Source organism: Rouxiella silvae, from assembly GCF_002093625.1.
Taxonomy (GTDB): domain Bacteria; phylum Pseudomonadota; class Gammaproteobacteria; order Enterobacterales; family Enterobacteriaceae; genus Rouxiella; species Rouxiella silvae.
Map to the genome: position 1 here is coordinate 1 of NZ_MRWD01000035.1, position 56240 is coordinate 56240.

64 protein-coding genes and 1 tRNA gene are annotated in these 56240 nt (G+C 48.5%); 42 read left to right on the forward strand and 23 right to left on the reverse strand.

Annotated features, from left to right (window positions below):
• Positions 1–456 precede the first annotated feature (456 nt).
• From BS639_RS14670 to mgrB, 5 genes are all read right to left on the reverse strand, one after another.
• Positions 457–1443: an MBL fold metallo-hydrolase gene (locus tag BS639_RS14670; protein WP_055778700.1), complete on the reverse strand. Its 987-nt coding sequence runs from the start codon at positions 1441–1443 to the stop codon at positions 457–459.
• Positions 1444–1698: 255 nt separating this feature from the next.
• Positions 1699–1935, reverse strand: coding sequence for a DUF4060 family protein (locus BS639_RS14675; RefSeq protein ID WP_055778705.1), 237 nt, complete (start codon positions 1933–1935; stop codon positions 1699–1701).
• A gap of 136 nt (positions 1936–2071) precedes the next feature.
• Entirely contained in the window at positions 2072–2374 is a 303-nt protein-coding gene (locus BS639_RS14680; RefSeq protein ID WP_055778708.1) for a phage protein NinX family protein, read from the reverse strand.
• A 107-nt stretch (positions 2375–2481) separates the two neighbouring features.
• Positions 2482–2751, reverse strand: coding sequence for a YebO family protein (locus BS639_RS14685; RefSeq protein ID WP_055778711.1), 270 nt, complete (start codon positions 2749–2751; stop codon positions 2482–2484).
• Positions 2752–2854: 103 nt separating this feature from the next.
• Positions 2855–2983, reverse strand: coding sequence for a PhoP/PhoQ regulator MgrB (gene mgrB / locus BS639_RS14690; RefSeq protein WP_407690309.1), 129 nt, complete (start codon positions 2981–2983; stop codon positions 2855–2857).
• 301 nt (positions 2984–3284) lie between these two features.
• Here mgrB and BS639_RS14695 point away from each other — a divergent pair, with 301 nt between their 5' ends.
• Complete coding sequence (locus tag BS639_RS14695) at positions 3285–3521, forward strand: YobH family protein (RefSeq protein ID WP_055778714.1); 237 nt, start codon at positions 3285–3287, stop codon at positions 3519–3521.
• Between the two features lie 90 nt (positions 3522–3611).
• On the opposite strand, the gene BS639_RS14700 is transcribed toward BS639_RS14695, so the two are convergent.
• Complete coding sequence (locus BS639_RS14700; protein ID WP_055778717.1) at positions 3612–3857, reverse strand: DUF2766 family protein; 246 nt, start codon at positions 3855–3857, stop codon at positions 3612–3614.
• Between the two features lie 119 nt (positions 3858–3976).
• Here BS639_RS14700 and BS639_RS14705 point away from each other — a divergent pair, with 119 nt between their 5' ends.
• From BS639_RS14705 to BS639_RS14715, 3 genes are all read left to right on the forward strand, one after another.
• A complete protein-coding gene (locus BS639_RS14705) occupies positions 3977–4168 on the forward strand; it encodes a YdfD/YebW family protein (RefSeq protein ID WP_055778720.1) in 192 nt (63 codons plus the stop codon).
• 119 nt (positions 4169–4287) lie between these two features.
• Positions 4288–5925 carry an ABC transporter substrate-binding protein gene (locus BS639_RS14710; protein ID WP_139804112.1) on the forward strand — a complete coding sequence of 546 codons (1638 nt, stop codon included), beginning with the start codon at positions 4288–4290 and terminating at the stop codon, positions 5923–5925.
• A gap of 171 nt (positions 5926–6096) precedes the next feature.
• Positions 6097–6309, forward strand: a complete 213-nt coding sequence (locus BS639_RS14715) for a hypothetical protein (RefSeq protein WP_055778723.1) — start codon at positions 6097–6099, stop codon at positions 6307–6309.
• A gap of 55 nt (positions 6310–6364) precedes the next feature.
• Here BS639_RS14715 and BS639_RS14720 read toward each other — a convergent pair whose 3' ends face one another.
• Positions 6365–6652: a hypothetical protein gene (locus tag BS639_RS14720; protein ID WP_055778725.1), complete on the reverse strand. Its 288-nt coding sequence runs from the start codon at positions 6650–6652 to the stop codon at positions 6365–6367.
• 313 nt (positions 6653–6965) lie between these two features.
• Between BS639_RS14720 and BS639_RS14725 the strand changes: the two genes are divergently transcribed.
• Together BS639_RS14725 and BS639_RS14730 are read left to right on the forward strand one after the other, a co-directional pair.
• On the forward strand, positions 6966–7184 hold the full coding sequence (locus tag BS639_RS14725; protein ID WP_055778729.1) for a hypothetical protein: 219 nt from the start codon (positions 6966–6968) through the stop codon (positions 7182–7184).
• Positions 7185–7301: 117 nt separating this feature from the next.
• Positions 7302–7901, forward strand: coding sequence for a hypothetical protein (locus tag BS639_RS14730; RefSeq protein ID WP_084983470.1), 600 nt, complete (start codon positions 7302–7304; stop codon positions 7899–7901).
• 43 nt (positions 7902–7944) lie between these two features.
• Here the strand turns inward: BS639_RS14730 and BS639_RS14735 are convergent, their stop codons facing one another.
• A complete protein-coding gene (locus BS639_RS14735; RefSeq protein WP_084983471.1) occupies positions 7945–8160 on the reverse strand; it encodes a DUF6500 family protein in 216 nt (71 codons plus the stop codon).
• Between the two features lie 120 nt (positions 8161–8280).
• On the opposite strand from BS639_RS14735, the gene BS639_RS14740 reads away from it, so the two are divergent.
• Positions 8281–8694 carry an ASCH domain-containing protein gene (locus BS639_RS14740; RefSeq protein ID WP_055778739.1) on the forward strand — a complete coding sequence of 138 codons (414 nt, stop codon included), beginning with the start codon at positions 8281–8283 and terminating at the stop codon, positions 8692–8694.
• A 167-nt stretch (positions 8695–8861) separates the two neighbouring features.
• Entirely contained in the window at positions 8862–9059 is a 198-nt protein-coding gene (locus tag BS639_RS14745; RefSeq protein ID WP_084983472.1) for a DUF1737 domain-containing protein, read from the forward strand.
• Positions 9060–9227: 168 nt separating this feature from the next.
• Here the strand turns inward: BS639_RS14745 and icd are convergent, their stop codons facing one another.
• Positions 9228–10481 carry an NADP-dependent isocitrate dehydrogenase gene (gene icd / locus BS639_RS14750; protein ID WP_084983473.1) on the reverse strand — a complete coding sequence of 418 codons (1254 nt, stop codon included), beginning with the start codon at positions 10479–10481 and terminating at the stop codon, positions 9228–9230.
• 132 nt (positions 10482–10613) lie between these two features.
• On the opposite strand from icd, the gene rluE reads away from it, so the two are divergent.
• The 3 genes from rluE to mnmA all read left to right on the forward strand — a co-directional run bounded on the left by rluE (position 10614) and on the right by mnmA (position 12957).
• Positions 10614–11240 (forward strand): 23S rRNA pseudouridine(2457) synthase RluE, encoded by a 627-nt coding sequence (gene rluE / locus BS639_RS14755; protein ID WP_055778926.1) that lies wholly within the window; start codon positions 10614–10616, stop codon positions 11238–11240.
• Complete coding sequence (locus BS639_RS14760; RefSeq protein ID WP_055778929.1) at positions 11233–11673, forward strand: NUDIX hydrolase; 441 nt, start codon at positions 11233–11235, stop codon at positions 11671–11673. Before rluE ends, BS639_RS14760 begins: the two co-directional genes overlap by 8 nt.
• 177 nt (positions 11674–11850) lie before the next feature.
• Positions 11851–12957, forward strand: a complete 1107-nt coding sequence (gene mnmA, locus BS639_RS14765; protein ID WP_055778932.1) for a tRNA 2-thiouridine(34) synthase MnmA — start codon at positions 11851–11853, stop codon at positions 12955–12957.
• 64 nt (positions 12958–13021) lie between these two features.
• On the opposite strand, the gene BS639_RS14770 is transcribed toward mnmA, so the two are convergent.
• On the reverse strand, positions 13022–13453 hold the full coding sequence (locus BS639_RS14770; RefSeq protein ID WP_055778933.1) for a lysozyme inhibitor LprI family protein: 432 nt from the start codon (positions 13451–13453) through the stop codon (positions 13022–13024).
• A 248-nt stretch (positions 13454–13701) separates the two neighbouring features.
• Here BS639_RS14770 and hflD point away from each other — a divergent pair, with 248 nt between their 5' ends.
• From hflD to BS639_RS14795, 5 genes are all read left to right on the forward strand, one after another.
• Positions 13702–14328 (forward strand): high frequency lysogenization protein HflD, encoded by a 627-nt coding sequence (gene hflD, locus BS639_RS14775; RefSeq protein WP_055778935.1) that lies wholly within the window; start codon positions 13702–13704, stop codon positions 14326–14328.
• A gap of 72 nt (positions 14329–14400) precedes the next feature.
• Complete coding sequence (gene purB / locus BS639_RS14780) at positions 14401–15771, forward strand: adenylosuccinate lyase (RefSeq protein WP_084983474.1); 1371 nt, start codon at positions 14401–14403, stop codon at positions 15769–15771.
• A gap of 226 nt (positions 15772–15997) precedes the next feature.
• Entirely contained in the window at positions 15998–16672 is a 675-nt protein-coding gene (gene phoP, locus BS639_RS14785; RefSeq protein ID WP_055778939.1) for a two-component system response regulator PhoP, read from the forward strand.
• 21 nt (positions 16673–16693) lie between these two features.
• The gene (gene phoQ / locus BS639_RS14790) at positions 16694–18148 is read left to right on the forward strand and encodes a two-component system sensor histidine kinase PhoQ (RefSeq protein ID WP_084983475.1); all 1455 of its coding nucleotides are present in this window, start codon (positions 16694–16696) and stop codon (positions 18146–18148) included.
• Between the two features lie 140 nt (positions 18149–18288).
• Positions 18289–19410 (forward strand): ribosomal protein uL16 3-hydroxylase, encoded by a 1122-nt coding sequence (locus BS639_RS14795; protein WP_084983476.1) that lies wholly within the window; start codon positions 18289–18291, stop codon positions 19408–19410.
• A 65-nt stretch (positions 19411–19475) separates the two neighbouring features.
• Here the strand turns inward: BS639_RS14795 and BS639_RS14800 are convergent, their stop codons facing one another.
• A complete protein-coding gene (locus BS639_RS14800; RefSeq protein WP_055778948.1) occupies positions 19476–20693 on the reverse strand; it encodes a Bcr/CflA family multidrug efflux MFS transporter in 1218 nt (405 codons plus the stop codon).
• Between the two features lie 44 nt (positions 20694–20737).
• Entirely contained in the window at positions 20738–21442 is a 705-nt protein-coding gene (gene rsuA, locus BS639_RS14805) for a 16S rRNA pseudouridine(516) synthase RsuA (RefSeq protein ID WP_055778951.1), read from the reverse strand.
• 315 nt (positions 21443–21757) lie between these two features.
• Here rsuA and BS639_RS14810 point away from each other — a divergent pair, with 315 nt between their 5' ends.
• Entirely contained in the window at positions 21758–23518 is a 1761-nt protein-coding gene (locus tag BS639_RS14810) for a DEAD/DEAH box helicase (protein ID WP_139804114.1), read from the forward strand.
• A gap of 148 nt (positions 23519–23666) precedes the next feature.
• Positions 23667–23951 (forward strand): 50S ribosomal protein L25, encoded by a 285-nt coding sequence (gene rplY / locus BS639_RS14815; RefSeq protein ID WP_045047279.1) that lies wholly within the window; start codon positions 23667–23669, stop codon positions 23949–23951.
• 96 nt (positions 23952–24047) lie between these two features.
• On the opposite strand, the gene yejK is transcribed toward rplY, so the two are convergent.
• The gene (gene yejK / locus BS639_RS14820; protein ID WP_084983478.1) at positions 24048–25058 is read right to left on the reverse strand and encodes a nucleoid-associated protein YejK; all 1011 of its coding nucleotides are present in this window, start codon (positions 25056–25058) and stop codon (positions 24048–24050) included.
• A gap of 210 nt (positions 25059–25268) precedes the next feature.
• Between yejK and BS639_RS14825 the strand changes: the two genes are divergently transcribed.
• The 4 genes from BS639_RS14825 (at position 25269) to BS639_RS14840 (ending at position 28029) form a co-directional block, all read left to right on the forward strand.
• Positions 25269–25496, forward strand: a complete 228-nt coding sequence (locus tag BS639_RS14825; protein ID WP_055778961.1) for a YejL family protein — start codon at positions 25269–25271, stop codon at positions 25494–25496.
• A 24-nt stretch (positions 25497–25520) separates the two neighbouring features.
• Positions 25521–27290, forward strand: a complete 1770-nt coding sequence (gene yejM / locus BS639_RS14830) for an LPS biosynthesis-modulating metalloenzyme YejM (protein ID WP_084983479.1) — start codon at positions 25521–25523, stop codon at positions 27288–27290.
• A gap of 76 nt (positions 27291–27366) precedes the next feature.
• Positions 27367–27443: transfer RNA gene (locus BS639_RS14835), tRNA-Pro, on the forward strand.
• 175 nt (positions 27444–27618) lie between these two features.
• Positions 27619–28029, forward strand: a complete 411-nt coding sequence (locus tag BS639_RS14840) for an Exc2 family lipoprotein (RefSeq protein ID WP_084983480.1) — start codon at positions 27619–27621, stop codon at positions 28027–28029.
• A 116-nt stretch (positions 28030–28145) separates the two neighbouring features.
• Here the strand turns inward: BS639_RS14840 and BS639_RS14845 are convergent, their stop codons facing one another.
• The gene (locus BS639_RS14845; RefSeq protein WP_084983481.1) at positions 28146–28916 is read right to left on the reverse strand and encodes a DeoR/GlpR family DNA-binding transcription regulator; all 771 of its coding nucleotides are present in this window, start codon (positions 28914–28916) and stop codon (positions 28146–28148) included.
• 99 nt (positions 28917–29015) lie between these two features.
• Between BS639_RS14845 and BS639_RS14850 the strand changes: the two genes are divergently transcribed.
• The 10 genes from BS639_RS14850 (at position 29016) to BS639_RS14895 (ending at position 41184) form a co-directional block, all read left to right on the forward strand.
• On the forward strand, positions 29016–29789 hold the full coding sequence (locus BS639_RS14850) for an inositol monophosphatase family protein (RefSeq protein ID WP_084983482.1): 774 nt from the start codon (positions 29016–29018) through the stop codon (positions 29787–29789).
• A gap of 39 nt (positions 29790–29828) precedes the next feature.
• Entirely contained in the window at positions 29829–30965 is a 1137-nt protein-coding gene (locus BS639_RS14855; protein WP_084983483.1) for an MFS transporter, read from the forward strand.
• A 1-nt stretch (position 30966) separates the two neighbouring features.
• A complete protein-coding gene (locus BS639_RS14860; protein ID WP_084983484.1) occupies positions 30967–31350 on the forward strand; it encodes a VOC family protein in 384 nt (127 codons plus the stop codon).
• A 220-nt stretch (positions 31351–31570) separates the two neighbouring features.
• Complete coding sequence (locus BS639_RS14865) at positions 31571–32602, forward strand: Gfo/Idh/MocA family protein (RefSeq protein ID WP_084983485.1); 1032 nt, start codon at positions 31571–31573, stop codon at positions 32600–32602.
• 106 nt (positions 32603–32708) lie between these two features.
• Positions 32709–33440, forward strand: a complete 732-nt coding sequence (locus BS639_RS14870) for a MurR/RpiR family transcriptional regulator (protein WP_055778987.1) — start codon at positions 32709–32711, stop codon at positions 33438–33440.
• A 146-nt stretch (positions 33441–33586) separates the two neighbouring features.
• Entirely contained in the window at positions 33587–35095 is a 1509-nt protein-coding gene (locus BS639_RS14875; protein ID WP_055778990.1) for a PTS transporter subunit EIIC, read from the forward strand.
• Between the two features lie 23 nt (positions 35096–35118).
• Positions 35119–36552: a 6-phospho-beta-glucosidase gene (locus BS639_RS14880; protein WP_084983486.1), complete on the forward strand. Its 1434-nt coding sequence runs from the start codon at positions 35119–35121 to the stop codon at positions 36550–36552.
• A gap of 414 nt (positions 36553–36966) precedes the next feature.
• Positions 36967–38847, forward strand: coding sequence for a beta-glucoside-specific PTS transporter subunit IIABC (locus tag BS639_RS14885; protein ID WP_084983487.1), 1881 nt, complete (start codon positions 36967–36969; stop codon positions 38845–38847).
• A 17-nt stretch (positions 38848–38864) separates the two neighbouring features.
• The gene (locus BS639_RS14890; RefSeq protein WP_084983488.1) at positions 38865–40286 is read left to right on the forward strand and encodes a glycoside hydrolase family 1 protein; all 1422 of its coding nucleotides are present in this window, start codon (positions 38865–38867) and stop codon (positions 40284–40286) included.
• Between the two features lie 64 nt (positions 40287–40350).
• The gene (locus BS639_RS14895) at positions 40351–41184 is read left to right on the forward strand and encodes a PRD domain-containing protein (protein ID WP_055779004.1); all 834 of its coding nucleotides are present in this window, start codon (positions 40351–40353) and stop codon (positions 41182–41184) included.
• Positions 41185–41260: 76 nt separating this feature from the next.
• On the opposite strand, the gene BS639_RS14900 is transcribed toward BS639_RS14895, so the two are convergent.
• Positions 41261–42247 (reverse strand): aldo/keto reductase, encoded by a 987-nt coding sequence (locus tag BS639_RS14900; RefSeq protein ID WP_055779007.1) that lies wholly within the window; start codon positions 42245–42247, stop codon positions 41261–41263.
• Positions 42248–42420: 173 nt separating this feature from the next.
• Here BS639_RS14900 and BS639_RS14905 point away from each other — a divergent pair, with 173 nt between their 5' ends.
• The gene (locus BS639_RS14905; RefSeq protein WP_055779011.1) at positions 42421–43335 is read left to right on the forward strand and encodes a LysR family transcriptional regulator; all 915 of its coding nucleotides are present in this window, start codon (positions 42421–42423) and stop codon (positions 43333–43335) included.
• A gap of 187 nt (positions 43336–43522) precedes the next feature.
• Here BS639_RS14905 and BS639_RS14910 read toward each other — a convergent pair whose 3' ends face one another.
• Positions 43523–43726: a hypothetical protein gene (locus tag BS639_RS14910; protein ID WP_055779014.1), complete on the reverse strand. Its 204-nt coding sequence runs from the start codon at positions 43724–43726 to the stop codon at positions 43523–43525.
• A gap of 502 nt (positions 43727–44228) precedes the next feature.
• On the opposite strand from BS639_RS14910, the gene BS639_RS14915 reads away from it, so the two are divergent.
• Together BS639_RS14915 and BS639_RS14920 are read left to right on the forward strand one after the other, a co-directional pair.
• A complete protein-coding gene (locus tag BS639_RS14915) occupies positions 44229–44489 on the forward strand; it encodes a hypothetical protein (protein ID WP_139804113.1) in 261 nt (86 codons plus the stop codon).
• A gap of 139 nt (positions 44490–44628) precedes the next feature.
• The gene (locus BS639_RS14920; protein ID WP_055779023.1) at positions 44629–45315 is read left to right on the forward strand and encodes a LexA family protein; all 687 of its coding nucleotides are present in this window, start codon (positions 44629–44631) and stop codon (positions 45313–45315) included.
• Between the two features lie 79 nt (positions 45316–45394).
• Here the strand turns inward: BS639_RS14920 and BS639_RS14925 are convergent, their stop codons facing one another.
• Complete coding sequence (locus tag BS639_RS14925) at positions 45395–45622, reverse strand: YgdI/YgdR family lipoprotein (protein WP_055779026.1); 228 nt, start codon at positions 45620–45622, stop codon at positions 45395–45397.
• Between the two features lie 16 nt (positions 45623–45638).
• The gene (locus BS639_RS14930) at positions 45639–45845 is read right to left on the reverse strand and encodes a YgdI/YgdR family lipoprotein (RefSeq protein WP_139804115.1); all 207 of its coding nucleotides are present in this window, start codon (positions 45843–45845) and stop codon (positions 45639–45641) included.
• A gap of 336 nt (positions 45846–46181) precedes the next feature.
• Between BS639_RS14930 and BS639_RS14935 the strand changes: the two genes are divergently transcribed.
• Complete coding sequence (locus BS639_RS14935) at positions 46182–46712, forward strand: glyoxalase superfamily protein (protein ID WP_084983489.1); 531 nt, start codon at positions 46182–46184, stop codon at positions 46710–46712.
• Between the two features lie 59 nt (positions 46713–46771).
• On the opposite strand, the gene BS639_RS14940 is transcribed toward BS639_RS14935, so the two are convergent.
• Entirely contained in the window at positions 46772–48043 is a 1272-nt protein-coding gene (locus BS639_RS14940) for an acid phosphatase (RefSeq protein ID WP_084983490.1), read from the reverse strand.
• A gap of 209 nt (positions 48044–48252) precedes the next feature.
• Here BS639_RS14940 and BS639_RS14945 point away from each other — a divergent pair, with 209 nt between their 5' ends.
• A complete protein-coding gene (locus BS639_RS14945; protein ID WP_084983491.1) occupies positions 48253–49008 on the forward strand; it encodes a DUF3750 domain-containing protein in 756 nt (251 codons plus the stop codon).
• Positions 49009–49103: 95 nt separating this feature from the next.
• Here the strand turns inward: BS639_RS14945 and cybB are convergent, their stop codons facing one another.
• Positions 49104–49679 (reverse strand): cytochrome b561, encoded by a 576-nt coding sequence (gene cybB / locus BS639_RS14950; protein WP_055779042.1) that lies wholly within the window; start codon positions 49677–49679, stop codon positions 49104–49106.
• Between the two features lie 120 nt (positions 49680–49799).
• Positions 49800–49961: a YqaE/Pmp3 family membrane protein gene (locus tag BS639_RS14955; protein ID WP_072156479.1), complete on the reverse strand. Its 162-nt coding sequence runs from the start codon at positions 49959–49961 to the stop codon at positions 49800–49802.
• A gap of 188 nt (positions 49962–50149) precedes the next feature.
• On the opposite strand from BS639_RS14955, the gene BS639_RS14960 reads away from it, so the two are divergent.
• The 4 genes from BS639_RS14960 (at position 50150) to BS639_RS14975 (ending at position 53595) form a co-directional block, all read left to right on the forward strand.
• Entirely contained in the window at positions 50150–50488 is a 339-nt protein-coding gene (locus BS639_RS14960) for a hypothetical protein (protein ID WP_084983492.1), read from the forward strand.
• Positions 50489–50606: 118 nt separating this feature from the next.
• Positions 50607–50849 carry a DinI family protein gene (locus tag BS639_RS14965; RefSeq protein WP_055779050.1) on the forward strand — a complete coding sequence of 81 codons (243 nt, stop codon included), beginning with the start codon at positions 50607–50609 and terminating at the stop codon, positions 50847–50849.
• 111 nt (positions 50850–50960) lie between these two features.
• Complete coding sequence (locus BS639_RS14970; protein ID WP_084983493.1) at positions 50961–52724, forward strand: penicillin-binding transpeptidase domain-containing protein; 1764 nt, start codon at positions 50961–50963, stop codon at positions 52722–52724.
• 484 nt (positions 52725–53208) lie between these two features.
• Positions 53209–53595 (forward strand): helix-turn-helix domain-containing protein, encoded by a 387-nt coding sequence (locus BS639_RS14975; RefSeq protein WP_055779053.1) that lies wholly within the window; start codon positions 53209–53211, stop codon positions 53593–53595.
• Here BS639_RS14975 and BS639_RS14980 read toward each other — a convergent pair whose 3' ends face one another.
• Positions 53596–54081, reverse strand: coding sequence for a nuclear transport factor 2 family protein (locus BS639_RS14980; RefSeq protein WP_084983494.1), 486 nt, complete (start codon positions 54079–54081; stop codon positions 53596–53598).
• A 140-nt stretch (positions 54082–54221) separates the two neighbouring features.
• Here BS639_RS14980 and BS639_RS14985 point away from each other — a divergent pair, with 140 nt between their 5' ends.
• Positions 54222–54833 carry a TetR/AcrR family transcriptional regulator gene (locus BS639_RS14985; RefSeq protein WP_055779060.1) on the forward strand — a complete coding sequence of 204 codons (612 nt, stop codon included), beginning with the start codon at positions 54222–54224 and terminating at the stop codon, positions 54831–54833.
• A 64-nt stretch (positions 54834–54897) separates the two neighbouring features.
• Here the strand turns inward: BS639_RS14985 and ompC are convergent, their stop codons facing one another.
• Positions 54898–55998, reverse strand: a complete 1101-nt coding sequence (ompC, locus tag BS639_RS14990) for a porin OmpC (protein ID WP_055779063.1) — start codon at positions 55996–55998, stop codon at positions 54898–54900.
• Positions 55999–56240: the final 242 nt, after the last annotated feature.

Consider the following 56240-nt stretch of genomic DNA (forward strand, 5'->3'; position numbering starts at 1 on the left):
CATAGCGTGGCAAAGCATATTCAATAATCAAATTTAGAATAACCGTGAGCCAGTTGGCACTTTTATTATTTAATATTTTTATCATCACATTTTTGCCTCGCTGATAAGGCGGCATCCACTCAGAAACTCTTTGATAAGCGCGTGGCAAGCCAGTGCCAATGCGGCCTGTCGAGAAGGCGACATGAGATGAACACCCAGACATTGGTCAAAACATCTGCCATATAGGCTAAAAATCAAGTTATCTCTGGTCGACGTTCGATTAATGAGACTTAACCAGTGATTGTTCTGTATAGCGGAACTGGCATTTTTTTGTTTTTGGCTAAAAACGCAACGGGTTTGTTTTAACAAGAAATTAACAAGAGGGGTTTTATTACGCTGTTTTTAATTGATAAAATGTCTTATCCGAAAAATTCAGACGCTAATTTCTAATCCTTCAGAAATATCGCGTCTCAATTTTCATAACGAAATATGTTGCCCTATTTTTAACGGTGAGAAGTTTTCAGCGCTCAAGCCGCCCTGCTCAATCGCACTGACTAATTCTTTTGGCGGTTCATCTAACGATTCATCGGCCAATTCGAATACCCCCCAATGGATGGGAATAGCACGATGACATCGGGTCTCTTTAAACACCTCTACCGCCTGTTGAGGGTCCATATGATGTGACTGCATGAACCATCTTGGTGCATAAGCGCCGATGGGAATCGCAGCAATATCAAAGGGGCCCAGACGCTGTCCGATTTGAGCAAACTGTTCGCTGTAGCCACTGTCGCCGGAAAAGTAGAAGCTCAATTCATGGTGCTTAATGACCCAGCCACACCATAGCGAGCGATTTCGGTCCCAGGGCGTCCGCATACTCCAGTGGCGCGCAGGTACGGCATGAAAACTGACACCCTCCATGATAAGCGCATCCCACCAATCCAGCTCTTCGATGAAATGGGCCCCCTGACGTTCAAGCCAAGGTTTCATTCCCAAAGGAACCAGGAAAATGGCCTGCGGAAAGCGCTTAACCAGTTTACGAATGGTTGACCTATCAAGATGATCGTAATGATTGTGTGAAATCATCACGTAATCTATTACGGGCAAATCCGCCACGCTCACCGCAGCGGGCGTTTTCCGACGCGGGCCATAGAAGCTCAGGGGAGAAGCACGTTCAGAAAGTACCGGGTCAGTCAGAACATAGCGTCCAGCAACACGCAGCAGCAGACACGCGTGCCCCAAGAACCACAGTCGGTCTTCGGTGCCGCTGAAATCCGGCGTCTGACACCATTCGTTTATAAACTGCTCATAGCCACTGTGCGGAGGCCGAGGGAAACCTTGCTCCTTGCGCTCTTTACGCCAACGCTTGAAGTCGCCTGACTGGCGCACCTCGGGTTCCGGATTGGTGAACCCCTGTGGGGTGTGGTGCGGCTTCGCCGGGTCGTAGTAGGGATTTTTTTCGGCCATGATTTCCCTTATAGAAAATTTTGCAGGCAAAGTTGACTATTTAATCAACCCCTCTCTTTAGTATCATAAAGGTTAAACGATTTTCACTATAAAAAGTGCAACCCCGTGTTCGCACGGCCACTTAAGCTAATGTCAGGTATTTTTAAGGCGTATTCAGTTGCAAAAAAAGACCCTACCGACGCAATTAACGTCGGCAGGGTCTTTGAGCTATTACAAAAACAGGGTTAGTTGTGTGACTACACTGTCAGCCGTACGTCAGGCTGCCATCCCACAAAGCTTGGTAAGGTTTCGGGCTCCAATCATTAAAGTCGCAACGTAGGACTGCCGACGCGTAACCACTTCCACGGCAACACGGGCGTCTTTGTATTTGATCAGGTAAGTTGAGGGCCAGCCCTGGCGTCTTTTGCCATAGGCTTTTTCATGACTGTCGATGGCTGCGTGAGCCACGACCAGATGAGAGAGAGTTTTATCACCTTTAATGATGCGCTTCATAATGGACTCCGCCTTAGACACTGCTGTCGAAATGAGGAAACATTAATCACTTGATACTCATCGCTTTATGCGACGCTTATTCGAATCACTGCTTTGTTTATAGCTTGTAACAGATTGAGTATCTCTGCGCTTTTTGTTACGCGCAAGTCTTACTTAACAAGAAACAAATCATTGCCGCGCGCAAAGGTCGCGTACAGCTCGCCTGCCATTGTCCTTCCGAACTGGAAATTTGAGCAGACCAGTCTTTACTTTCTGGCAATTCATTGAAATTAATACTGATTTTATTGGCGCATATTATCGGCCAAGCATCGGAGGGATTGTTGCAGTAGTCTTTTCCCTTAACGCCGCCGTAGGGATACCATTTATCAGGCTCTTCACCTGTCAGCAAAGCGACGTTGTGATTCAGTTCGTTATCGTGCTCTTCAGTCCATTTAATCATCTGTCATTCATCCAGCCAAGTTGTCATGAGACAAGCTACATCAGAATTAAGACAGTTTTATGAACGCAAAAACCGCCATTACGGCGGCTTTTAGGTAATAAACTCAATTATCTTTCGGGAATAAAACCCCTCAATCCAAAGGCCGAGTCATCTTCAACGGCTTCTGGCATCTCATTGCCTTGGGCCTTGAGTAATGCTTCCAATAATTCAGTTTGACGGCGCTGCTGCTCTGCGATTTCAGTCAACAATTGGACCTGCAAATTTGCCTTAACGCTGGCACGGTTAACCACGAACCACACCAGTAAAAATAACAGTGCGGACAGCAAACCCAACACAACGGTGGCCAGGCTTGATTGGCCCATGACTTCACTGAACATTGACAACCCTACAACTTGATTAACCAGACGCCTATCTTATCATTGTCTGAAATACAGGGAAGGTATTCACGAAAAAACAGACGCTTCTGAAGGGATTTAACGCCTACCAAGGGATAAATGAGGTGACCGAGCAAATCCCGAGATCGAAGCTGCCTCCCTGATCGCAATAGCTGTTCAGAGCAAGGAGATAGAGCCCTACGCACAGCAGCAGGAAAACGACAAAAGCCACGATTTTCCTGACGCTAAAAAGGGGTTTTTTCAGTTTGATGGCAGATCTCTTAGGAGTTATCACACGCTTATTGATGCCCAAAATCTGCGTCCGAGACGTAGTAAAACATCAACCTATCCTACTCTGTATAAGTTAAACAAACTTCAAACGGAGAAGTCCCTATCTGGGCTAAAACCGACGTGCAGCATAGAATGCCCCTTCTATCTTTCATGATTTTTTTCAGAGTATTAGAGAAGCGTTGACGTTCGATTTATGTTTATACTTTACGGTGATTTTAGCCAGAGTCATTAAGACAGAATAAGGAATGAGCGTGATTAAAACAATTGTTGTATTAGCGGTTATCTACGCGGTTTTCCTGTTTTCAGGCTACGGTGTGACCGTAGGCAGCAGTGAAAACGCCGCAGGTCTCGGCTTGAAATGCCAATATTTAACGGCAAGAGGGATTGTTGACTCGCAATATATTCACAGTGATAGCGGCATCGTTGGCGTCGCTAACTGCCCTATTTTCAAGAAAATAGGTGACGTCGTAGACAAATCCTAGCCGTCATAAACAAAGCCCGCAGGCTTGCCTGCGGGCTTTGTCGACACCGTATTACAGATATTCTTCGCAAAAGCTCTCTCGCGACACGTCCTAGCTGTCGTGCTTGGTAAACTTCAGCTCGATCAACGAAATCGCTTTTTCAATCGCACGACGAGTTACCGGATCGGCGCCCGCAGGATGCGTACTAAAATCGATGTTTTTCAACTGATGTGACATTTTATCGCGCACTTCAGTTGGCGCTATAATGTCAATAACATCCAGGATTTGTTTAATTACCAGTTGGCACGCAACCAAATCTGACTCTAGTTCCTGTTCTTTAGATAAGCTCTGTGACATCCCCGTAACTCCTCGGTACTCAATATTATTCATAAAAAAACGGCGCAAAGGATAACACGCCGCAGCCGGATCTCGCCAAAGCTTCTATGATTAATTGAGTAAAACGAAAGGAGGCAAAGATGTTCGCACTGGTTTTAACCGTATGTTATCTCGGCGGAGGTTGTGACGATTTAGTGGTAGACGCCTTTAACACCGTTGCAGAATGTCGGGTTGCTATGCGCCAGCAGGGTCTGAATCAGGCAGGATGCTATCCGATTGAAGAGTTTATCGACGGCTACTGGATCCCAGCACATACTCATGCAGACTTCTAATACTTAATGAGCGCGGTTCCAAAACCCTCGATTACATATTGATTAATTATGCTAATAGCGCTATTTATGACCTGTTACTTATTGATATATCGAATATTAATTTGAATGGGAAAATGACGATGCAAAGATGCAACACAGGGTTTAAACGACTTCCTCTTGCACTATTGATTACGGGTCTTTGTTTATCTCCATTAATGGTTAACGCGGCCAACGTACCTGCTGGGGTCGAACTGGCGCAGAAACAGGAAGTTGTGCGTAATAACGGTTCTGAACCCGCTACGCTGGACCTGCAAAAGGCAGAGAGTAGCGTCGAAAGTAATATTCTCGGCGACCTGTTTGTCGGTTTAGTCAGTATTGATGACAACGGTAATGCACGCCCGGAACTGGCCGAAAGCTGGGAAACCAAAGACAACAAAACCTGGATATTCCATTTGCGTCCTGGACTTCGCTGGTCTGACGGCTCTCCAATTACCGCCCAGGACGTCGTTTACAGCTGGCGACGCCTCATCGATCCTAAAACAGTTTCTCCGTATGAAAGCTATCTTGGCACCGTGCACGTAGTGAATGCCGACAGCATCATTGCCGGGAAAATGCCAGCCGACCAGCTTGGCGTCAAGGCACTGGATGCGCAGACCGTTCAGGTCGAACTGACCCGACCAATGTCATATTTCCTGCAAATGATTGCTCACTATTCTTTGTTCCCAGTAAGTCAGGCCAACGTCGAAAAATTTGGCGATAAATGGACGCAGCCGGGCAATCTGGTCAGCAGCGGTCCTTTCAAATTGAACAGTTGGACGGTAAATGAACGCGTCACCGCCGTCAGAAACGATAAATACTGGGACAATGCCCACACCGTTCTCACACAGATGACCTACTTGCCCATTGCCTCCGGGGCTGCCGATGTTAACCGCTACAAGGCCGGTGAAATCGATATCACGCTCACCATTCCCGAAGTACAGTTTGCTTCCTTAAAGAAAGAGCTAGGCTCGCAAGTGCATACCAATCCTTATCTCGGGGTTTATTACTATGCGTTTAATAATCAGAAACCACCGTTCAACGACGTGCGTGTTCGACAGGCGCTTAGCCTCGGATTAGACCGCGATATTATTGCCAATAAAGTATTGGGTCAGGGTCAAACGGCGGCTTATACCATCACGCCTGACAATACCGGCGGTTATACTTTTAAACCGTCAGCAATGGCAAAACAAACACAGGAACAGCGCAACGAAGAGGCCCGTAAACTGTTGGCAGAAGCAGGATTTGGCCCACAGCATCCGTTGAAATTTAACCTGCTGTATAACACCAGTGAATCCCATCAGCACATTGCTATCGCAGCGTCATCAATGTGGAAGAAAAATCTGGGGGTGACCGCAGTCCTGCAAAATCAAGAATGGAAAACCATGCTCGACACGATGCATCAGGGTAATTACGACGTGGTGCGTTATGCATGGATAGCAGACTACAATGAACCCTCAACTTTCCTGAACACTTTCCGCTCCGATAACAGCGAGAATACGCCTAAATTCAGCAATGCGGAGTACGATAAAGTTTTGGACGATGCGCTGGCGGCCACCAGCAAGGATCAGGTCGAAAAAGACTATCAGAAAGCTGAGGATATTCTGAGTTCTCAGGCGCCGATAGTGCCGCTTTATCACTACGTGAGTGCCAAATTGGTTAAACCGTTTATCGGCGGATTTGATAATCATGACCCGCAGGGCCGTGTTTATGCCAAAGATCTGTATGTGATTAAGCACTGAGTTCAGTTTTACATTTCTCTAAACAGCCCCGCCAAGTCTCTGAAAGGCGGGGCTCATTTCTGAAATCTTCATGTCACAACCTCTTCCTTCTCATATATTGCTTGTTTATTACACTTGCCTCTGTTTACTCAGATGATAAATTGAAGATTATTCGTACAGACGGGAGGCCCTATGCATTTCTCGGAAAGCGAGATCCAACCCCTTTGGGACGAAGTTGCTCGCATCATTGGTGAGGCAGTGATCCAGCTTCAGCATCGAGGTGAACCCCTCGCGGCAGATTCGTTGGTTAAATATCTTGAACACGAGTTGGCCGCAGCTGGCGTTCAGCAACGCATTTTGATAGGTGCGGCGATCAACATGTTGAGAACAGACCGGCGCTCATAGTGTGGAGAATGCCGATGGGGAGATCATGAGTGCTCACAATCGCAAAATAATATGGCTATCTTGACTGGGCAGCCCGCCCCTGAGCAAAGAGAAAAATACGCTGCGTGATATCATCTGCACCGAGAATATTGCTTTTTTGCTCAAGATTAGCACGGGCGTAGGCTATATCATGGGCCTGATCGACCATATGGATCACTTTGTCTCGGGTGTTTTTATCAAGATTACCTAGCAGAGTCGTCAAAATAGCCTGATAGGCATTTGAGGCATAGGTAAGTTGCTTCTCGCGTTGTTCCAGCGCTTCGATACGCGCCATCAGCGCCTCTAACTGCTCTTGATTGGACATAGCGGCATCCTTATTCGTTTCGCAGAGTAAAACTGAAACACGGACTCATACTGAGTGTTATTTATACAGTTTAAACCACTTTAAAACAAAATATTGATTAAACCAATCTTAAACTGCCATAAAACTACGCCGAAAAATCCCTTAATTGTAAACGGCGTCAGGCTGCATACTTTGCCACTGTCAGCCTAACGCCAATGCACCGCCAATTTGCTCGTAACAAAAGCATCACTTGCTTACAGAAGCGGCGATGACAGCCTACCAGGACTTATGACATGTTTTACACTGAGTTCATTCTTCCTTTGGGGATATAAGTATGCGTAAGATTGCCTGTAGCTTTGCTGTATTTGCGGTTTTAATGTCTGCCACTTCTATGGCTCGTGCAGAAGGTTGCTTGAAAGGCGCAGCCGTGGGTGCTGTGGCCGGTCACGTTGCACACCACCATGCTGTTTTAGGGGCGGTTGGCGGTTGCGTAGTCGGTCATCACATGGCGGCTAAAGCTAAAAAAGAGAAAGCGGCAGAAGCGCAAAAATAAATACATTATTGGGCCAACACTGAGTGGCTGGCCCAATAAATTCTGCTGCGATTCTTTTCCTAAAACCAACTTTTTAAAGTTGATTTTTTACTTTTAAATTAGACATGGAAAAGTTTAATGTATCCAAATATCATCACTGCGCATAAATTATTAACACAGTTCATAACGAATAAAACCGAAAAACATGAAGCCTGCATTTTCACTAACAACATTGAAAAAGTAGTTAATGTTTTAAAAAAACCCTTTACGATCTATACAAAATCTAAAGGTGCGTTAGAAACATCCGACAGTTATGGTTTCTATTACATGGACCCTGTTGGGAGTAATAAGAAATATTTGGCACGAGAAACTCGCTTTGTTAAAGCAATAGACACACCTTTGGAATCAGACCTTGTTAACCACTTAATTGGTACAAAAAACCCAGAAAAGACAAAAGTAACAGAAACTTGCACGGCCATTGAGGTCCCCATGAAAGGTGTCGACGGCAATCGCTATCTGGTGAGGAGTCATTTCGTGCACTATCTGGGTACTAAAGGGCAAATAACAATAATGCCTAATGGTGAAATTGACACACTAGAGAGTCAGCACATGAAAAGAAACATGCTACCCGGCATGACTAAAACATCATCAGAATTTTCTGTTTATGAGATCCCCAAAAATCAAATGATTCAAAAAACACGAGGAACCTTCTCATCTTTTACCTCAATAAATGAATAAACACCGCTAAGAATAATATTACTGATGACCTAAGCATGCGAATTCACGCCGATAATATGAGTGATTTGATTTTTGTCGCCTTTTCGAAATGGTCCAGTTTCATCGCCATAATCCACCACTGAGCAACCTCCATCAGCAACTCTGGATCATCATTTTTATTAGCGAAGAAAGCATAAAAAGACAGGCCGACATCCACACCTTTTGCCGCAATTTTATCCTCGCAGATCCTAATAATTTTTTCCTTCATTCCTGCTCTCATGGTCCCTACCTTTCATAAAATTTTGATCACCATCTCATCTCACTAACATTATATCTGTTCGGGTTGCCACATTTTAGTATGATTACTGATTGAATTAATGGATTGATTTAATAGGAATTTATGAAAAACACAATGGCGATACTCAAGCAAAAATATCCTGACGCTCTTGTATGGCAGTTTGGAGATACCCCAGAAATGGCTAATGAATTATCAAATCTAGTCATTAAAGGAATAAAAACGGCAGGATGTGGCTCACTGACTGCTTTAAAATCAGAAGAAACACCGCCCACAATGGGCTGTTACAACATTATTTTAAACGGCGAACAAAAGCCGGTCTGTGTCATCAGAACGATCGCCATGAGGCTGATTCGTTTCTGCGATGTCACTGAAGACATCGCTAAAAAAGAAGGCGAAGGAGATCTCAGTCTTCAGTATTGGAGGACCGGCCACCAAGAGTTTTTCGAAAGAGCGGGGACTTATACCTACGATATGGAACTGGTTGTAGAAGAGTTTGAGCTGATCGACATTCTCTGAATTTTAAATTCCATTCATTATCGATTTCACTCTTGGAAAAGTTCAGGCAACCTGTATAGGCTCACAGCAACACCCTGTTAAGCCCAAAAAGGGCGCGTCGCGACGTTACTTTCTACTCGTCTTATATCTTAGCGGCTATGGAGCACATCAATCTTAAGGAGACCCCCATGACGAATAATCCCCCCGAAGGACTGCCAAGATACAGGATTTTGACTGGTCCGGATGACGCATCCTTCTGCCATCGTGTTTCTGCTGCACTCGATCTTGGATATGAGCTTTATGGAAATCCAGCAGTGACCTACGACTCTGATAAAAAAACCGTGATTGCTGCCCAAGCGATAATTTGGAAAAGTGAAAAGAGTTAGAAAAAACTTGAGAGGTGCGCACGATCGGAGTTTTTGGACCGAAGCCATAATGAAAACGGATCGTTTTTTTGCAGAAGGGTTTTGCAGGAGTTTTGCAGAAGGATCATGTTGTCCTAAAAAAAACGGGACCCTCTCGGCTCCCGTCTCATGCATCTCGGTTTCCCGACATTACATATTCGCGATCATCGCGTCGCCAAACTCTGAACATTTCAACAGCTTAGCGCCGTCCATCAGACGTTCGAAATCGTAGGTCACGGTTTTCTTGGCAATCGCCGCTTCCATTCCCTTCACAATCAGGTCGGCCGCTTCGAACCATTCCATATGACGCAGCATCATTTCTGCAGAAAGGATCACTGAACCTGGGTTCACCTTATCCTGACCGGCATATTTTGGTGCGGTACCGTGGGTAGCTTCAAACAGCGCGCATTCGGAACCAATGTTGGCACCCGGAGCAATACCAATACCACCAACCTGTGCCGCCAGGGCGTCGGAGATGTAGTCACCGTTAAGGTTCATACAGGCGATAACGTCATATTCAGCAGGGCGCAGCAGGATTTGCTGGAGGAACGCATCGGCGATAACGTCTTTAATGATGATATCTTTGCCGTTGTTCGGATTCTTGATTTTGACCCAAGGGCCGCCGTCAATGAGTTCACCGCCAAACTCTTCACGAGCCAGCTGGTAACCCCAATCTTTGAACGCACCTTCGGTGAATTTCATGATGTTGCCTTTATGTACCAGCGTCAGTGAATCACGATCGTTAGTGATAGTGTATTCAATAGCCGCACGTACCAAACGCTTGGTGCCCTCTTCAGAGCAAGGTTTCACGCCAATGCCGCAGTCCTGTGGGAAACGGATTTTGTTCACGCCCATTTCGTCTTGCAGGAATTTGATCACTTTATCCGCTTCAGCAGAACCGGCTTTCCACTCGATACCCGCATAGATATCTTCGGAGTTTTCGCGGAAAATAACCATGTCGATATCTTCAGGGCGTTTAACCGGGCTTGGCGTGCCGGTGTAATAACGAACCGGACGCAGACAGATATACAGATCTAACTGTTGGCGCAGGGCTACGTTCAGGGAACGAATACCGCCGCCGACCGGCGTAGTCAGTGGGCCTTTGATGGCAACGCGGTAATCACGGATCAGATCCAGCGTTTCCTGGGGTAACCAAACGTCTTGACCGTACAGCTCTACAGATTTCTCACCGGTGTAGATTTCCATCCAGGAAATTTTTCTCTCACCGTTGTAAGCCTTCTGAACAGCCGCATCGACAACTTTGAGCATTGCCGGAGTAACATCAACACCGATACCGTCTCCCTCAATAAAAGGGATGATAGGATTATTAGGAACAACCAGTTTACCCTTGGCATCAACGGTAATCTTGGTACCTTTAGCCGGAACAACTACTTTGCTTTCCATTAACCTCTCCTTCAGCGCATTATTTGTTAAATATTTGTAGGATGCAGGCCAATACTACTTGAATATTTTCCCGACGCCAATCGCAAACAATTTTCAAGTATAATGCTCCCATAATTCGCTATCACAACGACTATGAATAAATTCTTTGTTAAAAATCACAGCATTAAACGTTTCAGCACCCAGCCACATAAGGATAAAAATTTGTTAAAAGAGGAACGAAAAGTCCTTCTTTTCAACAAGCCCTTTGACGTGCTGCCACAGTTTACTGACGAAGCGGGACGCGCAACGCTGAAGGACTATATTTCTGTCGGGAACGTCTATGCCGCGGGTCGACTCGACAGAGACAGCGAAGGTCTTTTGGTGCTGACCAATGACGGGCAATTGCAGGCAAAATTGACTCAACCAGGCAAACGCACGGCCAAAATATATTTTGCACAGGTCGAGGGAGTGCCCGACGAAGCTGCACTGATGGCCTTTAGCCGCGGGTTGCCGCTTAAAGATGGGAAAACATTGCCCGCCGGTATTGAGGTCGTCGACCCGCCCGCGTGGCTGTGGGAACGCATTCCGCCTATACGTGAGCGCAAAAGTATTCCTACTTGCTGGCTGAAAATCACCCTATATGAAGGTAAAAATCGTCAAGTGCGGCGCATGACCGCGCATATCGGCTATCCTACGTTACGGCTTATTCGCTACAGCATGGGTGAGCTGACACTGGGCGATTTGGCGCCGGGTGAATGGAAGGAGATAACACATGTTTAAACCCAATGTCACCGTCGCCTGCGTGGTTCAGGCCGAAGGCAAGTTTTTGCTGGTTGACGAAATTATTCACGGCAAGCTGACGTTGAATCAGCCGGCCGGTCATCTTGAAGCTAATGAAACGTTGATTGCCGCCGCGCGTCGCGAACTGTTTGAAGAAACAGGAATAGATGCAGCACCGCAATTTTTCATGGGTTTGCATCAATGGCAGGCGCCGGATGAGACCGCGTTCCTGCGTTTTTGCTTCGTGATTGACCTTCCTGAAATGATGGCAACCGCTCCGCAGGACAGCGATATTTCCGGCTGCCGCTGGCTAAGCGCCGAAGAAATATTTAGCTCCACCCAGCTGCGCTCGCCGCTGGTTGCCGAAAGCATTCGCCTGTATCAACAGACCGCACGTTATCCGCTGGAAGTTCTCGGCAATTATAATGTATAAGCCATCACCTCCTGCGCCTGCGGCGTAGCACCATTCACCCGTGCAGCCCTACGGCCAACGTGATAAAATTCTGCCTGCTATTTTTTTATGCCCCCGAACAAAACGCAGTCGGCGCGCGGCCTTCATCCTCGTGTGGACGGCGTTTAACGGGTTATGACTCTATGTTTTGGAACTGCTATGTCTGACAACAGCCAGAAAAAAGTGATCGTCGGAATGTCCGGCGGCGTCGACTCCTCAGTATCTGCCTACCTGCTACAACAACAGGGATATCAGGTTGAGGGACTCTTTATGAAGAATTGGGAAGAGGACGACGATGAAGAGTATTGCTCGGCCGCAACTGACCTTGCCGATGCGCAAGCGGTAAGCGACAAGCTGGGTATCAAGCTGCACACCATTAATTTTGCCGCAGAGTATTGGGACAACGTATTCGAGCATTTTCTGCAGGAATACAAGGCCGGACGCACGCCTAATCCCGACATTCTGTGCAACAAAGAGATAAAGTTTAAAGCATTCCTTGAGTTCGCAGCGGAAGACCTGGGCGCGGATTACATTGCAACCGGGCACTACGTCCGCCGTCAGGACAGCAATGGCAAGAGCCAGCTTTTACGCGGCCTCGACGGTAATAAAGACCAGAGTTACTTCCTTTACACATTGGGAAGCGATCAGATTGCCAAAAGCCTGTTCCCAGTGGGCGAGCTTGAGAAGCCAGAAGTGCGCCGTATTGCCGAAGAGCAAGAGTTAGTTACCGCCAAGAAAAAAGATTCGACGGGTATCTGCTTCATCGGTGAGCGCAAATTCCGTGATTTCCTCGGACGCTACCTGCCCGCACAACCCGGCCCAATCAAGAGTGTTGACGGACAGGACATGGGCCAGCATCAGGGCTTGATGTATCACACGCTGGGTCAGCGCAAGGGTCTGGGCATTGGTGGCCAGAAAGACGGCGGTGAAGACCCTTGGTATGTGGTAGATAAAGATGTTGCCAACAACATTTTGTATGTTGCGCAAGGTCACGAGCACCCCCGCCTGATGTCGGTTGGGCTGATTGCTCAACAACTTGACTGGGTCGATCGTCAGCCAATCACGTCGCCACTGCACTGCGTCGTCAAAACCCGCTATCGCCAGGAAGATATTCCCTGCGTGATTACACCTTTAGACGACAATCGTATTGAAGTTCGCTTCGAATCGCCCGTTGCTGCGGTAACACCAGGCCAGTCTGCGGTGTTTTATCAGGGTGAAATTTGCCTTGGCGGCGGCGTTATTGAACAGCGCATTCCGTTAGTTTAACGGTTAAAAATATCTTAAAGTACAGGGCATCACTGATGCCCTGTACTTTATCTCTCGTTACCGCTTATCCCTGCCCTCCGCTCACATCTGTACTTCCCTGCCAGGTATTTAACTCAATCGCTTTTGCGCGGATAAAATCCAGCTTGGCCTGCGCATCAACTATGCCCCAAATAGTCCCCTGCTGTTGACGATAAAAACTGTCCAATGCGGCAAAATAGGATTTTTGGTACGTCAACCAATCGCGCTGGGACTGAACAATGGCTTTTTTTGCCTCAGCAGATTGCCCTTTAAGCAGCGCCTGATATTGCACGTTGAGCTCTTTGTCCCACTCCGCATAGCCATTTTGCAGGCAGGTTTCTGAATCTATCGTTGTTACCGCATTTTTAGAGCAGGTCTGTGTTCGTTGATCTATCGACTTACCCGGCATCTCGGCAACAGCGCTAAATGCTGTGAAAGAAACCATTGAACACACGGCGTACCACGCTAACGTCTTCATCTACTCTTCCTTTTTTGATAAATATTGAAAGTGGCTTCTGCGCTTATTTAATCAACAAATCAGGGCGAAGTCTTATGACTGAAACAACGTTTGGGCTATGACCCCCTATCTTATCGATTGATGAGGGAGATTCCCTGCTTTTCGGCTCTGTGTTTAGCCGTCATTTTATGGCATGATCTGTCGCCATTAGTTGGACATCCGCAAAAGTCGCAGAACCTTGCTGTCGAACAGCGCTTACAGGAGTAACCGTGGCCAAAAATTATTATGACATTACGCTGGCATTGGCTGGAATGTGCCAGTCTGCGCGTTTAGTTCAACAGCTTGCCCACGAAGGTACATGCGCCAAAGAAGAGATGACCGTTTCCCTACGCAGTCTGCTCGAAATGAATCCTGCGTCTACGCTTGCGGTCTACGGTAATAATGAAGCTAATCTCAAAATGGGTCTCGAAACCTTGCTCGGCGTGCTTAATGCTAATCGGCAGGGCCTGGGCGCCGAACTAACGCGCTATACCTTGAGCCTGATGGTGCTGGAGCGTAAACTTCATGCCAAGAAATCTTCAATGGATCAACTGAGCCTGCGTATCGATCAGCTCGACCGCCAACTGGCTCACTACGACCTTGAATCCGAGCAGGTTATCAGTTCCTTGGCTTCGATTTATGTCGATATTGTTAGCCCAGCCGGACCGCGGATTCAGGTGGTCGGTTCGCCGGCGATTTTGCAGAACACCCAGATTCAGGCTAAAGTCCGTGCCTTACTTCTCGCGGGTATCCGCGCAGCAGTACTGTGGCAGCAAGTAGGCGGTGGTCGCCTGCAGCTAATGTTTTCTCGTAACCGATTGTTCGAACAGGCAAAAGCTATTCTCGCCCGTTGCTGAAAATCTGATTTACCATACCTGCACTGCGCAGGTATGAAATTCTACTGTTAATAAGCTCTGGAGTTGCTACCGATGGAATTATCCTCACTGACAGCCGTTTCCCCCGTTGATGGACGCTACGGTGACAAAGTCAGCGCGCTGCGCACAATTTTCAGCGAGTTTGGCCTGCTGAAGTTTCGCGTGCAGGTTGAAGTACGTTGGCTGCAAAAACTGGCCACCTGTGCAGAAATTAAAGAAGTTCCTGCTTTTGATGCCGACGCAAACGCTTTCCTTGACCAGTTAGTGGCCAATTTCGATGAAAAAGACGCTCAGCGTATAAAAGATATCGAAAAAACCACTAACCATGACGTTAAGGCTGTGGAATATTTCCTGAAAGAAAAAGTGGCCAATATTCCCGCGCTGCATGCTGTTTCTGAGTTTATCCACTTTGCCTGTACTTCAGAAGACATTAACAACCTGTCGCACGCGCTGATGCTGCAAACCGCGCGTCAAGACGTCGTATTGCCTTACTGGTTGAGAATTATCGATTCTATCAAAGCACTGGCGCACCAGTATCGCGACATTCCACTGCTTTCCCGCACGCACGGCCAGCCAGCAACGCCCTCTACCGTAGGTAAAGAGTTTGCCAACGTGGCCTACCGTATGGACCGTCAGGTCAAACAACTGCAACAGGTCGAAATTCTGGGTAAAATCAACGGTGCGGTGGGCAACTATAATGCTCACATCGTCGCCTACCCTGAAGTGAACTGGCACCAGTTTAGTGAAGAATTTGTGACCTCACTGGGCATTAACTGGAACCCGTATACCACTCAGATCGAGCCGCACGACTACATTGCCGAACTGTTTGACTGCGTGGCGCGCTTTAACACCATTCTGATCGACTTCGACAGAGACATTTGGGGTTACATTGCGCTTAACCACTTCAAACAAAAAACCATTGCCGGTGAGATTGGTTCTTCAACCATGCCGCATAAAGTTAACCCGATTGACTTTGAAAACTCCGAAGGCAACTTGGGCCTTTCAAACGCTGTGCTTAGCCATCTGGCAAGCAAACTGCCTGTCTCTCGCTGGCAGCGTGACCTGACTGACTCTACCGTACTGCGTAATCTCGGTGTCGGTCTGGGCTATGCGCTGATTGCCTATCAGGCAACCCAAAAAGGCATCAGCAAGCTGGAAGTCAACGAAGCCAACCTGGTGGGCGAGCTGGATCGTAATTGGGAAGTGCTGGCTGAGCCTATCCAGACTGTAATGCGTCGCTACGGCATCGAAAAGCCTTACGAGAAGTTAAAAGAGCTGACCCGCGGCAAGCGCGTTGACGCAGAAGGCATGAAAGTTTTCATCGACAGCCTCGAACTGCCGGAAGAAGAGAAAGTGCGTCTTAAGGCCATGACGCCGGCCAATTATATTGGTCGTGCTGCCACGATGGTTGACGAACTGAAGTAATTTCTCGTAAATTTCAGTCCTGATTAAAAGGGGAGAAAACGTCGGTTTTCTCCCCTTTTTTATTATCGTAGCGGCCACGTAATGCCGAAATACTCACAGTATGAAAAAATAACCAGGCGTGCCTTTCTTTTCTCGTTTATATTTCGTTTATATTTTCCATCTTATGGTTGATATCAGGTTTATCTTCTGACGATGATAATGAGCCAAGCCGAAACTGGAGAAAGTTATGCGAATTTTAGTCGTTGAAGATAATGCGTTATTGCGCCATCACCTTTCAGTGCAGCTGCGTGAAATGGGCAATCAGGTCGACTCGGCGGAAGATGCCAAAGAAGCTGACTATTTTTTGCAAGAACACGCGCCAGATATCGCGATCGTCGACCTTGGACTACCAGGCGAAGACGGCTTGAGCATGATCCAACGCTGGCGTAATCATCAGGTCAAACTGCCTATTCTGGTTCTCACTGCCCGCGAAAGTTGGCAAGATAAAGTTGCCGTGCTCGAAGCCGGTGCCGATGACTACGTGACCAAGCCTTTCCATTTGGAAGAAGTGATCGCCCGCATGCAGGCTCTTATGCGCCGCAATAGCGGACTCGCTTCACAGATTATTGCCCTGCCTCCATTCACCATCGACCTGTCACGGCGCGAATTAACGGTAAATGAGCAACCGGTAAAACTGACTGCTTTTGAATACACAATTATTGAAACGTTGATCCGCAACGCTGGAAAAGTGGTGAGTAAAGACAGCCTGATGCTTCAGCTTTATCCCGATGCGGAGTTGCGTGAAAGCCACACCGTTGACGTGCTGATGGGCAGACTGCGCAAAAAACTGCAGGTTGAGCATCCGGTTGAAGTCATTACAACTGTTCGTGGTCAAGGCTACCGCTTTGATATTCGTGCCTAAAACTTATTTGGCCATAAAACAGTGATCCCGAAAAACAAGAATCCCTTCTCGCTCCGCTCGCGCTACATGATGGCTACCGCCGCAGTCGTTCTGGCGCTTTCGCTCGCCTACGGCCTGGTGGCCGTGGTCGGGTATCTGGTCAGCTTCGATAAAACAGCCTATCGTTTGCTGCGGGGCGAAAGTAATCTGTTTTTCAGCCTGGCGCAGTGGCACGATGATAAATTAACGATCAACGTGCCGCCCGACCTTGATATCAACTTCCCAACGTTGGTGTTCATCTATGACAGCAGCGGCAAGCTTTTGTGGGCTCAGCGCCGCGTACCGGATCTAGAAGCGCAAATCAGCAAATCGTGGCTTAACAAAGCCGGTTTCTACGACCTAGATACTGACACCCTCACCTCCAGCGAAGTGGTAGGCAATAATCCGCAGGCGCAAGACCGACTAAAATCGTATGACCAAACCAACGCCACCGCCATGACACACTCGGTGGCAGTGAATACTTACCCTGCAACATCACGCCTGCCTGCATTGAACATCGTGGTGGTCGACAGCATTCCGCAGGAGTTGCAGCATTCTGATCTGGTGTGGCAATGGTTCAGCTATGTGCTGCTGGCAAACCTGCTGCTGGTGGTGCCGCTGCTGTGGCTGGTTGCCTACTGGAGCCTGCGCCCAATCAAGTCGCTGATTATTCAGGTTGCCGAGCTTGAGACCAAAGAGCGTGATTTACTTGATGAGCAGACGCCGCTTGAGCTGCGTGGCCTAGTGCGCAATCTGAATATTCTTCTCAGCAGCGAACGTGGCCGTTACGATCGCTACCGCACGACGCTCGCCGATTTAACTCACAGCCTTAAAACGCCGCTGGCAGTTCTGCAAACAACCCTGCGGTCCCTGCGTAACGGCAAAGAAATGAGCATCGAAAAAGCCGAACCGATTATGCTGGAGCAGATAAGCCGCATTTCGCAGCAGATTGGCTATTACCTGCATCGCGCTACGTTAAGATCCGAGCACCTGATTCTGGTGCGCGAGATCCACTCAGTGCCCGCCCTGCTCGACAGCCTCTGTTCCGCCTTGAATAAAGTTTATCAGCGCAAAGGCGTGGTACTGACGCTGGACATCTCGCCCGAAATTACCTTCATCGGGGAGAAAAACGACTTTATGGAAGTGCTGGGCAACGTCATCGACAATGCCTGCAAATATTGTCTCGAATTTGTTGAAATCACCGCTATTCATACAGAAAACGAATTAGTGATTCTGGTTGAGGACGACGGTCCGGGGATCGCCAAGCATCAACGTGAGCTTATTTTCAAACGAGGCCAAAGAGCCGATACTCTTCGTCCAGGTCAGGGCCTTGGCCTTTCATTGGCCAGTGAAATCATTGAACAGTACAGCGGCAAAATTCTGATTGGCGACAGTGAGCTTGGCGGGGCCAGCATGCGTATCTCCTTTGGCCAGCAGTATGACAGCGACCAAGCATAAAAGAAGTGCACTTTGCCCACTCTGGAATACGTCTCGAAGAATTAGCGCTATTGTGAAAAATTGCCGGCGATTGCCTAAGCCAGCGCGGTGATGTTCCGTTATAATCCTTGTCAGACATTAGCAATCCGTGGAAAAGACAAATGGATTATCAACTTGATTTAGACTGGGACGATTTTCTCGCGCGTTATTGGCAGAAACGTCCGGTCCTGCTTAAACGTGGCTTTAAAAACTTTATCGATCCCCTTTCCCCGGATGAGCTGGCGGGGCTGGCAATGGAAAGCGAAGTAGACAGCCGCCTTGTCAGCCACGAAAAAGGCCGCTGGCAGGTAAGCCACGGTCCCTTTGAAAGCTACGATCATCTTGGCGAAACGAATTGGTCCATTCTGGTTCAGGCCGTAGATCATTGGCATGAGCCTTCAGCACGCCTGATGCGCCCTTTCCGTCAAATACCCGATTGGCGTATGGATGATCTGATGGTCTCCTTCTCGGTTCCGGGGGGCGGCGTGGGTCCACACCTCGATCAATACGACGTCTTCATTATTCAGGGTACGGGCCGTCGCCGCTGGCGCGTGGGCGAGAAGATTGCGATGAAACAGCATTCGCCACACCCTGACCTACTGCAGGTCGAGCCTTTCGATGCCATCATCGATGAAGAAATGGAACCCGGCGACATTATCTATATTCCGCCTGGTTTCCCGCACGAAGGCTATTCGCTGGAAAACGCCATTAACTATTCGGTTGGATTCAGAGCACCAAGTTCACGTGAAATGGTCAGTGGATTTGCAGACTATGTGTTATCACGCGAGCTGGGTAGCAAACGCTACAGCGATCCTGAATTGGTCAGACGCGAACATCCTGCTGAGGTTCAACAGCATGAGCTCGACGGTCTGCGTAACATGATGACCGACTTGGTGGCTAGCCCTGAGCATTTTAATAGCTGGTTTGGCGAGTTTATTTCACAGTCGCGCCACGAGCTTGACGTTGCGCCACCGGAACCGCCTTATCAGCCAGGTGAAGTTTACGAATTTCTTGAATCAGGCGAGGCACTGCAACGTCTAGGTGGACTGCGTGTACTGAAAGTCGGCGATCGCTGCTATGTGAACGGTGAGCCGATTGTCACCGAGCATACTGCGGCGGCCGATGCGTTAACCCGTAATTTGAGCGTAACTCAGGCTATGCTCGGCGACGCGCTGGAAGACCCTTCCTTCCTCGCCCTGCTTTGTGCGTTGGTGAACAGCGGTTACTGGTACTTTGACGAGTAATGTTTGAAAATCCTCCCCCTGTCTACGTTTTCGCGTTGCCGGGGGGAAGATTTAAAGACATTCAACTACGAGGAGTTAGCCGTTTTTTCTACTGCCATCTTTGGCGGCCTGCTGGCGTAAAGATACAGCACCACTGACGCGATAATACAAAACGCCATTGACCCCACCATCGGCCAAGCGCTGTGCGCCGGGAACATCGCCAAAAGTGAACCCACCAGCGCACCGGTGCCAAAACGTATCGTGCCTGCCAGAGATGCGGCGGTTCCAGCCATGTGCGGGAAGTCGTCCATAATTACAGCCATTGCATTCGATGTTACCATCGCGATACAACCCACATAGCCCGCCACGCCGAACACCAATGCCCAGAAGCCTAATCCAAAAGCACTAACAACTAGCAGCCAAAGCCCCATTGTCAACTGAATCATCAAGCCCAAACGGAACATTTTAACCGCCCCCAAACGACGGACGTTACGGCTGTTAAAAAAGGTCAGGATCACCAAGAACACCACATTCAGCGCAAAATAGAAGCCGAAATTTTGCGGTGATACGCCGTTGAGTTCGATGTAAACAAACGGACCTGCGCTCAGAAACGAGAACATACCGGCAAACGAAAAACCGCTGGCCAGCATATAGCTCAGCACCCGCTTGTGACGAAATAGTGTAGCGAAGTTGCCCAAGCTGGTACGCATATGAAAGCGTTGCCTGCGCTCTTTGGGTAGGGTTTCTTTAATAAACACCGCCACCAACACCGCGGCTATCAACGCGGCAATCGCCATAGCCCAAAAAATAGCGTGCCAGCTAAACCACAGCATTAGCGCACCGCCCAGCATTGGGGCCAGCAGAGGCGCCACAGTCATCACCAGCACGACGAAAGACATCATTCGCGAGAATTCATCTTTGGTGAACATATCGCGCATTAGGGCATTGATAACCACGCTGGCCGCCGCGGCTGAAAGGCCGTGCAAGAAGCGCATGTTGACCAGCTGTTGTACCGAGTCCGACAGTGCACAGGCCGCAGCGGCAATGGCAAACACCAGCGCGCCCCAGAAAATAACCGGTTTACGCCCGAGACTGTCGGCCATCGGGCCATAAAATAGCTGACCCACGGCAAAGCCCAATACGTAGGCGCTCAGCGTCATTTGCACACTGCCAGCCGGAACGCCAAACTCCTGGGCAATCATTGGCATACTCGGCAGATACATGTCGATAGCCAACGGCATCAACATCGACAACAGTCCCAAAATCAGGATCAGACCTAAATGAGACGTCCGCGGTTCTTGCACTTTTTACAGCTCCTGTTAAAAATGAAAACCTGTCATTCAGATGACTAGCGAGGAACGACCACTGAAGCAATTTCTGCTTCAGTCAGTGGGCGGTATTCGCCTGGCTCAAGGTCTTCGTCCATCGTAATTTCGCCAATTCGCTCACGGTGCAGCTCCACAACGCGATTACCCACGGCGGCGAACATGCGTTTCACCTGGTGATAGCGGCCTTCGCTGATGGTTAAACGCACCACGTGCTCACTGACCTGCTCAAGCTGAGCAGGCTTGGTCAGCGAGTCTTCATTGTGCAGTTGAACACCGGCGGTAAACTGCTCGGCGGTATCTTCAGCCAGCGGCAGCTCAAGCGTCACCAAATAGGTTTTTTCACAGTGATGCTTAGGTGAGGTAATGCGATGCGACCACTGGCCGTCGTCGGTCATCAGCACCAGACCCGTGGTGTCGATATCAAGACGACCCGCGGCGTGAAGCTTGTAGGCAACCGGCTCTTCAAGGAAATAAAGCACGGTAGGATGGTCAGGATCGTCAGTCGAACAGACGTAACCCTGCGGCTTGTTAAGCATGAAGTAACGGAAGCCGGTGATTTGCTCCAGCACGTTACCGTCAAATTCAACAGACATTTCCGGGGTCAATTTTAACGATCCGCTCTTGACCACTTCGCCGTCTACGGTAACGCGCTTTGCACGCAGTTCACGCGCGACTAACGCACGGCTTACACCTAACTGTTGAGATAAAAACTTGTCCAATCGCATTGAATCTACTTAGCCTTTCTTGGCGAACGGGGAATGCTCGCGCTTTAATAAAACACAACACCCCGCTGCTGCATCATGCTGCAACCGCAGGGTGTAAAAGTATTATTTAATGAATTTGAATGGGCAGTCTGCCTGCCGTTGAGAATGGGTATTATAGCGGGCCTTGCGCTGAAATGTCGCGTCTATCTGTAAAACTTAGCAGACTAAATTTTATCAGAGGAGTGCTCTAGCACCGTTCGCCTTGTTAGAGAATAATTGGCATACTGACACTCTGTTTTTATCTGCCACCGAAAGTTTTGGGTCGTCATGCAAGCCATTCCCTTTACACTCCGCCCTTATCAGCAAGAAGCCGTAGACGCCACACTGAAGCATTTTCGTCGCCATGATGCGCCTGCCGCTATCGTGCTGCCTACCGGTGCGGGGAAAAGCCTGGTGATTGCCGAGTTGGCAAGAGTGGCCCGTGGGCGCGTGTTGGTGCTCGCGCACGTTAAGGAACTGGTGGCGCAGAACCACTCAAAATATCTCTCTTACGGACTGGATGCCGATATTTTTGCCGCCGGACTGAACATCAAACAAAGTCAGGGGAAAGTGGTATTCGGCAGCGTGCAGTCGGTTGCGCCCAATCTGAATAAGTTCGACAGCGCATTTTCTTTGTTGATTATTGATGAATGTCATCGTATCAGCGACGATGATAACAGCCAGTATCAGCAAATTATCGCCCATTTGCGTAGCCAAAATCCGCGCCTACGATTATTGGGGCTGACCGCCACGCCTTATCGCCTTGGTAAAGGCTGGATCTACCAATTTCACTATCAGGGTATGGTGCGCGGTGATGATAAGTGCCTGTTTCGCGACTGTATTTACGAGTTGCCGCTGCGCTACATGATAAAACATCAGTTCCTGGTGCCGCCGGAACGTCTAGACATGCCGGTGGTACAGTATGATTTCAGCCGCCTACAGCCCAACAGCAGTGGGCTTTTCGCCGAAGCGGATCTCAACCTCGAACTCCGTCAGCAGGCACGCATCACGCCGCACATTGTTAATCAAATCATTGATTTCGCTAAAGATCGCAAAGGTGCGATGGTTTTCTGTTCGACGGTTGAGCACGCAGGCGAAGTATTCAAACTGCTGCCCGCCGGAGAGGCAGCACTGGTGAGCGCGCAAACGTCAGCCCAAGACCGAGATCAGTTAATTAACGCGTTTAAACAGCAAAAATTACGTTATCTGGTTAACGTTTCGGTGCTTACTACTGGCTTTGATGCGCCGCACGTTGATTTAATTGCTATTTTGCGCCCCACTGAGTCAGTCAGCCTTTATCAGCAAATTGTGGGTCGAGGACTGCGACTGGCGCCGGACAAGACCGACTGCCTGATCCTTGATTACGCAGGCAATCCGCACGACCTGTTTACGCCTGAGGTAGGCAGCCATAAACCCGCCGGTGACAACAAACCGGTGCAGGTATTTTGTCCGGCCTGTGGTTTTGCCAATATATTCTGGGGTAAAACCACGGAAGACGGCACCGTAATTGAACATTTTGGCCGCCGCTGTCAGGGCATTCTTGAAGATGATGAAGACAACCGCGAGCAGTGCGATTTTCGCTTTCGCTTTAAAAGCTGTCCACACTGCGGTGCAGAAAATGACATTGCCGCCCGCCGGTGCCACCAATGTCAGGAAATACTGGTCGATCCCGACGATATGCTCAAAGCAGCGCAGAGGCTTAAAGACGCTCTCGTGCTGCGCTGCGGCGGTATGAGTCTTGAAACCGGCAAAGATGATAAAGGCGAATGGTTAAAGATTACCTATTACGACGAGGACGGTGCCAGCGCCAGCGAACGCTATCGCCTACAAACGCCTGCCCAGCGTACGGCCTTTTTGCATAACTTTATGCGCCCGCATCAGCGTGCACCTGGCGTTGAGCTGGTGTGGCACAACGCGGCAGATATCATTGCCCAACAGGCGCTGCTGCGGCATCCCGACTTTGTTGTCGCGCGTATGAAAGGTCGGTTCTGGCAAATTCGTGAGAAGATCTTCGATTATCAGGGGCGTTTTCGCCGCGCTTATGCGCTACGAGGTTAGCGGTTTAAGACATATTCAGGGATTAATCATTTGCCGTGCGGGTGATACTTCGGTAACATACCGCCCGCTTTCGCCATGTGCGAAGCGAAGATCTATCACCTGTTGCTGGGTCGCCTGTAACAGTAATTTTCTTATTAAGAGAAAAATCATGACTACTATTAATGCACAAGTACGTACTGCGCAGGGTAAGGGTGCGAGCCGCCGCCTGCGCGCAGCAAACAAATTCCCAGCTATCGTTTACGGTGGCTCTGCTGAACCTATCTCTATCGAGTTGGACCATGACTCTGTAAAGAACCAGGAACTGAAAGCGGAATTTTACAGCGAAGCAATCACTCTGGTTATCGACGGTAAAGAAACCAAAGTTAAAGTTCAAGCTGTACAGCGTCACCCGTTCAAGCCAAAACTGGCTCACATCGACTTCGTTCGCGTTTAATCGCAAACTGAGTAGATGCGCATAGGGACGCCTACGCGAGAACAATAAAAAACGCCGCTTGATGCGGCGTTTTTTATTGCCTGAATTTGGTGAAACTCAGCTGTTGCCGCTGCCTGAACGACGCTGTAACTGGTCACGCAGGTTCGGGGGCGTGCCTTTAATCGTCAAAGTATCCGTCGCCGGATCCCAGAAAATACGTTCACCCATCAGCATGGCATCGAAGTTGATACTTACGCCACCGCCGCTGCCGGCAAACTTGGTCAACTGACGCAGCGTACTGCGGTCGGCCGGGAAGCTCTCTTCCAACTCATAACCCTGATCGGTCGAAAATTGTTTAAAGTCTTTATCACCCAGCGGCGGTAACCCCTGCGCCAGCTCCTGCAATTCAATCTCTTCACCCGCCTGCAACTGATCATTGCAGTAGGTATACACCTGCTGACGGTAGTTCTGTCGTTCATTCTTATCTAGCTGCGCTTGCGCGCAGTAGTCATCAACGGCCTGCAACAGCCCGCGGTTCTGCGCCTTGGTATCCAGACCGACTGATGCACCGAGGAAATCCATAAAGAAGTCAGAGACTTTACGGCCCACTCTACCCTTGAGGAACGTCAGATAACGCGTTGATTCCGGATTGGTTTCCCATTCAGTCAGATCAATACGCGCCACGATATCGGCGTGGTTGATATCGAGATAATGAATGCTGCTCACATCAAGTTGCTCGTTTACGCGCATGCTGCTGCGGCTGCTCAGCACGGCAACCAGCAAATACTCGACCGCCAAGAAACGATAGTGGCAGAACAGCACAACGCCACCTTCGGCAAAAGGATATTTCGCCAGCTCGTCGCGCAGACGCCCCGTCGCGGCGCGGCTAAATCCGAGAAAATCCTCATCACCCTGACGACAGTCGCGCAGCGCGGTGGCCAGCTCGCTGTCTTGGTTAAACAGGCCATAAGCTTTGTTTTTAGCGCTGTAAACGCGATGCAGCTCGGCCATCATCTCTTCAACCGCCGAATTCGGGGTTAAAAGGGTATCGCGCAGCACAACATCCAGCGTCTGCTCGTCGCGTTTATTCAACTGGTGTAGAGCAATTTGCTCGAGATCCAGACTCATTTGACCATCTCCTGTTCATTTAGGGTATTCCCCTGCGCCGCGTATTCAAACACTGAAGCGCACCTGCTGCAAGCCATTACCCGTACACTCGAAACCTCTGGTAACAGGGGCAGACACTAACCCAGCGTTATTAACGTTATAAAAATGCGGAAACTCATGCCGCGATAAGTTAAGATATTGGACTTTGTAAAGCTTTGAGCACATTAATCTATGCCACAATCATCCCGTTATAGTGACGAACACGTTGAGCAACTGCTGTCTGAGTTAGCCACCGTTCTGGAAAAACACCGCGCGCCAACCGACCTTTCTCTGATGGTTTTGGGCAATATGGTGACTAACCTTATCAACACCAGCGTCGCTCCTGCTCAGCGTAAAGTTCTGGGACGTTCGTTTGCCGATGCCTTGCAAGCATCTATAAGAGAAGACAAAGCCCATTAATTTAATATTTAGCCAAATCCTTTTATGGTGACAAATAGTCCACGCTATCGCGAAAAAGTATCCCAGATGGTGAGTTGGGGGCACTGGTTCGCCCTATTCAATATTCTGCTTAGTCTTGGACTCGGTAGCCGATATCTATTTGTTTCTGACTGGCCCTCCTCGCTTGAAGGCAGGATTTACGCGCTGGTCAGTTGGCTAGGTCATTTTAGCTTTGTCGGCTTTGCCGTGTATCTGCTGATCGTTTTCCCACTGACGTTTGTGGTGATGTCGCAGCGTTTGCTGCGTTTCCTGTCGGCTATACTCGCCACCATTGGGCTGACCCTGCTGCTGGTAGACACTGAAGTATTTACCCGCTTCCACCTGCATATTAACCCCGTGGTGTGGGAGCTAGTGGTGAACCCTGGTCAGGCCGAATTGGCACGTGACTGGCAGTTGATGTTTATCTGCGTGCCGATTATTTTCCTGATAGAGATGCTATTCGGCACGTGGGCGTGGCAAAAGCTGCGCAGCCTCAACCGCCGCAGCTTTGCCAAACCGTTGGTAGTATTGTTTATTTGCTGCTTCTTTGCTTCGCACCTGATGTACATTTGGGCGGACGCCAATTTCTATCGCCCTATCACCATGCAGCGATCCAATTTACCGCTGTCATACCCCATGACCGCGCGTAAATTCCTTGAGAAGCATGGTCTGCTTGATGCTCAAGCCTATCAGCAACGCCTCATCGAACAAGGCGATCCTGAGGCGATTTCAGTCGAATATCCGCTGAATACCATCAGTTTCCTTGATAAAGGCAGTAACTATAATTTACTGATGATCGTGGTCAATGGCCTGAATGCCACCACGATGTCAAAAACCATGCCTCAGCTGAGTCAATTTGCCAGCAATAACGTGAATTTCACCCACCACTTCAGCTCCGGCAATCAGGATGATACAGGGCTATTTGGACTATTTTATGGCATCTCTCCAACCTATCTTGAAGGGATTATTACCTCACGCAAACCGTCGGCATTAATGACCTCTCTTGCTCAGCAAAATTATGAATTTGGCCTGTTTGCCTCTGACGGTTTCAACAGCCCGCTTTATCGCCAGGCGCTGCTTTCCGACTTCTCGCTGCCGCCGGCAACAAGTCAGGACGACGCGCAAACCACCCAGCAATGGGAACAGTGGTTGAATGCAAGAAGCGCACGTCCGTGGTTCTCTTATCTCAGTTTTAGCGGTACCACTAGTGCTACAGCCCCCGGTAAAGACGGTAAAAAACCGTCAGCAGCAATGATAAATCGTCGCTATCAACAAGGCGCCGAAGAAGTTGACGGGCAAATCGCCGACGTGCTCAAGAAGCTGCAGGACAAAGGTATGCTTAACAATACGGTAGTGGTTATTACCGGTTCGAAGGGCGTTGACCTTAATGCGCAGCAAAACTCGATGGACACCGAGCAGATTCAAGTCCCGCTGGTTATCCATTGGCCTGGCACACCGGCTCAAACGGTGAATAAACTGACTGCCCATGAGGACGTGATGACGACCTTAATGCAACGCCTGCTGCACGTTACCACCTCGCCGGCTGACTATTCTCAGGGTGAAGATCTGTTTGCCGCGCGCCGGACCAATAACTGGGTCTCCAGCAGCAACGACGGCGCACTGGTGATAACGACCCCAACGCAGACTATTCGCCTGGACAATAACGGCAACTATCATGCCTACGACAGCCACGGTCTTGAGTTAAAAGACCAACGCCCGGAACTGGGCCTACTGCTGCAGGTACTGACCAACCAGAAACGATTTGTAGCGAACTAGTTGCTTAAAATTAAAGCAGTCGTGAGCGCAGCATATTGATTTTAAAGCCTGAATGCGTAGACTGTTTAACCAGCATCGGCATGTAGCGCAGCTTGGTAGCGCATCGTCCTGGGGGGGCGAGGGTCGGAGGTTCAAATCCTCTCATGCCGACCAACTATTCTAGATAGGTCAAGGGGTTAATCGAAAGGTTAGCCCCTTTACTTTATGCGGTAAACTGCATAACCCTCTCGCCGTATAAATATTCCCGTTCTCAATCTGAACATATTTACTTGCTGATGACACTGTTGTTTAATGGTTTTTCAGCTAATAAAATCAGGAAGATAACGTAATGTTGAAGAAAGGGATTTTACCTCTCGCGGTTTCTATTTCGCTCGTACTTTCGGCCTGCAATAGTCAACAAACTAGCGTTGACAGAAATGCTCGCCACGTCGCTCAAGAAATTGCACAAAACCACTTTGATCCCAATACTCGTCCTTTAACGGCCGACAATATCAGAGTAATGAAACCCGTTATGCAGCAGTTCTATGATATCGGTAAACGAGATCAGGCTTCTGGGATGACCCCCGTTCAAGCTATGGAGCGTGCCCTTTTAATCGGTACAAGCGGCATAATTCAGGGTGGCGATAAAGCCATGTATGCCGGTCAGACCTATACCGTTGACGATCCGATTACGCAGCAAAAAATGATTGCAAAAGGTGCCACTGCCTCTTATCTCGATGGTTATAACGGCGTCCCTTAACCATTAATTGATGCGCTGACTTCCCGACGCGACTCAAATATCATTGCACCGGCCAAGAGGCAGTCACCCAAGGTTGCCTCTTCTGATTAAATCAGCGCTCAATGACCCATCACTCATTACACCGTGTAGATGCGAATATCATGCTCACGAAAGGCGGAGTAGTACTCGCGGCTGATATTTTCTTCGACCACCATCACATCAATCTGGCTGCTGTCGGCGACAACGTAGCGGGCCACGGCCGGAATTTTATCGGCAGTGAGTCCAACAAGGGTTTCATTGCACTGTCCAATGATGGCTTTTTTAAATTCGCAATCTGCATAGTCAAATCCGGTCAACCCCGTTTCTGGGGCCATAGCGCAGCCACCAATAAACCCTTGGTCAAACATTACGCCCTTCAACTGAGTGACGGCGGAAGTCCCCACACATCCTCCGGAGGCTCGCTGAATCTGCCCTCCCAGCATTATCACTTCAAACAACGGTTTTTTTAACAAAATGACGGCAATCTCCGCAGAGTTTGTCACGACCGTGAGGGCCATATCGGCAGGCAACGCGTCGGCGATTGCTAAATTAGTTGTCCCGCTGTCGATAAAAATACAGCTGCCGTGCTTGACCAGTTGTGCACATTTATGCGCGATACTGCTCTTTTTATCCCTATTTAGATCCCGACGACCGGAGATATCACCGGCTTCAGGCAATGCTATTACAGCACCGCCATAGACTTTTTTACACACCCCTTTCTTACTAAGCTCATGTAAATCACGGCGAATTGTGTGTTCTGACACCTTGAGCTGCGCAGCAAGTTCGTTGCAAACCACCCGGCCACTGTCCAGAAGGATCTGTTTAATGAGGGCTTGTCGTTCCTTAGGGAAAGCTGCATAATCGAGCACGTAAACTCCTAAATAAATAAACACTGAGCAATAAGGAGCATGATCGTGCATCGCTACTGTGTCTGTCAACGTCCCTTTACCGGAGAAGTGTCCTGAAAAATGTTAACCCTGCCTGATATTAACTTTCTCCATCAGCTGGCTGCGCTGGCCGAGCATAAGATTCTCACCCCTTCTCGCCCGCAGTACGCTACTGAGGTAGCAGAATCGCTCACCCGTGAATTGCGGGACGCGATCGCTATAGAAATTGAGGATGAGTTAAAAAACCACATTCTTAACGCTTATCCGACCCACGTTGTGCACACGTCATACCTGATGCCAACTCCAGCACACAGTGAATTTGAATGGGTCATCAAACTGTTTGCCAGCCGGGTGCAGGGTGTTTCCTGCATCGGCATGTTAATCGGGCTAGCCATTAATGGCGTTACTGAAATGTGCATGTTAAGTCATCCTTTTACCCGCGAACGTTTTTGGTCTGACGGCACACAGACGAGAATATTCAGTCCGGTGGGCGAATTTGAGCTGTCAACACGCCAGAATATTCGCCTGGATCAGGCAATTCTACATATCAATACCGACTTTGATTTCACAACCGGCAGCGGTTGGGTTAAAGAAATACGCGACAGCGTTTTAGTGACGCGTCGAGGCGACCCCTATTACGCCTTGGCCATGTTGGCAACGGGCTACCTTGATATTTGCATCATTGCGGCAGAGTCGATCGCCGAATTTATGCCTGCGCTTATTCTGATACAGAATGCCGGTGGTCTTTTCACGGTTTATGAAAGCCGCCTCCCCGGCGCCAGCAATATGATCATCGCCAGCGGATCGCAGACCGTGCACCATCAAATTCTGCAATTAATGATGCCTATAACTTAAGCATTTAAGCTTCAATAACTCACTGATTAGAGATTTAAGATGAATGAAAAGATAGCGACGAGATGTGTGTTTTTTATTGCCGGTCTGGCAACGTCATCATGGGCAGCGATGGTGCCCTTCGCCAAAATGAATACTGGTGTAAACGACGCGCTACTTGGCGTGCTGTTATTGTGTTTGGGCGGCGGAGCCATTATTTCTATGCCGTTAGCCGGACTATTATCCTCCCGCTTTGGCTGTCGGAAAGTTATTACCTGCGCGGTAATTATTATTCTACTGTCTATGCCATTTTTAATTCTGGCTAATAACCCCATCATTTTGGGTCTGCTTTTGCTTATGTTTGGCGTTGGCATTGGGCTCACTGACTGCACGATGAATATTCAGGCTATTTTGGTGGAGAAAAATGAAAATACGCCACTGATGTCGGGATTTCACGGCATGTACAGCGTGGGGGGCATCGCAGGCGCGGGGCTGATGACCAGTCTGATGAGTCTGGGGTTCAGCATCTTTACCTCAACGCTCATGGTGGCAGTGCTGGTCTGTGTACTGATTACTCTCAGCTTTCGTCATTTACTGTCGTATGCCAATCCGGCAGAAGGCCCGGCCTTTGCCATCCCGAAAGGAGAGGTTCTTCTCTTGGGCGTGATTTGCTTTATTGTTTTCCTTGCCGAAGGGACGGTGCTCGACTGGAGCGCTGTTTATCTGGTTGAAGTCAGAAACGTAGCCGATTCTTTGGGTGGGCTTGGCTTTATCTGCTTTGCCACGGCAATGACCGTCGGGCGTCTTGGCGGTGATGCGATTATAAAACGCTTTGGTCAGCTTCGCGTGGTGGTGTACGGCGCCATCTTGGCCTTCATTGGGTTTTGCTTAATATTTACCTCCGACGCCCTCCCTCTTCTGCTAACAGGCTATCTGCTGATTGGTGCGGGTTGCGCCAATATCGTTCCCGTGATGTTCAGCCAGATAGGCAAACAGAAAAGCATGCCACAAAGGGTCGCCGTACCTGCCGTAACCACACTGGGATATATCGGCGTACTGGCAGGCCCAGCATTGATTGGCTTTATTGCTCACCACAGTTCATTGCCCCATGCTTTTGTTTTTGTGGCTGCGCTGATGGTAGTGGTTTTAATGCTCAGCATCATTATGAACAAAAATATGAAAATCCGAGGAGACGCTTAACATGAAAATCGCACATATTGCTTTATGGACCCATAACCTGGAAACACAGGCACGTTTCTGGGTCGATTTTTTCGATGCAGAGATTAACGAGAAATACAGCAGCCAGACCAATCTGGGGTTTGAATCCTATTTTGTAAAAATAGCGGACGACATTGCCGTAGAATTAATGACTAAACCAGGGCTTAGCGAATGTCTGCCTGATAATAGCACCCGCGGATGGGCGCACCTGGCAATATCTGTGGGTGGGCAGGATGAGGTGGATGCCCTAGCGAGAAAGGCTGAAGCACTCGGAATTCTGGTCTCTCAGCCACGAACCACTGGCGATGGTTATTACGAGGCGGTGATTAAAGACCCTGATGGAAACTTGATAGAAATTGTCGAATAGGCTGTGTTGTAGAGTGCAGCGCATGATTACCCGCCCTCAACGATGCTATCTTGGACAGTCTGGATTACGTCAGCATCTTGGACGAGTTCGAAGACGTGTGGGAGCGCGGTAAACATGACGGCGTTGCGCTGGCAAGACGGTTCATGGGCTTGACAATACCTACAAAAGCGACACAATCGCATAAAAACTTCATTAATATCAATAAAATAGGTTATTTAATATGTCCAATGAACCAAGCATTGAAAATCCAACGCCCAAGGTTAAGCCCTCTTCACCAATACGCTGGGGTATTGTTGGAGTCGGTAACATCGCAGGACGATTCGCGCAGGGGCTCAATTTTGTGCCAAACACTACGCTGACAGGCGTGTGGGCGCGTCGCGAAAGCGAAAGTGCAAGATTTGCCGCGCAGTATTCAACTCAGGCATTTGCGACTTTTGAAGAAATGGTCAACAGCATCGACGCACTTTATATTGCCACCCTGCAAGACAGCCATGCGGACTATGCGCTACGGGCTTTTGCCGCAAAATGCGCCGTATTGTGTGAAAAACCCGCCGCCGTCAGCGCCATAGCGCTTAAAAAGATCCAGGACGCTGCCACAGAAGCCAATGTGCTGTTTATGGAGGCAATGAAGCCCCCCTTTTTCCCGCTTTTTAAACGTTTAACAAAACAGCTTGCCGATGAGCCTATTGGTGATATCAAGTTCGTTCGCGCAGGCAGCTCAATCCCTGATGCGCCAGAGGATCACCCCTCCTTCAAATTAGAATTAGGCGGCGGATCATTATTAAACATCGGCATCTATGAAGCTTTTTTAGCCATCTACTTTTTAGGTAAACCACTGAAAGTCCAGACATTAGGCCGAGTTGGTGAGTCTGGCGTCGATATTTTTGCCAGCCTTAATGTGTTGCACGAAAAGGGTATTTCCCAATTATTCAGCGGGCTGGACGTAGACGGTAAAGGCGATGCAGTGATAGCCGGGACAAAGGGAAGCGTCACAATACACGAAAACTGGTGGAATCCATCTCGCGCCACCGTTCACTATGTCGGAGGTCGCGTGGTGGAACTTGACGCCCCTTTCGAAGGCGGTGGGCTGAACTACGAAACCGACCATTTCTGTGAATTACTGCGTCAGGGGGCAACCGAAAGCCCAATAATCAGCCATGTGTTGTCACAGCAAATGATATCTATCCTCGACGTGGCTCGTGAAGAGCTAGGCGTGGTATATCCTTGTGCTATCGATCACACTTTTGAATAGTAGTTTCAATAGAAATGGAGTTGAGCGCCTGAAAATAATCATAATGTCACACGGTGTATCACTGCCGGCGGCCGCAACTTGACAACCTGAACGAAGAGATAGATGAATGTTTAACCATAAAACTGTATCGACATTTAATTCTCTTGAGAGCAGAGTGTATAACTACGTCATTAAGAATTTGAACACCGTTATTTACATGACCATAAGAGAATTGGCGGTTAATTCTGAAGTCTCCACCGCCACAGTATCGCGTTTTTGCAAGAAAATGGATTTCGAGGGTTATTCCGAATTCAAAGCTTATTTAAAACTCTATCTCGAGCAAGATAAAAAAATACATCTCCCACACGGTGCTGATGAAATACTCAGTTTTTTTAAAAGTATTAATAACGATGATTTTGACCAATTGATTGATAATGCGGCAGAACATATTGTTGCTGCAGAGCGTGTCATTTTCGTCGGCGCAGGCAGCTCGGGCACGCTGGGTAAGTACGGAGCACGGTTCTTCTCTAACATTGGCAAGTTCAGTAACCACATTGACGATCCGTACTATCCAGTCACGACCGACATGTACAAAAATGCGGTTGCCATTGTGCTTTCAGTATCTGGCGAAACGCCGGAAATAATTAAATTAGCCAAGCAGTTTCTTATTCATCATTGCAAAGTCATTAGTATCACCAGCAATAATCAATCCACGCTATCAAAAATGGCCGATTTTAACGTCTCCTATCACGTATCCCGACTGTTGATAGAGAATGAATACGACATTACGACCCAAGTACCGGTTATTTATATACTCGAATCGATCGGTAGAAAGCTGGTAAATAAAATTCCCGCTTAACGTTACAGGGCGTTTCGGATATGTAACAAGTTACACTCGCTAAATATTGTTATCTCGTGACATTAGTTGCTTCTTTTTCTACCATTCGTTTTGAATATTTAAGCACTTTTGACTTAAATTAAACCAATGGCAATGGAAGACACCTCATGGCAATTAACTATGCTGAATCGGCGAGAGAAATCGTCAACTTGATCGGTGGCGATAATAATGTGATTAGCGTCACACATTGTGCCACAAGATTGAGATTTATTTTAAAAGATAATTCGCAGGTTGATAAAGATACATTAAAAAGAGTTAAAGGTGTAATAACGGCCGTCGAGGCCGGAGGACAATTACAGGTTGTCATTGGCAACCACGTCGGGGACGCCTACCGCGAAGTGCAAAAGCTGTTAAATATTGATGAAAGCGTGGCCGTGACCGCGCCAAATGTCGGTATCGTCAATCGTCTGATGGACATTATTTCCAGTATTTTTGCACCGTTTCTCTATCCGTTAGCTGCCTGTGGCGTTTTACAGGGCATAATTTCTCTTTTTGCCGCCCTCGGCTGGGTCGACCCGGCCAGCGGAACCTATCGCATACTCAATTTTGTGTCATGGACTGGTTTCACATTCTTGCCAGTAATGGTGGCCTTCACCGCGGCGAAAAAGTTTAACGTTAACCCCTTCACGGCCGTTATTGCCGCCTGTGCGCTGGTGTCGCCCGACTACCTCAGCATGCTGTCAGCCAATAAAATCCTGATGGCCAATTCTGCCGACCCTGCCATGCAGGCGCTGATGAAATCGGCGGTAGAAAATCCGGATATTGCGAAAGTGTTAGTTGAAGTCGCCGGCATTCCGCTTAACGCCGCTCCCCTCACCTTCCTTGGGTTGCCAGTTGAGTACCTAAGCTACACCTCCTCGGTGATCCCTATCATCTTGATGGTGTGGATCATGTCTTACGTGCAGCGATTTTTTGAACGCATTCTGCCGTTGGTTATCCGCAACATGTTCACGCCGATGTTTTGTCTCGCCATTATGGTGCCATTAACGCTGTTGGCGTTTGGACCGGTGGGCAATATGATCGGCGGCGCAATCGGCGGTGTCTACAACACGCTTTATCACCTTAGCCCGTCGATAGCCGGATTTGTGGTCGGTGGTGCCTGGATGCCACTGGTTACACTGGGCGTTCACTGGGGTATTACACCGGTCACCGTCGGCAACTACGCGACTTTAGGCTATGACACCTTCACCGGCCTGCAGGCCTCCGCAGTCTTTGGCATGGCTGGCGCGGTGTTTGGCGTGTATCTGAAATCAAAAGACGATGAAATGAAACGCCTGTCCCTTTCCGCAGGTCTGACGGCGCTGTTTGGTATTACCGAGCCTGCAATTTATGGCGTTGCGCTGCGATTGAAAACGCCGATGATTTGCGGCTGCCTGGCCGGTGCGATTGGCGGAGCCATTGCGGGTGCTTTTAACGCGGTTTCATGGAGTTACTGCATTCCGGGTATTGCCGTGCTGCCGGTGTTCTTCAAAGAAGGTCATATGACCCAATTCCTCGGTTTCATATTGTCTATCTGCGTCGCCTTCTCGTTAGGGGTTGTATTCACCTGGCTTGGCGGATTTAAAGAAGATGTTCCTGGGCAGAAGCGCGTTACTGCTGCGCCGAACGCTGCCTGATTGACTACCCAAAGAAGTGAGTTATGAAAAACAAATTACCTAATGATTTTATGTGGGGTGGCGCAGTCGCGGCACACCAGGTTGAAGGCGGCTGGGATCAGGGCGGCAAAGGACTCAGTATTGTTGACGTGTTGACCAGCGGATCACACGGCGTAGACCGCGTAATCACTGACGGTATTAAAGAAGGGCTGCGCTACGCCAACCATGAAGCGGCTGATTTTTATCACCATTACCGCGACGATATCGCGTTATTCGCTGAGATGGGCTTCAAATGCTTCAGAACGTCGATTGCGTGGTCGCGCATCTTTCCACAGGGTGACGAGCTGGAGCCCAATGAGGCAGGCCTGAAATTCTACGACGACATGTTCGATGAACTGCTCAAATATAATATCCAGCCCGTGGTCACACTGTCGCATTTTGAAATGCCGAACCACTTGGTCACCGAATACGGTGGCTGGAAAAACCGCAAGGTTCTGGATCTGTTCGTCCGATTCAGCGAGGTAGTGATTAAGCGTTTCGAACATAAGGTCAAATACTGGATGACCTTCAATGAGATAAACAACCAGCGCAACTGGAAAACGCCGCTGTTTGGATACTGCTGTTCAGGGGTGGTATTCACCGAAGAAGAGAACCCTGAAGAGTGTATGTATCAAGTTTTACATCACCAATTTGTGGCAAGTGCGCAGGTGGTCAAGTTGGGGCATAACATCAATCCGAATTTGCAGATTGGTTGCATGATTGCCATGGTTCCGCTCTACGCGTATTCCTGTAATCCAGACGATGTGATGTACGCGCAGGAAGCCATGCGTGAGCGTTTTCTGTTTGGCGATGTACATATGCGCGGCTACTACCCTTCCTATATTTTGAAAGAGTGGCAGCGTAAAGGCTATCAGATTGCCATGCATGCCGATGATGAAAAAATACTGCGTGAAGGCTGTGCTGATTACATCGGCCTAAGCTATTACATGAGTAATGCCGTCAGCAGTGCCGAAGCGGGCAGCGGTTCGGCGTTATCTGGTTTTGAGGGCAGCGTACCTAATCCTTACGTGAAAGCCTCAGATTGGGGATGGCAGATTGACCCCGTCGGGCTGCGCTACGTGCTCAATATTCTGTATGAGCGTTATCAGAAACCGCTGTTTATCGTTGAAAATGGTTTTGGCGCTATCGATGTGAAGGACAGTAAGGGAGAAGTAAACGATGACTATCGCATTGCTTACCTGCGTTCACACATCGAGCAGATGAAAATCGCCGTACTCGACGACGGCGTTGAGGTCATGGGCTATACCCCTTGGGGCTGCATCGATTGTGTTTCTTTCACCACCGGACAATATAGCAAACGCTATGGCTTTATCTATGTTGATAAAAATGACGACGGCACGGGCACCTTTGCCCGTTCGAAGAAAAAGAGCTTTGACTGGTATCGTCAGGTCATTTCCAGCAATGGCGAAATGATGTAAGACTCTCTATCCTGAGGCGGCGGAATAATTTTTATCCGCCGCCGATATTATTTTTCCGCCATAGAATCCTTCTCTGGCTGATAATAAACAGCTTCAGGAGAGGCGGCACCGAAAAATTATGCGCCAAGTCATTTTATTCAATGACTATTATTTATTCCAAAATAAGAATTTTATTAATACCTTCCCTCTTCTTGATAAACCGTATTTATAAATCTGCCCCTTATCATTGTGACCCCCCTCACAGACTTATAAACCGAGGATTGTGCTCGCCCCCCTATTTTCATTAGCATAGGGTTCTGGACGTTATCGGTTTATCCGAGCGAAACCTGACGCGCAATGCATAAATATATATGCATTGCCGTCAGGTTTTTTTTTGCCTAAAAAACTCACCAATACGCTCATACAGGGGCAGCGATGAATAATCAGGAACTGGCTGAAAAAATACTTAACAAAGTGGGTGGCGATAGCAACGTTGCCGAGTTGGTTCACTGCGCAACACGTTTGCGCTTTACTCTTAACGATAAAAGCAACGTTGACATTAACGGGCTGGAACAGCTAGATGGGGTCATTACTACGGTTCAGTCCGGCGGCCAATTTCAGGTGGTCGTTGGCAATAAAGTTGCTGAAATTTATCGTGAATTAGAAAAATTCATCGCCCAGGACGACAGTACTCAGGCTCAGAATAAATCTACAGATGCAAAGGGGCCGCTGATCGGCAGGCTGATCGATATTATCTCGTCTATTTTCACCCCTCTGCTCGGTGCTATGGCTGCATCCGGTATCATCAAAGGCCTGCTGGCAATAGCTTTTGCTAACGGATGGCTCGATAAAAAAGAAAGTTCGGCGGTTATCCTACAGTCCGCCTCCGACAGCCTGTTTTACTTCTTGCCTATGCTGCTGGCGATTACCGCGGCACGTAAATTTAAAACAGACGTTTTTGTTTCTGTCACATTAGCCGGCGCGCTGGTGTATCCCGATATTGTGGCGTTCTTTAGTCATCACAGTGAAGTAAGCTTTTTTGGCCTGCCTGTGATGATGATGAAATATACCGGCACCGTATTGCCCATCATTTTAGCGGTGTACGTCATGTCACTGCTCGATCGTTTAATCAAAAATTATATTCATGAAACGGTCCGCAACGTCATTCTGCCGTTTATTTTACTGCTGATAATGGTGCCTTTAACATTACTGACTATTGGTCCAGTCGGGGTATTTGCCAGTGAGGCCGTGGCCAGTGTCTTTGTCAAAATATTTAGCTTTAACCCGATTATTGCCAGCGCACTCTTCGCCGCAGGATGGCAGGTATTTGTTATTTTCGGTATGCACTGGGCCTTCACGCCGGTCATTATTAATGAAATAAGCGTGTTGGGGAAAAGTACGCTCAAGGCCGCGACCGTACCTGCCGTTTTTGCTCAGGCGGGTGCCGTATTGGCCGTATTACTTAAAACCAAGAATAAGAAACTGAAAACGCTGGCTAGCGGTGCCTTCGTCTCCTCAATATTTGGCATCACCGAACCGGCGGTGTATGGCATAACCCTGAAGCTCAAAAAGCCGTTTATATGCGCGGTTCTGGCGTCGGCCGTCGGCGGTGGTATCGTCGGTTATTCAGGAAGCGGGGCTATTTCACTCGGTATTCCAAGCCTGGTGACATTACCTATTTTTTACGGCGATGGATTTGTCGGCCTGCTTATCGGCATCAGCGTTTCCTTCGTACTTTCAGCGGTATTAACTTACCTCGTTGGCTTCGAAGACCCGGTTGAAGAAGCGCCCACATCAATCAATAAAGAGGTCGAGCTACAACAGGCTGGCAACACAGCCCCTGTCGGGGCAATGAATGCCATCACAGCAGAGCAAATTTTGGCACCGGTCAGTGGCAAAGTGATCCCGCTGGAAAAGGTTAATGACAATGTTTTCTCATCCGGCGTCGTCGGCAGCGGCGTGGCTATCGAGCCGCTTTGCGGACAAATTGTTTCCCCCGTCAATGGAACCGTAGTCTCAACTTTTGCCAGCGGTCACGCTATGCATCTGCTTTCAGACAGTGGTGCGGAAGTCCTCATCCACATCGGGCTAGACACCATCAAGCTAAAGGGGCAGTTCTTCAAAATGCGGGTCAGTGAGGGCCAGCGTGTCACCCAGGGTGAGCTGTTGGTTGAGTGTGACCTCGAGGAAATTCGTCATGCCGGATACGACACGGTTATCCCTGTCATTGTCACTAATCCCGAACGGTATCAATCCATTAAACATCAGCAGACGGAGCGCACGGAATCGGGCGCGGTGTTACTGTCACTTTCATAAAAAGCATGGGAGCAAATATGCGCTATAAAAATCTCAAACCTTTCCCTGATGATTTTTTCTGGGGAGCCTCAACCTCAGCCTATCAGATCGAAGGCGCATGGAATACCGACGGCAAAGGCCCTTCCGTTATTGATGCCCGCAAAGAGTATCCTGAGGGAACAACGGACTTCACCGTTGCCAGCGATCATTATCATAAATATCAGGAAGATATTGCGCTTTTGGCTGAAGTTGGCCTGCGCGCTTACCGTTTTTCGATAGCCTGGACGCGCATCATCCCTGACGGTGAGGGGGAGATAAATCAGGCGGGCGTAGACTTTTATCACCGACTGATCGATGAAATCAGAGCACAAGGCATGGAACCGATCGTCACCTTATATCACTTTGATCTTCCACAGGCGCTGATGGAAAAAGGGGGGTGGCACAATCGCGTTACAGTGGACGCTTTCGTCCGCTATGCCGATGTGGTGTTTGATGCGTTTGGCGATAAGGTCAAGTATTGGTTGACTATAAATGAGCAAAACCTGATGATTTTACAGGGAAATGCGCTGGGTACTGTCGATCCGAAAGTCCAGCATGACAAGAAAAATCTCTATCAGCAGAATCATCATATGATGGTGGCTCAGGCGCAGGTAATGTCTCGGCTGCATGAAAAATACCCGTCATCTAAAATTGGACCAGCTCCAAATATTGCCCTGATTTATGCGGCAACGCCAAAGCCTGAAGACGTTTTGGCCGCCGAAAACTACAACGCTATCCGTAACTGGCTTTATCTTGATATGGCGGTGCACGGAAAATATAACCATCTGGCGTGGGCCTATCTGCAAGAAAAAGGTCTGCTTCCAGACATGCTGCCCGGAGATGCCGCAATATTGGCGGCAGGAAAGCCGGACTACCTCGCCTTCAACTATTACACCACGCAAACGGTTGAAGCCAGCCGTGGCGACGGGCATGACGAAGTTGTACGCGGGGGCAATAAATATTTGAAGTCCGGTGAAGACGGCGTTCATCGCGGTGCGGCAAACGACTATTTACCGCGCACCCAATTCGGCACCGAGATTGACCCCGTGGGCTTTCGCAATACATTACGCGCCATTTATAGCCGCTATACGCTGCCGCTGCTGATCACTGAAAACGGTATTGGCGCTTTTGATAAATTAGAGAAAGACGGCACCATTAATGACCAATATCGCATTGATTATCTCCAGGCGCATATTCACCAAATGCAGCTGGCCATTACCGATGGCGTGGCGATCATCGGGTATACGCCGTGGTCGGCGATAGATCTGATTTCCACACATCAGGGCTGCGCCAAGCGCTATGGTTTTATCTTTGTCAATCGCGATGAGTTTGACCTTAAAGACCTGAAACGTATTAAGAAGAAAAGCGCTTACTGGTATGGTGAGCTGATAAAAAACAATGGCCTTAGTAATAATGCCTGAGTGAACAATAGTGTGATGCCGCAAGGCATCACACGCCCCCCGATTGATTACCGGTAAGCGTGCCATGAGAATAATAAAAATATTAAGCAACAATGCCATTGTGGTAGAAAACCAGCAGGAAGAGACGCTTGTCGCACTGGGCCGGGGTATTGGTTTTGGCAAAAAGCCGGGAGATATGGCTGAACCCACGCTGTTCGAGGCACAGTATCTTGAGAAAAATGACGATGTCACAAACTCATGGCGACAGCTTTTCAGTAATATTCCCGACGAAATCATACAAACGTCGAGAAAAATAGTCAGCAATATAGAGCGCACGTTTGCCGTTGCGTCACAGCTGTCTCTTATTCTGGCATTAAGCGACCATATTTATTACGCCATTACCCGCGCCAGTAAAAATCAGCTAATTCGCAATCCTCTGGCCTGGGATATTCAAATTTTCTATCCTCAAGAGTATGGTATGGCGAAAGAGGCAATTGAACTCATCAAACGGTCGATGTCTGTCACCCTTCCTGAGGAGGAAGCCGGTTTCATTGCCTTGCATATCGTTAACTGTCGGCACAATGGCAACATGCACGATACGATGCACTCCGCAAATCTTATCAAAGATATACTGAATATTATAAAGCTGTACCTGCGTATAGAGTTGAACGAAAACTCATTAAGCTTTCAGCGCATCGTCACCCATCTAAAGTTTTTCTCAATGCGTATGATGAATAACAGCCCGTTCTCACTCGACGACGCGTCGCTTTATGTCGACATTAAGGAAAAACTGCCTACATCCTATCGCTGCACGGAAAAAATTGAGCGCTGGCTAAATAGTAATCACAACTACACCATGAGTCTTGATGAAAAAATGTTCCTTACTATTCATATTGAACGCCTGCGAACGCCTTCATAGGCCCAGCCACAAGGTCAACGCGTGGCATGCCACCCGTGTTCGGGGTGACAAACTCCACATGAGTAACCACGGATGACTACCAGCGCTGATGGACCCACGGCGCGATTTTTTCCTGATAGATGCTTTTCAGCGCAATCATTGTTTCGTCAGAAAGTGCAGCGATTTCGCTGGCGCGGGCATTCGCCTCAGACTGCGCTTTGCTTTTCGAACCGGGAATAACAACGGTGACGTTTTCGTTCATCAAAATCCAACGCAGCGCAAACATCGCCATCGTGACGTCGCCGGTGACAAAACGTCGAATATCTTCGACGGCGTCAAGAGCTACGTCGTAGGGTACGCCGGAAAACGTTTCGCCTTTGTCGAAGGCTTCGCCGTTGCGGTTAAACGCACGATGATCGTCTGCCGAGAAAGCGGTATCAGCACGCATTTTACCCGTTAAAAGGCCTGATGCGAGTGGAACGCGGGCAATAATCCCGACATCGCGCCTTTTAGCTTCGTGGAGAAGCAACTCGGCCGGACGCTGCCTAAAAATGTTATATATCAGCTGGATAGAAGAAACATTGGCAAACTCTAGCGCCTTAAGCCCCTCTTCAACTTTCTCGACGGACACGCCATAGTGGCGAATTTTGCCGGCGGCAACCATGTCATCCATCACGCTGAACACTTCCGGCGTGTAGTAGATCTCAGTCGGTGGACAGTGCAGCTGCACCAGATCCAGCGAGTCCGTTTGCAAGTTTTCTAACGATCGGTCAATAAACTCATTCAGGTTTTTCGCCGTATAGCCCTGTGCAACGTGCGGGGAGAGGCGTCTTCCCAGCTTAGTGGCAACGTAAGGGCGTTCTCCGCCGCGCTCATTGAGCACCTTGGCAATAATTTTTTCTGAACGACCATCGCCATACACATCGGCTGTATCAATAAAGGTAATGCCCGCATCCAGCGCGGCGTGCAGCGCAGCTTCGGCATCCTGGATGCTGACTTCGCCCCAGGTTCCCCCAATGGCCCATGCCCCAAATCCAATTTGTGAGACACTCTGTCCTGTGCGACCCAAAATTCTCTGTTTCATGCATTCATTCCTTAAGATTCAACTGACATAACCGGCACTGAAATACTCGTAAACTCAACGCGTTTCGCAATAGCGGAAAAGAGTTCAGCGAGCTTATCGTTTACGTGCGGGGAACACTCGTGATAAAAGATGAGCTACATTCATTCAAACAGTGATTATGATTCATCTTGAATATGCAACGGATTGACTTCGCTGACCTACAGGTTTTCTTGACGGTTCTGCGCTGTAGAAGTTTTAAGCTCGCCGCCATCGAACTGGGGCTTTCATCTTCAGCCGTAAGCCATGCGGTACGTCGCCTGGAAACACGTTTAGGTGCAAGATTACTCAACAGAACCAGCCGTGCCGTGTCCTCTACCGCGCTAGGGATGGACTTGGCCGAGAGGCTCGCCGGAGGATTTGATGCCATTTCATCGGCACTTGAGACGATTAATGCACCGGGCCGAGGACGATTTGGTGAGCTGCGGATCAACGTATTTGCCGATGCTGCGCATCTGCTTATCACCCCAGCATTACAGGCATTTTCAGAACGTTGCGCGGACGTTAAACTGACCATTGTGATTGAGGACAGGCCGGTGGATATTACCGCCGAGGGCTTTGATGCTGGCGTCCGCTACGGCCACCTCGTGCCGGAAGACATGATTGCCGTACCACTTAGCGGCGACCAGCAGTGGATAATTGCCGCTTCACCCGATTATCTTGAGCGCCGCGGTACACCTTATACCCTTTCAGACCTCGCGCAGCACAACTGTCTGCAACTGTTGCTGGGAAATAACGCAAGTTTCAGGTGGGAGTTTGGCAAGGCGGAAAATACTGTCACCATGAACGTACCCGGACTGATCTCAATAAAAGATACGGCAACAACGATTTCTGCCGCCAGAGCGGGCCTCGGTTTGGGCTATTTTTTAGAATCTAGAATAGAAGAAGAGTTAACTCAGGGAACGCTGGTAAAGGTACTGGGTGACTTCGCCGCCTACGGTGCACCGTTTCATATGTATTACAGCAGTCGCCGACACGGTCATCCCGCCCTAAGAGAGCTTGTAAATATTATTCGCCAGCAAAATGGTCTGCAATCACTTCCAGAACTTTAATGTTTATCTCGAGGTTAAAATTCGCGACATTGAATTTAATTAGCGAAGATAAATGTTAAACACATTAACTAAAGCTAACAAGACCGTCCTTCGGTGCGTGCGGATTGATAATTTAAGTTTACTTAAATTTTATCTTTCCTTGCCACATCCCGACGTTATAATATGCCAAACGGGCAATCATTGCGGATCAGTTCATTTTTTCAGCTATCAGGCGCAGCGCGTTTAGGCAATTATGTTTGAACACCTCATTAGATGCCTTTTCCGCCTCATGCTTAAGCAAAGCCGCAATCTCATGGAGATGCACAGGCCGCTCTGCTTCAAGCAATAACGCTACCGCATAACCTATAACAGCATGGACATCATCCTGGTTCGCTGCTTTTTCATCGACCAATTGCTATTCCCACCTTCCCATTATTGATGTTTATAGGGTTTAACTCGCAAACGAGCGTCTAGCTTAACGCTTCACGTATTTAAAATATAGCCAGTTTATACCCTCCGCCTCAAACCGACTCTTTTTTATACAGCAAAAAAAGGGGTTACTTATTCATTTTGTTAACTTTAATTAAATTTACATGATTTAACACTTAGCAAGACAAGTATTAATTAATGTAAGGTAAGTGAAAACTTTTTTGTAGAGATTAATTATATTACTATTTTTACGCCCCCCTGGGATTATAGAAAAGGATCGGCTCTTTTCACTCAATCATCGTGTTACCTTACGCCCATTGATTATTTTAGTTGCTAACATTAAAAGCAATTAGTTAGCATGTAGATTGATGCGGCTAATGAGATCTTTTGCCCTCTTAATAATTATTATAAAGTAGACCCTAAGGACTGAGAGGCAGAAGATGAAGTGTGATTGTATTGTCTTTGGGCACGGGTATAACGGTGCCGTGCTGGCTCTCGAATGGCAGGGAGAAGAATTTGTTGAAATTTATCCTTCGCCGGTGATCCTTGAGAAGAGAATAAAAGATTCGGCGAAAAAAGACGCCCTCAGCCAAAAAAAGGAAAAATTCTTTATAATCAGTCTTATATCAAGAATTGACAACGCTCGCTACCTTCTTGCTCACGCCGAAGGTGAGCACGTCGAGGATATAGATATTCACATTTTAACGGCTCGCCCCCGACCTAAACCATTATCATTAGAAGACTAATTTATATACTGCCAAGCATAAAGCCCCTCAAAATTTAAATAGTATTTGATATAACTGAAATCGGCCATATGATAGGCGCTCGCCAGCGGCAGCACTCGGCAATGTGGTCTGATAAGTTAAACTGATTAGGATTTTGAAGATGGATAAGAAACAAAGAGATATCCTGGCGAAACGTTTTATTCTTGAGGGGAATATTGGCGATCGGATTTTCAAGTTAAGAAAAAGTAAAGAACTGACTCAGAGGGAGCTTGCCAATTCACTGCGTGTTTCCCACGTCACCATATCCCAATGGGAGAATGGTGAGAGCGAACCTAAAGGAAGTAATCTTATATCTCTTAGCTTTGCATTAGACTGCTCCCCCACTCATCTGATGTATGGGATTGATTTTGATAAAACAGAATCAGACATTCAACCCAATACGCTGTGTATCCGGTATCCGGTGTTAACGCACGTCCAGGCTGCAAATTTAGGCATTCCGTTGGATGTTAATTCACTAAAAAATATAAACTTGTGGTTTGAATCCGATGCTCCTTTAATGGGCGATGGGTTTTGGACTCAGGTTAATAATGACTCGATGACGGCCCCCTTGGGGATTAGTATTCCTGAAGGCACTTATACGCTTTTTGATACCTCTCGCGATGCGGTGAGTGGAGACTTGGTTATGGCTAAATTCCAGGACTCAACGGAGGCGACGTTCAAAAAATATGTTATTGATGCTGGGCAGAAGTATTTGAAAGGATTAAACCCAACCTGGCCGATGGCGCTTATTAAAGATGATTGTGAAATTATTGGCGTAGCCGTAGAAACCAAACTACGACTTATTTAAGTTAACCCTACTCCAACGTTTCAACGTAAAAAGCTGCCCTCAGGCAGCTTTTTTAACGATCAATAAACTCTTCTAACAATCAGTTAGGTATCTCGGAGACTTCCTTAACCTCTGATTTATTTATCTGCTGCTTCACCCCGTTTGCATCGGTGTAACCTAGCATACCCGTGTCAGTTTCTTTCGGTTTTCCATCACTGATTATGGTACGCGCATCATTGGTATGAATGGCATAGCTAGTACGTGTACACCCTGTCAATGCAGCCAGACACAGCACGGCAGCCATAGGTAAAATGATGAGTTTTTTCATTGACCTCTCCTTCGGATTAATTGTCCAGTTCGCTCATGTTACTAATCTGATTACGGTTTATTTGCTCAGTTTTGCCTGTTTGCGCATTTTTATAAGATACCAGTCCGGTATCGTTATCAATTTGCGGTTTGCCGCTTGTGACTATCGTTTTTCCATCCGTCGTTTTGATTGCCTGATTTGAAGAGCATCCAGCTACGGTAAATACTGACAGTGAAGTTAGGATAAATACTACTAAAGCTGTTTTTTTCACGAGGTTCTCCTTGAATGTGAAATATTATCGGCGCCTTTCAAGTATAGACAATTGTTCCTTTCTGGCTTTGCCTACCGACAAAATCATGATTTGCACCACAAAATATGGCCTAAATCAGCGCAGTCGTGGCGCATGTGATAGCTTTCGAACTCCCTCTCTGTTGTGTATTATCAACATGGGTCCATGCTGCCCGCCGCTCGCACCCGAAAGGGAAAGGTGAAAGCATGTTTATCTCCGAATCGTTCGTCTCTCTTGAACGTCGAGGTTTGGCAACGCGAGTCCCAACACGCCTCGGCTACAGGAGGAACAATGTTTTCTATCGATCAGGCCAAACTAATGGCCAAAAGACTTCACGCGTCACTGACCTCGCGTAATCAAGACCTCTCTTACTGTGCAGCGCTCGAATTAGTGGCCCAGCAAATGGGATATCGAGACTGGAATACCGCGTCAGCGATGCTCGAGCGGCAAGTTACCCCACCCGCCATTACTTTCGACAAAACCATTCCGATATTGAGAATGTTTGATGAAACCAAAGCGCGTGAGTTCTATCTAGATTTCATGGGGTTTAGCGTTGAGTTTGAACACCGCTTCGAGGCGCACCTGCCGCTGTATCTAGGACTGGTAAGAAACGGGCTGCACATCCATCTTTCCGAACACCACGGCGACGCCAGCCCCGGCTCGACAATATTTGTCTCAATGCAAAATATCGAACTGCTGAGGGATGAGCTACAGGCCAAACAGTATGGTTATGGACGCCCGGATATTATTGAGCAGGACTGGGGAAAAGTTCTTGAAGTGTATGACCCGTTCGGCAATCGAGTCCGTTTCTGCCAACGTTAAGAGGTCATGAGTTTCAACGGGGAGACGGTATACCCCCTCTCCCCGTTGAATTTTTATCATTAGCGAGACTGCTCTGACTTGCCCAGCGCGTAGGCGGCAGGTAAATCAAGACGCTGCCAGAAGGCCTGCTCAGGCGTAGTCCCGGAAAGCGGATAACCGGCTGGAAGCGCGGTTTTCACCATCATCTGACGAAGTTTGGCCGCCGAAACCTTAGGCAGAGCCGCCTGCAGCAACACTTCGGCACCTTGCGGCACGCTAAGCTGCGTTGAAGCCATCTGCTGCTTCGGCAGGTTGTAACTCATGGTAAAACGATAGAATGCCTTCATGTCGGGAGAACGATAAGGGTCATCCTTGCCTGCGGTTTTGGCACACTCGGCAAGCGACGTTCCACACTCTTTCTCCAACGCCGCGCGCAGTTGATCTTTGGCCTCGTTAAACAAAACCACATAACGCGGATCGTTGAGATAGTGCGCAACGTTGCGCTGGGTGATCATCCTGGAGCCCATAATATCGAGCGGGTAATGCACCCCGAGCACAATACGTGAGTAGCCATAACGCGCACCACGTTCAACCAGGGAGTCATAGCGCTCGGGTATCATTTGGGCCATCAGCAGCGCATCGGTGTATCCAGTATTGGTATGTCCGCTTGGAAAAGACCCCCCGCCGGCAGTGTAAGGCTGATTATCTTTAACAACCGTATCGTCAGGCACTAAGTGAATGGTGTTCCCCTTGATAAGGAACGGTCGGGTATAGTTAAAGTGCTTTTTAGCAGCGCCGGTGCTGACTTCACTGGCTTTGATAAGCGCCGCAGCTTTGCCAATTTCACCTTTGTCATACGCCGTTATGAAGGCTTTACCCAGACGTGGTCCCATAGCATCGGCCAGAAAATAGAGATAGCTGATGCCTTCGGCGTCGGCAAGTGCCTGGTGACGCATGCCCTGCGTAGCATCACGGTTAATTGCCGTAACCGTCTCGAGGCTGGCCTTCAGCGTAGAATCTGGCAGTTGGCTAAAACCTGACAACAGTTCGATTCCAGCCTGCTGATTGGCCTTGGTCTGGAAGTCATAACCACGAGCCTTAAGCCATGCACCGTCGGCCTGAGTACTATTTTGTTTGGCCTTGTCCAGCTGCCCACGGGTCAGCGATGCGGCACTGCCTTTTAAGGCGTTGATTTCCGCCTGCAGTGATTGAGCTTCCAACGCGTTAAATGCCTGACTGGTTGAAGCCGAAGAGGTGCCATTCGCCAGCGAAGCCGCCTGTGGCAATGAAACGGCCTGAGCCTGCTGAGCGAGCAGCAGCGTTGCTGCAATAAGCGATAACCGAATTTTCATTAACTTTCCCTTATAATCAAACCATTAGCCGGTAATACCTCAACGCTAGCACCGCTGTATGACATTTTTATTGCAAAGGCCTGCTTGGAAGGCTCACAGCGGCGGCAATTTCGTTACTCTTTGTATGCTGCCGCCAGGGTCCACGCGCTTGCCACTCGCAGGGGTTTACATTAGGTTAGAGATTCATGGGAATGGCGAAGAGAAAAGCAATGAATTACGTGAAATGGTTTAGTCTGGTTTATATCGTTGTATTGCTTTTGTCGTTTGGATACAGCTATGCCAAAGCATCGCAAAGTAAAGGCAATGCTGTGGAGCAAAACTGGTCAACGGCACGTCGCGACTCTTCATCGCTGGCACCCAATCCTGAACAGCTCGCCAATACCGCCATTGTTCAGGTTTATGCGGCTTCTACTTACGGTTGGCGCGGGCTGTTTGCCGTCCATACTTGGATAATATTTAAGAAGGCCGGCGAAAATCAGTTCACCCGCTATGACGTCATTGGCTGGGGCAGCGGCGGTGTGGTTCGCCGTAACTATGCTATCCCCGACGGCTACTGGTTCGGTGCCAAACCGACTGTTCTGGTCGATCATCGCGGCGCTGCTGCCCAAGCGATGATCCCGCAAATTCAGGCTGCCGTCGCCCGTTATCCTTATCCGCAAACCTATCATGCGTGGCCTGGTCCAAACAGCAACACGTTTATTGCCCACATTGGCAGAGAAGTTCCCGCCCTTGAGCTGGATATGCCCTCTAACGCCATCGGCAAAGACTATCGCCCGCTGTCGAGTCCCGTGGGATTACCGCCTTCGGGTAAAGGCGTACAAGTTTCGCTGCTGGGCGTTCTGGGCTTTAACGTTGGCGCTCAAGAGGGGATTGAAGTCAACGTGTTAGGTTTGAATCTTGGCGTAGATTTCAAATCTCCCGGACTGCGCCTGCCGTTTATTGGTCACGTAGGCTTTGAAGGCTGAGGGAATAAAGATCTGCTGAGGTTTCTAAAAACTGTCTATTGAAACTTCCTCATTCATTAGACAGTTTGCTCATGTTATCACCCACTCCCTTCTCTCTACTTTTGTGTTAGGGGGGATTTCTTGCCTTGCGTATTCATGCCTTTTTTACCCGGTATCATTCTGAGCAACGTATTATCGTGCAGGCAATAATGGTGGAAAAGCGCGGCCGCCGCGTGCAGCCCAATTAAATAATATCCACAGTTTGCCATCAGTTCGTGAAGAGATTTAATCTTTTTCGACAGCAGTAAACTGTGCTCGAAAGATACCGGCATATTAAGAGTGAAAAGTGTCCACGCATCGCCTTTAAAGTATAAAGAGAGCACGCCAAGAATGGGGATACTGATAAATAAAATATAGACCGCAAGATGCATTAACTCACCCAGCCTGTGCAGCCAAATTTTTGGCGCGGGATTAATTGCCGGCGTAACGTACATCAGCCTGATGAACACCCGCAAGACCATCATTGCCAACACGCTAGCACCAAAACTAAAATGTAACAGAGTAAGCCATTGATGTTGAGGAAGACTTTTAGGGATGTAGCCACGAAGTTCGATTGTGGCATAGGTGGCGACCACCAGCAGGAATACCAGCCAATGCAGTGCAATTTGTACCGGTTTATATTTTGTACGCATTAAGGTGTCTCTGAAAGATACTTCGCTCAGCGTATCGCGATGACCTTAACCACACATTAAGAAAGGCTGATTAACGGGAGAAAAACCTTAACCCGCCGCAGCAGGTTAAGGGGATAATGCTTAAGATTTTTTGGTTTGAACCCAGAAGCCGTGAATAAGACCTGGGAAATAGCCGCAGATAGTCAGAATGATATTAATAATAAATGCCCAACCAAACCCTTTGCCGATTAAAACACCCAGCGGTGGGATAAGGATGGTAAAAAGTATTCTCCAGAAACCCATAATGTTCTCCTTTTCTTGTTTGATCTTTCTTGTTTCATCGTTCTTTTTACATAAAGAACGTTAGCCGTTTTATGTTTATCAGACAATAAGAGTTCTCTTGTTTACCGATTGCCTCCGTTCTATCACCCGATTAGTATTCAGTTATGCCATGATGCAACAAGCCACTGACCCGAGAGGAGATGCAGTTAATGAAACAGGAAGTCCTGCTACTGATCGTCGCGATTGTGTTTATCGTTATTATTTTTGGCACCGTGATGAGTATCGCTGTACGTGCAAAAGGTCTGAAAAAAGCCTATTGGCTGCTGTGCAGTTTTCTTATTGGCATCGGCAGTTTATCGTTCATCTATTTCCTCTCCTTTCCCGAGCCGTCAATGGTCTCAGACCGCAATGTGTCGGGTGAAATGCCCCCAGAGCTAGGCTTTGCAGGCTTCATTACCCGCACTGGGATTGCCGCTGCTTTGCTCGGTTTTCTGGTTATGGGACTTTGGCGCCTGGTAGGCCTGTTCAACAAGCCTAATTCTCGATAGTTCTCTCAATAAACTCTGAATAAGGGCTTGGCCCAGCGAAGGTTTAACTGTATATTTATCCAGCCAAAAATGTGGCATTGGCTTTTCCGATGAGATAGATGAGATAAGAGAGCGGGCTATGCGGGTTGAACTAAGCTATGACAAAAGAAACGTTGCGGGTATTCCCGGCGCGAGTGAAAAGATAACTCAGGAATTAACCAAGCGGGTTCACCGAATGTTCCCCGATGCAGAAATAAAAGTCAAAGCTATGCAGGCGAACGGCTTGAGCACGCACGGCGCGTCTAAGCAAGAAAAGTCACAGCTTAATCAAATGCTTGAAGAGATGTTTGATGAGGCCGACGAATGGCTCTCCTATGAGTGATTCATTCTTATTTACTTACAAAGCGCAATTGAAATAAACATATCAATACGGTGGCTTATTATAAGATAGCCACAGAAGATAAAATATTTTAATGACATTGCGAAGTAATAGATGCCCAATCCAAAGAAAAACAGCGCCCAACCCAATTTTTATTCTAAACGTTTCGCGTTGATTTGCTTAGGTATTGTCTGCTGTATGGGGCTGCTTCTGGGACGAGTCGGGTATTTACAGTTGCTCAATCGCCCAATGCTTGAGCGGCAGGCCGATCAGCGCTCGCTGCGTACACAAATTATTCCTGCCGGTCGCGGGACTATCGCCGACCGCAATGGCCACCCTCTTGCCCTGAGCGTGGCTTCAAAAGACGTGATTGCCGACCCTTACCGCATTGCTCAGCTTCATAGCGATTTAAACAGTCCCAAATGGCAGTATCTGGCCTCGGCGCTGGATATGCCGCTCTCTCAGCTCCAACAAATCATCACCGTTGACCCTAAACGCCGCTTTGTGTTCCTCGGCAGAAAAATCGAACAGGGGATTGCCAAAGATATTGGTGAACTGCATCTCGGCGGGATAATTTTACAGCACGACGACAGCCGCTACTATCCTATGAGCGAAGCGGCGGCCAATCTGGTTGGCGTGGTAGGAACAGATAATGAAGGCTTGACCGGTCTTGAGCGCGGTTTTAATACCCTGCTTCAGGGCAAACCAGGCATGCGCGAATTTCGTCAGGACGGTCAGGGCAACGTGATCGGTATTCTCAAGGATGTGCCACCCGAGCAGCCGCCAACGGTAAATCTCAGCATCGACAGCTACATTCAATACGTGGTCTATGCCGCGTTACGAAAAGGCGTGATGTTAAACCAGGCTGACTCAGGTGCCGCTGTCATGGTGGATGTAAACACCGGCGAAGTATTGGGGATGGCGTCCTATCCGTCATTCAACCCAAATAATTACGCCGGCGTCGATGCCAAAGACATGCGTAACGTGGCGGTTAGCGACAGTTTTGAACCCGGCTCAACCGTTAAACCGCTGGTGGTAATGTCTGGCCTCGCACACAATATTATCCGTCCTGACACGGTTCTTGATACCCGCCCTTACACCGTCAATGGCCACTTGATCCGCGACGTTGGACACGAATCGGCACTGACTATTACTGGCGTACTGCAAAAATCCAGTGACATTGGCGTATCACATATTGCTTTGGCAATGCCTGCGCAGGTGCTTGTCGACCAGTATCACTCCTTTGGTTTGGGTAAGCCGACCGACTTGGGCATTGGTGGCGAAAGTGGGGGTTACTTCCCTCTCCACCGCGAGCGCTGGGCGGATATCGAACGCGCCACCTTTGCGTTTGGCTACGGTCTGCGCGTTACGCCTCTGCAGATTGCCCGTGAATATGCCACCATTGGCTCCTTCGGAATTTATCGCCCATTGTCGATAACCAAAGTTACCCCGCCGGTATTGGGTACGCGTGTTATGGATAAAAATGTGGTGGAGACAGTGGTACACATGATGGAAAGCGACGCCTTACCGGGCGGCAGCGGATTAAGCGCCGCAGTTCCGGGTTATCGTCTGGCAATTAAAACCGGTACGGCTGAGAAAATGGGCCCTTCTGGCAAATATGATGGCGGTTATATCAACTACACCGCAGGCGTGGCTCCCGCCAGCAATCCGCGCGTTGCGCTGGTGGTGATGGTGAACAATCCGCAGGCCGGTAAACACTTCGGGGGGTCGGTAGCGGGTCCAATATTCGGTGAGATTATGGGTCAGGTATTGAACCATATGAATATCGCGCCGGATGCCTTGGTTCCAGAAACGCCGCCAACAACGGTTGTATCATCCAGCAAGGCTGTTAAGCTGAAAGAGAAAGGCGCTCAGTGAACATCAAGGTCACGCGATAAATCAGCGAAATCGGGCTAATTTATCGCCTTCTGGGTAAATAACGGTAAAAGCCATTTATTTCACTGCGGGTGACTGGATTTCTAGCGGCAAATTTTGTACCTTTCGCCTCTATTTCCTCTTTACGAACAGTGACTATCCGTATGAAACGGCTATTTATCGTTGCTTTTGTTTTTCTCGCAGTCTGCATTACCGTGATCGCCCTGAATATGCACGGAACCAGTCCGTGGAGTTAACAGCCCAGGCAGCAAGAGTCAGGAGACAGAATTTTGCCTACCGGTAAGCGTTTTATTTTGATGGTGCTCGCAATCCTCGTTGGCATTGTGGTGTTAGACGATGCCATTGCCCGCATTATCCACTGGATCCTGCTACGCTAACGCCCTCAAGCACCTATCCCTTTCTCACTTTCCGCCTTGGCTGGGAATTTGTGTATAATCATCTCATCGAAACTAATCACTGACAGGCTATGGCACAAGACCTCCACCTTACTATCGTCAGCGCACTCAGCAAATGGATTGAAGGCCATTTGGGAAGAGTTATCCATCTCGAGGAACTGGCGGAATACTCCGGCTACTCACTGTGGCATATGCAGAAGATCTTTAAAGAATCGACCGGCATTTCTCTCGGCAAGTACATCCGCGAGAGGCGTCTGGCCAGCGCGGTCTATCAGTTAAGCAGCAGTGATTCATCGATTTTTGATATCGCAATGGACTTTGGTTTTGGTTCGCAGTCCCACTTTACCTACATGTTCCGCAAGCGCTTTAACATTACCCCTCACGAATTCCGTCAAAACCCGGATATCAAGCTCGATGTTGCCCCACCGCTGCACCTTATCCATCAAAAATCGGCCTGACTAAAAGCCCAGCTCGCTGAGACCCGGATGATCGTCGGGTCTACGCCCCAGCGGCCAGTAGAACTTGCGTTCGGACTCTTTAATCGGCAAATCGTTAATGCAGGCGTGGCGTTCATACATCAGCCCCTGTTCATTAAAAGCCCAGTTTTCGTTGCCAAAGCTGCGGAACCAATTCCCCGAGTCGTCGTGCCACTCATAGGCAAAGCGAACGGCAATCCGCTCGCCGTCAAACGCCCACAGCTCCTTGATCAATCGATAGTCCAGCTCCTTAGCCCATTTACGCGCCAGAAAATCAACGACGTTGTGCTGTCCGCGAACAAATTCGCTGCGGTTACGCCAGCGTGTGTCCTCGGAATAAACCTGGCTAACGCGCTGCGGGTCGCGGCTGTTCCATGCGTCTTCAGCCAGTCTTACCTTTTCAGCGGCACTTTCGTGGTTAAAAGGAGGAAGTGGTTTTTTCAATGGGGGTAGGTTCTTTTCAGACATAACGACCTCAATATTTTTCGAAATAAGGGATATCTCTTCACGTAGACAACTCTGTCTACATCAATTACACTAGCGCAGGTAGACAGAGTTGTCTACACTCACCCAGTGAAATAATTTTGATAACTTTAAAGAGTCGCGAAATGAATGTGCAGTCCCCTACTGTCGCCCCAAAATCGCCAATAGCGGCGAAAGATCGCATTTTGCATACCGCACATACGCTTTTTTATCGTGATGGGATCCGTGCGACGGGCATCGACCTGATTATTAAGCAGGCCGGAGTGACCAAGGTGACGTTTTATCGGCATTATTCTAGTAAGGACGCGCTGATCCTGGCCTTTTTGCACTATCGTCACCAGCGTTGGATGGCGTGGTTTAGCCAAGCATTGGGCCGTTATTCAGCAGAGTTGCCGTTGCCTGCCGCGTTGGCATCAACTCTGCTGGAGTGGTTCACAGGGGAAGATTTTCGCGGCTGTGCCTTCATCAACAGCACTCTGGAATACGCCGTGCCACTGCCTGAAGTTAGAGAGCTTTCCGTCACTCATAAACGTGATATGGCGAAGGCTGTCGAGGGATATCTTGCTGAGTCAGACGGTATGTCCGACCAGGCCGAGTGTGTGGCGCTGCTGATTGACGGCGCGATTGTTAAAGCTCAGATGGAAAACCAGGCGCAGCCTGCCGTTAGGTTTATGCAACACATGCTGGAGATTTTAATCAGACAATGGTCGACTAAGGCGGGAGCCGATAATGAGTAAGCGCCCACAAAAAAACGCAGCCGAGGCTGCGTTTTTTTGTATCTGTGTCTGTAAAAGGCAATGCTTAGAACTGATAAATCAGGCCTACTGCCACCACGTTGTCGGTATTAACACCGGCAGCGCGAGTGAAATCGGTGTCGTCTAACAGGTTAATTTTATAATCGACGAAGGTAGACATGTTTTTATTGAAGTAATAGTAAGTGCCTACATCAATATACTTTTCAATATCTTGGGTGCCATACTGACCCATGTCTTCACCGCGTGATTGCAGGTACGCCAATGAAGGACGCAGGCCGCTGTCAAACTGGTACTGCGCCACGGCTTCAAAGTTGTTTGCCTTGCTGGCAAAACCGTCGACGTCGTTATCGGCAGAACCGATGCGGGTCAGATTCTCTGTGTGGGTGTACATGGCTGCAAGGTAAACGTTATTGGCATCATATTTCAAACCGCCGCTGGTTGCCTGCGCTTTATCACCACGGCCGTAAGCCAGGGCGTTTTGACCGGTAGTGCGGTCAGAACTGCTAAATGCCGCCGCCGCACTAATGCCCCAACCAAGGTCATAAGATGCAGAAAGGCCATAGCCGTCGCCGTTTTCAGCCTGAGCAGAACGACCGGAAGCTTCGCCCCCCGGGTTGTCATTTTTACCCTGGTATTGCAGAGCAAAATGCAGACCGTCAACCAGACCAAAAAAGTTGTTGTTACGGTAGGTGACCATACCGTTTCCGCGCTGCTCCATAAAGTTGTCTGAGCTGTAAGTGTCACCCCCGAACTCAGGCAATACGTCGGTCCATGAACCCACGTCATACATTACGCCGTAGTTGCGGCCGTAATCCAGTGAACCCCAATCACCAAATTTCAGACCGGCAAAACCTACGCGCGTGTAGCTGTTGGCGGTACCTTCAGCTTCAGAAGTATTCAGTGCAGCCTGATACTCCCATTGACCGTAACCGGTAAGCTGATCGCTGATTTTTGTTTGGCCGTCAAAGCCGAAACGCAGGTAAGACTGATCGCCGTCATCAGCCGCATTGCTGGAGAAGTAATGCTCTGCGTCAATTTTACCGTTCAGGTCTAATATATTGCCGTCTTTATTGTAGATTTCTGCCGCACTGGCAGTTCCCGCAACTAATAAAGCAGGAACCAAGAGTGAAAGAGCACGTAGTTTCATTTGTCTGTCCTCATAAAAAGTGTCGAGCCGCCGCCACTGGATCGTAAATTTACGAATGCTTAAAAATTGATTGGCTCGACAGGCAGACCTATTCTCAGGATTTATAACTATTAATCTACCGAGAAAATGATACTGAATACGCGATAGTGTTGCTTATTAATTAATAAATGTAAGTAAAATTGTATTTTAGACGGCAATTGTCAGTAACGTAAATACATAAAATATAGCACTTAGTGCCAAAC

What these genes read in the sequence shown, in the direction of transcription:
- BS639_RS14670 (WP_055778700.1), bottom strand. Translation starts at nt 1,443, where the DNA reads ATGGCCGAAAAAAATCCCTACTACGACCCGGCGAAGCCGCACCACACC.
- BS639_RS14675 (WP_055778705.1), bottom strand. Translation starts at nt 1,935, where the DNA reads ATGAAGCGCATCATTAAAGGTGATAAAACTCTCTCTCATCTGGTCGTG.
- BS639_RS14680 (WP_055778708.1), bottom strand. Translation starts at nt 2,374, where the DNA reads ATGATTAAATGGACTGAAGAGCACGATAACGAACTGAATCACAACGTC.
- BS639_RS14685 (WP_055778711.1), bottom strand. Translation starts at nt 2,751, where the DNA reads ATGTTCAGTGAAGTCATGGGCCAATCAAGCCTGGCCACCGTTGTGTTG.
- BS639_RS14695 (WP_055778714.1), top strand. Translation starts at nt 3,285, where the DNA reads ATGAGCGTGATTAAAACAATTGTTGTATTAGCGGTTATCTACGCGGTT.
- BS639_RS14700 (WP_055778717.1), bottom strand. Translation starts at nt 3,857, where the DNA reads ATGTCACAGAGCTTATCTAAAGAACAGGAACTAGAGTCAGATTTGGTT.
- BS639_RS14705 (WP_055778720.1), top strand. Translation starts at nt 3,977, where the DNA reads ATGTTCGCACTGGTTTTAACCGTATGTTATCTCGGCGGAGGTTGTGAC.
- BS639_RS14710 (WP_139804112.1), top strand. Translation starts at nt 4,288, where the DNA reads ATGCAAAGATGCAACACAGGGTTTAAACGACTTCCTCTTGCACTATTG.
- BS639_RS14715 (WP_055778723.1), top strand. Translation starts at nt 6,097, where the DNA reads ATGCATTTCTCGGAAAGCGAGATCCAACCCCTTTGGGACGAAGTTGCT.
- BS639_RS14720 (WP_055778725.1), bottom strand. Translation starts at nt 6,652, where the DNA reads ATGTCCAATCAAGAGCAGTTAGAGGCGCTGATGGCGCGTATCGAAGCG.
- BS639_RS14725 (WP_055778729.1), top strand. Translation starts at nt 6,966, where the DNA reads ATGCGTAAGATTGCCTGTAGCTTTGCTGTATTTGCGGTTTTAATGTCT.
- BS639_RS14730 (WP_084983470.1), top strand. Translation starts at nt 7,302, where the DNA reads ATGTATCCAAATATCATCACTGCGCATAAATTATTAACACAGTTCATA.
- BS639_RS14735 (WP_084983471.1), bottom strand. Translation starts at nt 8,160, where the DNA reads ATGAGAGCAGGAATGAAGGAAAAAATTATTAGGATCTGCGAGGATAAA.
- BS639_RS14740 (WP_055778739.1), top strand. Translation starts at nt 8,281, where the DNA reads ATGAAAAACACAATGGCGATACTCAAGCAAAAATATCCTGACGCTCTT.
- BS639_RS14745 (WP_084983472.1), top strand. Translation starts at nt 8,862, where the DNA reads ATGACGAATAATCCCCCCGAAGGACTGCCAAGATACAGGATTTTGACT.
- icd (WP_084983473.1), bottom strand. Translation starts at nt 10,481, where the DNA reads ATGGAAAGCAAAGTAGTTGTTCCGGCTAAAGGTACCAAGATTACCGTT.
- rluE (WP_055778926.1), top strand. Translation starts at nt 10,614, where the DNA reads ATGAATAAATTCTTTGTTAAAAATCACAGCATTAAACGTTTCAGCACC.
- BS639_RS14760 (WP_055778929.1), top strand. Translation starts at nt 11,233, where the DNA reads ATGTTTAAACCCAATGTCACCGTCGCCTGCGTGGTTCAGGCCGAAGGC.
- mnmA (WP_055778932.1), top strand. Translation starts at nt 11,851, where the DNA reads ATGTCTGACAACAGCCAGAAAAAAGTGATCGTCGGAATGTCCGGCGGC.
- BS639_RS14770 (WP_055778933.1), bottom strand. Translation starts at nt 13,453, where the DNA reads ATGAAGACGTTAGCGTGGTACGCCGTGTGTTCAATGGTTTCTTTCACA.
- purB (WP_084983474.1), top strand. Translation starts at nt 14,401, where the DNA reads ATGGAATTATCCTCACTGACAGCCGTTTCCCCCGTTGATGGACGCTAC.
- phoP (WP_055778939.1), top strand. Translation starts at nt 15,998, where the DNA reads ATGCGAATTTTAGTCGTTGAAGATAATGCGTTATTGCGCCATCACCTT.
- BS639_RS14795 (WP_084983476.1), top strand. Translation starts at nt 18,289, where the DNA reads ATGGATTATCAACTTGATTTAGACTGGGACGATTTTCTCGCGCGTTAT.
- rsuA (WP_055778951.1), bottom strand. Translation starts at nt 21,442, where the DNA reads ATGCGATTGGACAAGTTTTTATCTCAACAGTTAGGTGTAAGCCGTGCG.
- rplY (WP_045047279.1), top strand. Translation starts at nt 23,667, where the DNA reads ATGACTACTATTAATGCACAAGTACGTACTGCGCAGGGTAAGGGTGCG.
- yejK (WP_084983478.1), bottom strand. Translation starts at nt 25,058, where the DNA reads ATGAGTCTGGATCTCGAGCAAATTGCTCTACACCAGTTGAATAAACGC.
- BS639_RS14825 (WP_055778961.1), top strand. Translation starts at nt 25,269, where the DNA reads ATGCCACAATCATCCCGTTATAGTGACGAACACGTTGAGCAACTGCTG.
- yejM (WP_084983479.1), top strand. Translation starts at nt 25,521, where the DNA reads ATGGTGACAAATAGTCCACGCTATCGCGAAAAAGTATCCCAGATGGTG.
- BS639_RS14840 (WP_084983480.1), top strand. Translation starts at nt 27,619, where the DNA reads ATGTTGAAGAAAGGGATTTTACCTCTCGCGGTTTCTATTTCGCTCGTA.
- BS639_RS14850 (WP_084983482.1), top strand. Translation starts at nt 29,016, where the DNA reads ATGTTAACCCTGCCTGATATTAACTTTCTCCATCAGCTGGCTGCGCTG.
- BS639_RS14855 (WP_084983483.1), top strand. Translation starts at nt 29,829, where the DNA reads ATGAATGAAAAGATAGCGACGAGATGTGTGTTTTTTATTGCCGGTCTG.
- BS639_RS14860 (WP_084983484.1), top strand. Translation starts at nt 30,967, where the DNA reads ATGAAAATCGCACATATTGCTTTATGGACCCATAACCTGGAAACACAG.
- BS639_RS14865 (WP_084983485.1), top strand. Translation starts at nt 31,571, where the DNA reads ATGTCCAATGAACCAAGCATTGAAAATCCAACGCCCAAGGTTAAGCCC.
- BS639_RS14870 (WP_055778987.1), top strand. Translation starts at nt 32,709, where the DNA reads ATGTTTAACCATAAAACTGTATCGACATTTAATTCTCTTGAGAGCAGA.
- BS639_RS14875 (WP_055778990.1), top strand. Translation starts at nt 33,587, where the DNA reads ATGGCAATTAACTATGCTGAATCGGCGAGAGAAATCGTCAACTTGATC.
- BS639_RS14880 (WP_084983486.1), top strand. Translation starts at nt 35,119, where the DNA reads ATGAAAAACAAATTACCTAATGATTTTATGTGGGGTGGCGCAGTCGCG.
- BS639_RS14885 (WP_084983487.1), top strand. Translation starts at nt 36,967, where the DNA reads ATGAATAATCAGGAACTGGCTGAAAAAATACTTAACAAAGTGGGTGGC.
- BS639_RS14890 (WP_084983488.1), top strand. Translation starts at nt 38,865, where the DNA reads ATGCGCTATAAAAATCTCAAACCTTTCCCTGATGATTTTTTCTGGGGA.
- BS639_RS14895 (WP_055779004.1), top strand. Translation starts at nt 40,351, where the DNA reads ATGAGAATAATAAAAATATTAAGCAACAATGCCATTGTGGTAGAAAAC.
- BS639_RS14900 (WP_055779007.1), bottom strand. Translation starts at nt 42,247, where the DNA reads ATGAAACAGAGAATTTTGGGTCGCACAGGACAGAGTGTCTCACAAATT.
- BS639_RS14905 (WP_055779011.1), top strand. Translation starts at nt 42,421, where the DNA reads ATGCAACGGATTGACTTCGCTGACCTACAGGTTTTCTTGACGGTTCTG.
- BS639_RS14920 (WP_055779023.1), top strand. Translation starts at nt 44,629, where the DNA reads ATGGATAAGAAACAAAGAGATATCCTGGCGAAACGTTTTATTCTTGAG.
- BS639_RS14925 (WP_055779026.1), bottom strand. Translation starts at nt 45,622, where the DNA reads ATGAAAAAACTCATCATTTTACCTATGGCTGCCGTGCTGTGTCTGGCT.
- BS639_RS14935 (WP_084983489.1), top strand. Translation starts at nt 46,182, where the DNA reads ATGTTTTCTATCGATCAGGCCAAACTAATGGCCAAAAGACTTCACGCG.
- BS639_RS14940 (WP_084983490.1), bottom strand. Translation starts at nt 48,043, where the DNA reads ATGAAAATTCGGTTATCGCTTATTGCAGCAACGCTGCTGCTCGCTCAG.
- BS639_RS14945 (WP_084983491.1), top strand. Translation starts at nt 48,253, where the DNA reads ATGAATTACGTGAAATGGTTTAGTCTGGTTTATATCGTTGTATTGCTT.
- cybB (WP_055779042.1), bottom strand. Translation starts at nt 49,679, where the DNA reads ATGCGTACAAAATATAAACCGGTACAAATTGCACTGCATTGGCTGGTA.
- BS639_RS14955 (WP_072156479.1), bottom strand. Translation starts at nt 49,961, where the DNA reads ATGGGTTTCTGGAGAATACTTTTTACCATCCTTATCCCACCGCTGGGT.
- BS639_RS14960 (WP_084983492.1), top strand. Translation starts at nt 50,150, where the DNA reads ATGAAACAGGAAGTCCTGCTACTGATCGTCGCGATTGTGTTTATCGTT.
- BS639_RS14965 (WP_055779050.1), top strand. Translation starts at nt 50,607, where the DNA reads ATGCGGGTTGAACTAAGCTATGACAAAAGAAACGTTGCGGGTATTCCC.
- BS639_RS14970 (WP_084983493.1), top strand. Translation starts at nt 50,961, where the DNA reads ATGCCCAATCCAAAGAAAAACAGCGCCCAACCCAATTTTTATTCTAAA.
- BS639_RS14975 (WP_055779053.1), top strand. Translation starts at nt 53,209, where the DNA reads ATGGCACAAGACCTCCACCTTACTATCGTCAGCGCACTCAGCAAATGG.
- BS639_RS14980 (WP_084983494.1), bottom strand. Translation starts at nt 54,081, where the DNA reads ATGTCTGAAAAGAACCTACCCCCATTGAAAAAACCACTTCCTCCTTTT.
- BS639_RS14985 (WP_055779060.1), top strand. Translation starts at nt 54,222, where the DNA reads ATGAATGTGCAGTCCCCTACTGTCGCCCCAAAATCGCCAATAGCGGCG.
- ompC (WP_055779063.1), bottom strand. Translation starts at nt 55,998, where the DNA reads ATGAAACTACGTGCTCTTTCACTCTTGGTTCCTGCTTTATTAGTTGCG.